This is a genomic window from Deltaproteobacteria bacterium (genome assembly GCA_016178705.1).
In the GTDB taxonomy this organism is placed as follows: Bacteria; Desulfobacterota; Binatia; order HRBIN30; family JACQVA1; genus JACOST01.
Genome location: JACOST010000020.1, coordinates 1 through 57,671 on the forward strand (window position 1 = coordinate 1; position 57,671 = coordinate 57,671).

The window sequence follows — 57,671 nt, forward strand, 5'->3', positions numbered from 1 at the left end:
ACGCTGGTGCACAACATCGAGAAGATCGCGAACTACGCCGCGGCCTGAAGGCCGCGCCGCCGACAAAGCGGCGCGCTGGGTCAGCCCTCGCCACGTAACCCGAACTCACCGGAGGATGAGATCCGTGCTGCCACAATCGCCCGGGAAAGCATTTGCCAACCGCCACCGGGTTTTTCTACAAGCTCGTTAGGCCTTGAAGTCGGTCTCAGGGACGAACGCCGCAAGTGGCTGTTCTTGAGGGCGGGTCACACCGGCATGGTGGTGCTCCAGGAAGACAGGGGAACTTGGCCGAAGGAACACTTCGCTCTCACTGTTGAGGAAGTCGATATCGAAGCCGCCGCCACGGCCCTGCGGCAGCGAGGCGTTGTTGTCAACGGACCAGTGTACCACGAGTGGATACCGGCGAAGTCTGTTTACTTTTCCGATCCCGACGGCCACGACTTGGAACTCTGTGCTCCGATGAAGAAAGCATAACTTGGAAGCAGTGACCGCCATCGGCGCGCGCGCCTGAGCACGAGATCCCGCATGACAATCACGGTTGCTACATGCCAGTTCCCGGTGGACGCCGACATTCGGAGAAACCTAGCGTACGTGCTGCGCCAAATGCGCATTGCGAAGAGCCGGGGTGCGCATGTCGCGCACTTCCCGGAGTGTTCCCTCTCGGGATACGCCGGGTCGGACTTCGCGTCGTACAAGGAGTTCGATTGGAGCGTGCTCAAGGAATGCACCCCCAAAGTTCTTGCTCTCGCGCGGGAGTTGCGGCTCTGGGTCATCGTGGGGTCGACGCACCGACTCACGGCGCGGCACAAACCTCACAACAGTCTCTACATCGTGACCGACCGCGGCGAACTGCTCGATCGCTACGACAAGATGTTCTGCGCCGGAGATCGAGGCGGCAAGAGCGGCGACCTCGCCCACTACAGTTCGGGGAATCATTTCAGTGTGTTTTCGATCGCGGGTGTTCGCTGCGGTGCCTTGATCTGCCACGACTACCGCTATCCGGAGCTCTACCGCGAGTACAAGCGTCGCGGCGTTCAGCTCATGTTCCATTCGTACCACGCGGCCCACGTGGCTCCGGACCGCCTCAAGGCGATACGAGACGACGTCGGCGCTCGGTTGCACCGGATCAACAACGGCTCGACACTTCCAGAGATCACGATGCGCGCCGCGATGCACGCCGCCGCGTCGAACAACTATATGTGGATCAGTTGTAGCAACTCGTCCGCTCGCGAGAGCTGTTGGCCCGCGTTCTTCGTTCGCCCGGACGGTGTGATCACTGGCCGCCTGCGCCGGAACACGGCCGGCGTCTTGATCTCGACCGTCGATACGAAGGAACGATTCTATGACTCCACGGTCGCTTGGAGAGAGCGATCAATGCGCGGCGTCTTCCACAGCGGTGCGCTCGTGCGGGACAAGCGATCCGACGACCGGACCACCTTGTGAGTACCTCGTGAGTAAGGTGATTGGGCGGCACGACTCCGCACCAAACGGACCGCGTGCTCGCGTTGCACACACGGTGGAGCCACCCCGATCCTTGGCAATGGTTACCATCTCTGGTAACACTTCGCCGTGAGCAAGATACGGCGCGGTAACTATCTCTTCCTGAGTTGGAAGGGGGACCACAGCCCGCGCCATGTCCACGTCTACCGAAATGGGAAGTTGGTCGTGAAGTGGAACCTTGACGATCGTGTGCCGATGAAGGGGCGCCCGACCGCTCGAGTACTGCAACTCATCGCACAGTTGGAAACAGAGGGACGACTATGAAGATCCGCCGGGTCGCCGTGAACAATCGCAAAGCACAGATCGAGCTCACGACGAGCTCCGGAAGGGTCTTCCCGGTCCCGTATGCGAAGCTCGACCCGCGGCCTACTCCGAAGAACCGGATTCGCGAGGTGCATGTGGACAAAGAACTTGCGAGCGAAGCCGTCACCTACGTCCTGGAATCGGGGAATGAGGGTTCGGTGCACATCGATCACGCGCTCGACTACAACGAGGACCCGAGCTACCTCGCCGAGTTGCTGATTCATAAACTTACCGTGGAAGCTCGGCGGCGGGTGGACCGGGCGGGCCTCAGCCGTCGTGAACTCGCGCGTCGCCTCAGCACGTCCGTGCCGCAGTTGTACCGGCTGCTCGATCCAAGCAACACGCAGAAGAGCCTGGGCCAGTTGGTAGGACTTCTCCACCTACTCGACTGCGATGTGCAACTCGTGGTGAGCCCGCGGCGAGCGGCGTAGTCAGGGTAGGTTGCTACGGTCGATGATGACAATCATCGCCGCATCTCCTGGTCAATCGTCCACTGCAGGGCGTCGGCTGCCGACGCGTCGTTGGGGCGGCCGCGCTGGCGCAGCTCCGCTACGATCCTTGTGCGCACCTCAACCGAACGGTTCTGCCCCAGTTTGAACTTCACGCGGCGGTCCTTGATGTCGAGTCTGACCGCTACGATGTGCGCGATGGCGCCGCGATAGAGCGGATCATCCGGCGTGAGCGTCCGAAATCCTCCTTCCGGTTGGTAGCGGGCCAGCAACCTTGTTTGCTGCGCGGCCAGAGCGGCCGCGCCCTCCGATACCGTCGCCGCGCAATCGAAGATGACCGTACGGTGGTACGCCGTCGCCATGACCGCGTCCTCCGGATGGACCCAGTACGACGGAATCACGGCCAGCACCTCGTCGACCTCGAACACGCAGCGCGGGCGGGTCTTCAGATCGGCGTACTGTTCGTCGGCTCGGTTCACGTGCATCTCGATCACGTCGCCTTCGTACGCGAACGGATAGAGGCCGATACGAGGTAGACCGTCTTGACTCACCGTCACGAGCCGGCCCAACTCGCGCCCGCGCACAAAAGTGTCGACGGTCGCTGGTGGGATGTCAGCGTAGTAGTCGTAGTAGATCACCTGCCGGTCCTCCTTGCGCTCGGCGCGCGAGTTATCACACGATAGACTCGTCTCGTCGCATTGGAAAGACGGATTCACGCTTGTGTGCACGCACGGCAACGTGTGGAGCGCGCTCGCGGCGCGTGCTACGGCGTGGGTTCACTCGCGTGAAGGAGGAACGATGGAACAGCCCAAACCGATTGCACTCGTGTCCGGAGTCGGTCCCGGCACCGGCAGAGCGATCGTCCAGAGATTCGCCAGGGGCGGCTATCGCGTGGCGATGCTCGCTCGCAATCGCGAGCGTCTCGATGCGCTGGAGAAGGAGATTCCCAATGCGGTGGGCATCGTCTGCGATGTCGCCGATGAGAGCCAAGTCGAGGCGGCGGTCGCGGCGGTGCGCTCGACGTTGGGCGAACCATCGGTGCTGATCCACAACGCCGTCGGCGGATCATTCGGAAACTTTCTCGAGGTCGATCCGGCGATCCTCAATCAGAACTTCCAGGTCAACACGATGGGATTGCTGTATCTCGCGCGGCGTCTGGCACCGGCGATGATCGAAGCCGGCAAGGGCGCCATTGTCGCGACCGGCAATACGTCGGCGATCCGCGGCAAGGCGGCGTTCGCCGCCTTCGCGCCGACGAAAGCGGCCCAGCGAATTCTGGCGGAGTCGATGGCGCGCTTCCTCGGCCCCAAGGGAGTTCACGTCGCCTACGTGTTGATCGACGCGGTCATCGATCTCGAATGGACCCGCCGCTTTCAGAGCGACAAACCTGACGAGTTCTTTTGCAAGCCGGACGATATCGCCGCCGAGGTCTGGCATGTGGTGCATCAGGAGCGCTCGGCGTGGTCGTTCAATGTGGAGGTCCGCCCGTTCGGTGAAGTGTGGTAGAGGCGCTACGCGTGACTCAGGTTCGATGATTGATCTTGATGGCAGCCCCTTTCCGCCGCACGTCCGCGACGACTTCGACGAATGGTTTCGGGCACCGGTGCCGTTGGTCTCGCCCGATCCGCGCATCGAGGTGCGGCGTGCGCTACCGTCGGAGTTCGAGCGGATCTACGACCTGGTCGATGAAGCCTTCGGCTTCAAGCGCTCTCGAGCGCTGAACGACTGGGCCTACCGCCACAACCCGTACGGTGTGGCGCGCTGCTGGATCAGCGTGGAACGCGCGACGGGCAAATTCGTCGGGTCGGCAGTCAACTGGCTGTGGCCTCTTGCACACGGAATGCGCCCGCTGCCCGCGACGCAGGGCGGCGATGCCGCGGTTGCGCACGGATGGCAGCGCCGACAGATCCATGGACAGGCCGGGGAAATTCGCGAATCACACCCGTGGATGCGTTCCAATGTGTTCTATGGCTGGCCGAACGCGTCCACGGTTCAACGCATCCGCAAGGACAAGAAGGACCACCGATTGGTCGGTGTGGTGCCGAGGCGCGTCCTGCCGCTACGCACGGGCAAGTACCTCGCCGGTCGCGGATTGCCGCGGCCACTCGCCGCCGTCGGTGGGCGAATAGTGGACGGCCTCTTCGCGACGTGGTCCGCCGCGATCCTCGGCAAGCCCATCGATGGGCGCGTGGAGCAAGTGCGTCGGTTCGACAGCGCCTTCGATGACGTCACTCGGCGGTGCCTAGCTTTCAGCGGTTACTGGTGTCCGCATGATGCCGACTTCCTCAATTGGCGCTATTTCAGAGATCCCGCGCGCGAGCACGTTGCATTCGCGCTGACGGTGGGCGCGACGCTGAGCGGCTACGCAGTGGTGCGAGTGGACGGCGGGAAGGCGCTACTCATGGAGTTCGTCATTCCTCACGAGCAGCCGCGGGCCGCACACACGCTGCTGCTTCATGTGATCGAGTCCGCGGTTGATGCGGGTTGCTCGCACGTGGTGGTCACCGCCCCGTCGGCGTGGCGGCATTGGCGACTGCTGCGCTCCGCGGGGTTCGTGGCGCAGGGCTCGGGCCCGTTGATGTACGCCTTCTCGTGGCGTGACGACACGCCGGGCCTGCAGGCGTTTGACAACTGGCAATTTCTTGGAGGCGACCTCGACCCCTTCGTGATGTGAAATGGCGCCCTGCGTGCGTATGGCTGATCGCAGATGGCGTATGGTCCGAACGATCGATCTAATCCTTCGCTCGCAGACTGCGTTCGATCCAACGACGATAGATCTCCAGCGGCTGCGCGCCGGTAATCCAGCCATCGCGGCCTTCCATCCGAACGCACGGTACACCGTCGATGCCGAGAGCGACGGCTTCGTTGTGCTGATCGATGGTCTGCTGCAGCAACTCTGCGTCGGCCGAGCGAGCAAACGCATCGTCCGGCAACTCCGCCTCGCGCCAAATCGCTCGCAGTGTGGCGTCGTCGGTGATGTCGCGATTCTCGGCGAAATACGCGTGCAGCAGCCGATCGTGAACGCGATGAAACGCGTCGTCGCTGATCGTGGCCGCGGCCTTCGCGACGAGATGCGGCGGGATGCTGTGCGACGGCGGGCCAGCATCGCCCTCCCACACGCGGAACGTGCCGCCGTCCGGATCGCTCGCGGGACGCAACCACGATTGCGTGTAGGCCTTGAACTTCTCCAGCGTGCGATGTGGATCCGGCTGTGGACGCAACAGATAGCTGCGCCACTCGATCTGAATGCGGTCGCCAAACTCTTCCTGCAACCGCCGCACTCGCACGGTCCCGTTGTAGCACCACGGGCAGAGGTAGTCGGAGTTGACGATGAGACGAATCGGCTCCATGGCCCTAGCGACTATACCCGCTGCTGGTTCCGAGCAACTGGGGTTGGGATGCTGTTGACGCTGCGAGGCGCGTGGCGATAGATAGCAAACCCTGACGGCGGCAAGGCAAGGACCTATCTGTCCGCGAGGCGAGGAGAAGCAGCCACGATAGGCGACGCGGCCGACGAGGCTCCGCAGGATTTGCGCAACCAGCCAACTGCTGAGCCCGAAGTAACTCAGGACCTCCTCCGCGAGGCGTACGAGAACACCCGCACGCTCACACTCTGGGGCGCGGGCGCGTACATACTCTTTCTGCCGACGCCCTTTCTTCGGTTTCCGCTGCGAACGGCGGTGCTCTTGGCGGTGTTGCAACTGAGTGAGATCGCTTGCCTGCTGCTCATCCGTTTCGCGCAAAGCCAGGGGAAGATTCCGCTCCATCGTGCCAACGAGGCCTTGGCGGCGACGTTGGCCGTCCCGATGGTCGACCTGCTGATTCGCAGCTACGTGGCGTACACGCCCGATCGGGCCTATCTGGTCGCCCTGTATCTCATTGCCGTCGGGGTCTTCTGTTTATCGCGGATGTGGGTTGCGGTGCTGCTGGGAACCACCGTTGCAACCTGGTTGCCGCTGGTCTGGCTCCGCCCGGAGAGCCGGAGCATTGTCGAAACGATCCTGCCGCTCGCTGCGGGGTCCGTGGTTGGGTTGCTGGCGCGCAACGTCCGGATGGGAGCAGTGCGACGCGTAGAGCGGCTGCGCCAACGCGACGTCCGCCATCTGCACGAGGCGCGCGTGAACGAGGCTAAGTTTCGCGAAGAGGCCGGTGTCTCCGCCGCGCTGGCGCGAGTCGGTGCCGAGCTGATCGCCGCGCTCGACGAACCCGCGCTTTTGGATCGCCTGTGTCGGCTGACGACGGAAGTGCTCGCGTGCGACCTGAGCCACACCTACCTGCGGATCGGCAGCGAAGATGTGTTCATGCCCGTCTCCGTGTATGGCCACACGCGCGAACACGAAGAGATGATCCGTGCGCTCCGCCTCGCGCCGGACCTGAACCCCGGTCTGGCCTCCTTCCTCGAACGACTCGAACGCCAAGAGGTGGTCACGACGGATCTGTCGACGCAGCCCGGGGCGCTGGCCGAGCACGGCCGCCGGCACAACATCGTGCACCTGCTGCACGTCGCGCTGCGCCGCGGCGGTCGAGTCATCGGCTTTCACGCTGCCGGCTACTACGGCAACCACGAACCGTTCACCGCCGTACAAATCCGCATCGCCACTGGGCTCGCTCACCTCGCCTCGCTGGCGTTGGAGAACGCACGCTTGCTCAGCGAACTCGGCCGCGCCAGCCAGCTGAAGTCGGATTTCATGGCGACGATGTCGCACGAGCTGCGCACTCCTCTCAATGTCATCATCGGTTTCAGCGACCTGCTGCGCGGCGGCACGTTTGGCGCCCTGAGTCGCGACCAGTTGGGCGTCTTGGAGAGTATCGACAAGAGCACCCGCGACCTCCTGGAGCTGATCGTGGCCACGCTTGACCTCAGTCGTCTCGAGCGCGGCGAGGTCCCGCTCGACATCGGGGCTGTCGACCTCGGCGAGTTGGTCAACGAAGTGCATGACGAGAACGTCACGCTGTGGCAGCGTGCCGGGCGCGATTTCGCGGTGCACGTTCCGCCGACGCTGCCCGTGGTGCGTACCGATCGGATGAAACTCAAGGTCGTGCTCAAGAACCTCATCGGCAACGCGGCCAAGTTCACACCCGGGGGACGCATCGAAGTTGATGTGCAGGCACGTGCGGATGGCGTCGAGATCCGCGTCGTCGACACCGGCATCGGCATCGCTCCCGAGGTGATGCCCACCATCTTCGAGCCGTTTCGTCAGGGCGATGCTTCGGGTGTGCGCGCGCAGGACGGCGTGGGGTTAGGACTGTACATCGTCCGACGCCTGCTCGACATGATGGGCGGGACGGTCGACGTGGAGAGCACGGTGGGCGTGGGCTCGACCTTTCGAGTGCGGGTACCTTTTTCCGTCACGGGAGGGTTGAAGGCCAAGTCGTGACTTCGGACTGCTGCAGATGCTGAACTACCCCGGTTCACCGGAAGAACAGCAGAATCGCCAGCCCGGCTGCGATCCGATAGTAGCCGAAGCCGGTGAAGTCGTGGCTGCGCACGAAGTTGATGAAGACGCGTACCACGATCAGTGCGGCGATGAACGAGGTGACAAAGCCGACGGCGAGCGGCAGCGCGTCGCTGGCGACGAGGTCGTGGCGCGCCTTGAACAAGCTGTACAGACTCGCCGCAAATAGTGTGGGGATCGAGAGGTAGAACGAGAACTGGGTCGCGGCCGGTCTATCGATCCCCACAAGCATGGCACCGATGATGGTGGCGCCGGCGCGCGAGACACCGGGAATCAGTGACAACACTTGCGCCCCGCCAACGCCCAATGCCTGCATCCAGCCAGTGGCCTCGATCGCTTCCACGTCGAACTGCCACGCGCGGCGTTCGAGGGCGATGATGATCGCGCCGCCGACGATCAGCGTGATCGCCACTACCGTCGGACTGAAGAGATGTTCCTCGATGACGTGATGGAACAGAAAGCCGATGCCGGCGGCCGGGAGGAAGGCGAGCGCGACCTTGCCGAGAAGATCGCGTGCGGGCGCGTCCGAAGGAGCGCGCCGTACGAGGTCGAGCAGCGGTTGGTGGTAAAGCCACACGACAGCGAGAATCGCGCCGAGTTGGATGAAGATCTCAAACGTCGCTCGCGACGCCACGGGATAGTTCACCAGGTCGGAGGCGACGATCAGATGACCGGTCGACGAGATCGGAAGAAATTCAGTGATACCTTCAACGATGCCGAGAATCAAAGCCTTGAGAACGATCATGGAAGCGGTTTGTCTCCCTCCGGTTGCGCGGACGTGCTGCGCCGGTACGTGATTCACGGCGGGAACACAAGCCCGAGCGCGCGACGAAACGGCGAGGCCCATTGGTTGACCCCAGATCCGGAAATAGCATTGAAACCGCCGATGGACGCCGATGCACGCCGATACGAGATTTCAGCGAGGGCAGGAGCGATCCGCAACCCTCATCGAAAGACGTCTGGTGATCAAGCCCTGAGTTCTATCCAGATCCGTAGCTGCGTATATCGGTGTGAATCGGCCGGTTTCGTTTCTTCTTTCGGATTAAGGTTGGGAGGTGCAACGATATCCGCTAGCCGAGATCTCCGGACGGGCTAGCAAGCACGACCGTGTAGCCGTCCGGATCGCGCATCCAGCACTCCCGGTGTTTGGCTCGGGGATTCACGTGCGGCTCCTCGAGGATGTGGGCGCCAAGCGCGCGGGCGCGTGCTACCGCTGCGTCGAACGTCGCGGTCTCGAACCACAAGAGCACTTCGTAGCCGTGCGGTGCCGCGTCCGCGTCGCCCATGTTGGGGTGCTCGTGGTCATTCCAGTGGTGAAGCTGAAGTAACAGCTGCCCGTCTTTCAAGAGCATCTCGTACTCGGGTCCGCCGTGACCGCTCTCGCAGCCGAGAAGTTCCTGATACCAGCGACTGCTGACCTCAACGTCCCGCACCGTGATCAAGGGCTGAACTTGCATGTCCGTCTCCTTCCGGTCTCCACGGCTTCAAGACTGCCCGATGCGGCCGCCGAACGGCTTAGCGATGAGCCGCGCGTTCTTTTCGCGTCGACCTCCATCGCCGTGGTGGACGGCGCTCATAGAGTCGCTACTCCCAAGCTGGGGCTCGCAGCACTACCAAGAAAAGGTAGAGAGGCAAGAGTGTGCACACTGCGTTCGCGAAGAGTTCTGGCGCGAGATCACGCCACGGCATCAGATAGACGCTGTTTCGCAAATCAAAAGTGATATCGAGTAACCCGATGTAGAGAGCTGCACTGGCGGCGGCAATCGCCATGAAGAGACCCCATCTGCGCTTCCGGCCGATGCCGAGGGCACCAAGGCCAGCAGCGATGGCCGTCCACAAGCTGGAGGGAAGCTGAGCCACTTGGAGCTGACGCCCGCAGTCGGGGACGCCCTGGCTGAGACGCAGACCGCCGATGTACAGCGCCGAGTATACCGCCACGCCAATGGCAGAGAGCCATAGGAGGAATCGAGCGAGTCCGAGTGATTGTTCGTCTCCGGTCGTCACAAACTCACCTCCTGTCCTGCGCGAGCCCGCCGCGCCACGTACAGCTTTCAAGTGATGCACGCAACATCGGTCCGGCCGTCCTACGGATCGAGCGATCAGTCGCCATGCACCCGACATGATCCACGTTCTCTTCGCTGCGAACGTGACGACGGGTCATGGTCGGCTGCATCGCGGAGTTGTATGGCTCGCACTGGGATCTCCAAGCTTCGAGGCTCATGGCTCTGCCGTGCGTGTTGTCACTGAACGCCAAACCTTGAGTTCACTGTCGGACAATCGGACAGAGAACAAACCCTTCGGCGAAGCGTTCAAAAGGAGAACTCGGAGGTCGGCCTCGAACGCGGGCATGCGTTCGCCGAACAGGTGCGGCGCAGTCCCAGATGAAGAGAATTTCTCGGCAACGATGTCGTCGACAGACCGAACCAGCACTCGCTCATCGGGTACCACTACTCGCTCGGGACCGATGAATCCTGTTGCACGGAACACGTCGTCTTCGTCGTCTGGAGATGAATTGCGAATGCCTTGCCCAGCTCTGCGATCAGGGCCGAGATAGGACTTCCTGAGGTCGCCGATTTTCGCTTCCGGCGGCGCAGGATATCGCTGGCCCTCTGATGCCAGAACGTCTTGCCGGTAACCGGGATTGTCGACGTGCACCACGGCGCCACCAGGGTCCAGCATGGTCCGAACGGTGGCGAAGACCCTCGGCCGGTCCATCCAATGAAGTGATGCGGCGAACGTAACGACTCGGAACCGCCCTAAATCAGCCGGTAGCGCTTCAGCTCGCATCTCTACCCAGTGGACGTTCGCGACGTTGTGTTGCTGTGCGAGCCGCTGACCCTCCATCAGCATATCCGGATCCGCGTCGAGACCGACGACTTCATCGAACAGATGCGCAAGCCGGAGGGCGATCGTCCCCGGCCCGCATCCCACGTCAAGCAGCCGGCCGGTTCCATCCAGGGCCAGGGCCTCGGCCATCGTCTCGGCGAGGCGCGGTGCATACGGCAACCGTCCGCGCTCGTAGTAGGTGGCCGCACCGTCAAAGAGAGTCGGGTCCCACGTCCAAAGTTCGCTCACAGAAGATCGATCCCGCAGGCTTTGCCGTCGGTTGTTGCCGCCGCTCATCTGCGGCCGCGCGTGCAGCCTCGTCAATCCAGCGCGGCCCGCGGATCACCGGCGACCAAGCGACCATTCTCGACCCAGCGCCTGAGCCCCGGCGTGAAGCGCGTCGCGGCCTTCTCGTAGAGCGCGAGATCGTCCGCGGTCATCACGTCGCGCCAGCGGCCATTCGAACCCTTGAAGAAGAATCGATCGGCGCCGCCCTCAAAGATGTCGTTCGCGTGGGCGAGGAGCGTTGCACCTTCGCGCTTCATGACTTCGAACGTGGCGGCTTCGACGAGGCGCGGCCAAAGATCGCGCGGCGTCTCGATCGACAGGAACTCCGCGATGCGGCGCATCTCGCCGTCGAGATCGGCCTTCAAGTCGTTGTAATGAACGAGGAGGAGGTTCTCGCGCCGTCGCGCCTGCCAGTACGTCGCCTCGAGATCGAAGAACGAGACATCGGGATAACCGTCCTGAGCGCCCGGGAGCACCCCGCGCGTGAACCAGCGCCGCCAGAATTCGCGCGCGTCATCCGGGCAGCGCGGATACGGTCCCAACTCGGGCGCGGCGTTATCGAGCATCTCATACGCGGTCGGGGTGAACGCCGAGCAGTGATTGAAGAACGACATGCAGGCGTCGCGGGCGTCGCGGGCGACGTGGATGTAGCGGAGCTGCTCAAAGTACGGCAGGCCGTCGAACGGAAGGTGACTCTTGACGAACCGCCGGTGCGGCTGCGCCTCGATGAGGTCGCGCATGAACTCCACCGGCATCATGAAGCGGGCGTCGATCCAGGGCGAGATCTCCATCACGGGGCACGGCTCGGGCGACTGGAGGATGAGCAGGCTGACGATCCGCTGCATCCAGGTCGTGCCGCACTTCGAGTGCGTCGCAACGACGACGTCGCCGTTACGGGGCTGATAGGATTCCCAGCGCGTGCTGTCGTGCGCCCAGGTCTTGTAGATCTTCGGCTGATTTTGTCGCTCACTCATACGTGGTTCTTCCCTCGATGACCGGGTTGGTTAGCCCTGATGTGCCAAAAAATTTACCGCCGAGAACGCGGAGACCGCAGAGCGAGAGTCACCACGAGAGTATTCAAGCACTTTCGTTGACCTCATTGGCAATGGACTTGGGGCTGGCTCCTTCGTGGCCTCCCCATTCTCTGGCTCGGCGCTCTCGGCGTGCTCTGCGGTGAATCCGTTTTTGTCACATCAAGGTTAGACACCCACCTCACGCAGCTCGCCCGGCTTGATCTCGGTGAGGATGCGCTCAAGTTCTGGCACAAGAGGCCGGAGGAACTCGATCTTGTTGCGGCGTGCCACCAAGACAACGACGGCAATGTCGCGCCCAGCAACGGCCTGTTGGTACTTGATCCGTTGGTCGACGGTGACCAAGACCTCGAACTCCGATTCGGCCAACCCCAGGAGGGCTCCATTTTCCTTGCCGGCCCAACCCATTTCAGGAGCCGTGCGGACTTCATGGCCTCGAAGCTCCTGCCGCAGTCGCTTCGGCACACACTCGTCAAGCAGCAGTCGCACGCTGGATGAGGGAGTCTTTGGCGAGTTCTAGGACGGCAATCGCGTGCTCGCGGCTCACGGTGGGGAAGTCCCCCAGGAACTCGTCGAGCGAACCGCCCTCCTCGATATAATCCATGAGTGTCTGCACCGGCACGCGAGTCCCGGTGAACACCACCGCACCGCTCATGATGTTCATCGAGCTGCTGATCAGCGGGGAGGGTAGGGCCATCACATGCCTCCGAGGCGACTCGCACCATAGCGACTCGCGCGAGTGGTGTCTAACGTTGATCTGAAGAGAAGGATTTCTCGCGCAAAGACACAAGGGCGCAGAGCATGCAGGATTCAGATGCCGCATCTGGTGATCTCAGAACGGCATCGGGAAGGGAATTTTCTTCCGAATCTCTCCAGCGCGCTGCGGCGCCCCAACGGTATGCCGTTAGACGACCGCTGCCCCGAAGCAGAGCTACGACGCACGGCGCGTCTCCTTGCCCCGAATGGACAAGAGTTGCGTGTAGAAGGCGCCGACTCCGAGGAGCACACGGACCCAGTGCCAAGTTGCCCATGTCCCGAGCTCGCGTGAAACGTTCTCAGGTGCAACGCTTCGTGCGGCAAAGACAATGTTCCTCGGCGCATGGGCAGCGAAGTAGACAGCCACGACCAGGAGGGCGAGCACCGCGGAAGTCAGAGCCCACGCGCGAACGGAACCTCCGATGCGCCAGGTGACTACTGCGGAGAGGATCGCCGCAGCCGTCGCCGCGGCACCCAGAGGCACCATCAAGACGCCGATTCGATGCGCATGAGTGGCGAACCAAGCCAGAAAGGCTTCGGGTTCGAGCGACTGCCAGTATCCGACAAAGGCGACGGCGATGAGCAGCATCGCTCCCGCCAGTAGACCGAGAAGCACAACGGTCACGTCTTGGATGGTTCGTGTGAGCAATGTGTCACTCTTGCGGTGCGCATAACGGATGACCGTTGGGCGGCACGTTTGACGCTAGTCGCGCTCGCCGAACGAGACGCCTCCAGGCTCCTGACGGAGCCCGTCGTCAATTTCCACCCATGGTGCCTTGGAGCCGACCATGAAGTGCAGTTCGACCTTGCCCGAGGGGTCAGTGTCGAGGGTACCGAGCCGAAAGCCCAGAACTTCTGGCGTCGCGTCCTGGCGCTTGTAGATCGGCGAGCCACAGCAGCCGGCGAAGAAGCGATACACACCTGGGCTGGATTCCCAGCTACGAAGGAGTTCTCTTCCCGAGACGAAGATGAGCGAGGTGGCCTTCACGCCCGCCGTTGTGCCGAAACTTGATCCCGAGTGCTTGCGACATCGCCAGCAGTGACAGTAGGTGACGGGGCCGATGAGCCCTCCGCGAATCTCGTAGTGGATTCGCCCGCACGCGCACGAGCCTTTGAGCATATGAACTCCGCCTTCCTTGTGCCGCAACCGCTGCGGGTCACCCGCGGCGCCGCGACACACCGAACCGTTCACCTTTCGAACCTCTGCCACGATGGGATCTTCCCAGCGTGTGGTGTCGTGCGCCCACGTCTTGTAGATCTTCGGCTGCCCTCGCGGCTCATTCATGTACGCACCCTCGTTCCAGATGTCTTCCGAATCGCTCCACTGCGCTGTTCCGCCCAACGCGGGGGCGATGAGCCGCGCCTTGGCGTCGGTCCCCATCGGCATTGTTAGGCGGCAAGCAGAGTCTAGCGTCATCGGTCAGCCTTCAGGTCCTTCGGAACCTGCCACCACGATCCCTTGCGCTTCCGAACCATTCGCTGCAAGGCGAGCGCGTCGGGGCTGCTGACATCAAAGTCGACTTGTTCTGGAGGTAGCTCAGCAGCGTCACTTACCTGCTTCAGTTCCTCCACCAGCTTTGCTTGTGCTTCAGGTCTCATACGAGGGACGTCCTCAGGACGGTCCCGCCACGATCGCAAGTGCTTGTCCCAGAGGCGCGCGACGAGAGAATCTGCGTCCTTTGGGGGTGCGATTCCAAGGGACATGAGTCCGCTATCCTTGGCTTCACTGGGCAAGCTCAAGAAGCGTTCGTTGAGCATACAAAGCTCGACCTTGAGGTCTTGCCCCCATACGAAATCTTGATTGGTGCGGAGGAAGTTGGGAGCACACCGGGCATGGAGCCTGTCGGAAGAGACGAAGACCATGCAGAATGGCAGATAGAAGAGGTAGGCGATGTCGACACGATTAGAAGGCCGCGCACGAGAGATCATGCCGGCAGAGAGAGCAACCTGGAAGAAGATTTCTACCGTTAAGACAAACGACGCATACGGAGCGTAGTCAGGCAGGGGCGGTGAACCGGCATGCACCCAACGCGAGAGGATCATTGCCCGTTGCCGGGGTGAGGCGCGGAGAAAAAGCAGAGCAAGCTCGATCAGCGGCCGCGACTTGGTCGTGTCGCGCAACGCTGCGTCAGCCACCGCTTTTGCGTCCGCGAGGCTTTTTGAGGATTCCCCTCCGACCCCGATGGCGGCGAGACCTCTTCCGACCTCATCGAGAGGAAGGACCGAAAGTGAGTGGCGCCAGTCGCGGGAGAACTCACGCTCGACGTCAAGAAATTCCTCCGCTTGCCAGCGGGAGAATGCTTTGGATTCAGGCGGTTCGTCCCAGACCACTCCGGTGCGACCGCCTCCTTTAACCGGCCGTCCCCCGGCGATGGGTATTACACCGTTCATCGGAACGGGATCACCTGCTAGATTTGAGAGGGCGAGATTCACGTGAAACGCGCACGGCGTTCCGTGCATGTCTGGAAACTTGTCTGCAATGATGCGAACTTCGCGTTCGGGCGTGCGTGGGTCAACGACGGGTTTGTCAAGGTCGGCCAGCGTCTCGACGTAGAAGAAGGGCGCCACGACCGGCAGAAAGAAGTGGTCGAACCAGACTGACTCATCGACGCTGAGGGACTGAAGAAACGACTTGTCGAAGAGAGCGATGGGACCCATGGTAAGTGTTGGTGCCTAGCGGCTCAGGCATCAGCCGCGCGCATCTAGCGCCTTGGCTGGTGGTGGTTAGCCAGTTCCGCTCCACCCGGCAGCCTTCCGGTCGAGTTCCGCCAACAGATCGCGCAAGACTTCGCGAAGGCTGTCGGCCATGGTGACTTGCATGGCCCGCTCGATGAAAGTGGCCCGCGAGCCGCTGTACTCCGCGTCGGCGTCGGTGATGACACGCTCGAACTTGCGCTCGAACAGCGGCCGACCATCACGCTCGACGGTGATCTTCAGCGCAGTGATTCCCGCGACACGCGAGAACAGGAATCCAACGGCCTGCGAGCAGAATGCATCGATCTCGGACCGGACCACGACCTCATCAGGGGTCCGTGGCTCCTGCGATACGAGGGCAAACAGCTTCGACTGTACTAATTCCAAGACGATTCGGTCGCGAATGACCGACGGCGCATCACTCGCCCAGAAGGGGTCCGTCCGGCAGCCCGTCCAACGCGTTCCAGCAATCGATTCCCCGTAGTGCTCCGGCCGCCGGTCGACGGGCATCGCTACGGAGACATTGAGTGGATAGGTCTTTTGCGCCGAATACTGAGTCGAAGTCGGAGGAAAGGACAGCGAGGCCCCTGGAATTCTCACTGCGGCGCGGTTGCAAGCGACTACCGACAAGCATACCGTCACTGCACTCAGGGACGCGGCGAGTAGTGTTCGATAGCGGACTCCCTCGACAACTCCCATCTTCATGTGCGCTTCCGAATCTGGCTAACAAGAATTAGCCCGCGAGCCTGACCACCCGAGCTTCGCGGGGCATCCAATTCACCTTCCGCTTATCCGTTACTCTAGATCGCTTACGCCGTCCAGTTCTCTTGACCCAGCGTGGTGGCGCGTGGGACCGCGCGCTCTGTGCGGCCCGTTGCCAGACGCACGGCCGCGTGGTTTAGAAGGTCCCATGGCGCACCGCGACGAACCGTGGCTGATGCGCACCTACGCGGGTCACACCGATCCGCGCGCGGCCAACGCGTTGTTTCGCACGAATCTCTCCAAAGGGCAGACCGGATTGAGCGTGGCCTTCGATCTGCCGACGCAGACGGGTTACGACGCGGACGATCCGATGGCCGCCGGCGAGGTCGGCAAGGTCGGGGTGCCGATCGGACACATCGCCGACATGGACGCGCTCTTCGCCGGCATTCCGCTGGCCAAGACGAATACGTCGATGACTATCAACGCCACCGCCGCCTGGCTGCTCGCGCTCTACATCGCCGCGGCCGAGCGCCAGGGCGCTAACCCGCGCGAGCTGCGTGGTACGACGCAGAACGACATCCTGAAGGAGTACTTGTCGCGCGGCACGCACATCTTTCCGCCCGAGCCGTCGCTGCGGCTGACGGCGGATACCATCGAGTACACCGTGGTCAACATTCCGAAATGGAACCCGGTCAACATTTGCAGCTATCACTTGCAGGAAGCCGGCGCGACGCCGGTGCAGGAGTTGGCGTTCGCGTTGGTCAACGCGTTCGCGGTGCTCGATCGCGTGCAGAAGCGCCCGGGTGTTTCGATGTCCGACGTGGTCGGGCAGATCTCGTTCTTCGTCAACGCCGGCATTCGCTTCATCGAAGAGATGTGCAAGCTGAAGGCGTTCGTGCGCTTGTGGGACCGTTACATGGCCGAGCGCTACGGCGTGGCGGACGCCAAGAAGCGCCGCTTCCGCTACGGCGTGCAGGTCAACTCGCTCGGCCTCACCGCGCAGCAGCCGGAGAACAACGTGCAGCGCATCCTGCTTGAGATGCTGGCGGTGACGCTGTCGAAGGAAGCGCGCGCGCGCTCGGTGCAATTGCCGGCATGGAACGAGGCGCTCGGCTTGCCGCGCCCGTGGGATCAACAGTGGGCCCTACGCATGCAACAAGTGCTGGCGTACGAAACCGACGTGCTCGAATACGAAGACCTCTTCGAGGGATCGAACGTGATCGAGGCCAAGGTGAGTGAATTGATGGCGAGTGCCGACGCCGAACTGACCCGTGTCTTGCGCGTGGGTGACGCAGCCGAGGCGATCGAAGTGATGAAGCGCGCCTTGGTCGCCAGCCACGCGGCGCGCCAGCGTCAAATCGAGAGCGGTGAGCTGAGCGTCGTCGGCGTGAACACGTTCACCGAACACGAGCCCTCGCTGTTGGTCGCGGCTGAAGTGGAGAGCGTGCTGGTCGTCGATCCCGAAGCGGAGCGCAAGCAGATCGAGCGCCTCTGCGCGTTTCGCGCCGAGCGCAATGCCGCCGATGTGAGTGCGGCGCTCCGTGGACTCGAGGATGCCGCGCGTTCCGGCAGTAACGTCATGCCCGCATCGATTCGCGCGGCGCACGCTGGCGTCACCACCGGCGAATGGGCGGGCACGCTTCGCAAAGTGTTCGGTGAGTATCGGGCGCCGACGGGGTTGCAAGGTCTCGCCTTCAGCGGCGCCGGCGACTCGCTCGAAGCGGTTCGCCAACGCGTGAAGCAGGTGGCCGCGGCGATCGGTCATCCGTTGCGCTTGTTAGTGGCCAAGCCCGGACTCGACGGTCACTCCAACGGTGCCGAACAAGTGGCAGTACGCGCGAAGGAGGCCGGCTTCGAAGTGATCTATGACGGCATTCGCCTGACCCCCGAACAGATCGCCGAATCCGCGTTGCAAGAAGACGTCGATGCCGTCGGGATTTCGATCCACTCGGGTTCGCACATGACGTTGGTGCCGCGCGTGGTGGAGTTGTTGCGCGCGAAAGGGCTCGGCGACGTGCCGGTGTTCGTCGGTGGCGTTATTCCAGAGAGCGATCAACCGAAGCTGCGTAGCGCCGGTGTCGCCCGCGTGTACACGCCCGGACAAGCGACGTTGACGGTCATCGTTGGCGACATTGCCGAGATGATCGCGGAACGTCGCCGCGCGGCGTAGCAGCCGACTGACTGGAGAGGGTAAGCTCATGAAGGGTATTCAGTTCATCGTATGGATGTTCGCCATTCAGTTGACCGCGCAGTTCACGGCGCTGGCGCCGGCGTTGGCGCACCGCGAGCGACCGATCGAGTCGCCGGTGCGGCCGGGTTCGATCCCGGCCATCGATCGGGTGAATCCAAATCACCTCGTCGTTTGCAAGCCGTCGTCGCAGCCGACGCAGGCGCAGCTCGTCTCGATTCAAGCACGCCTGGCAACCGCGACCGGCGAGGCGCTGCTGCAAGCGCAGAAGGACGAAGCTGCGTGGCATCGCAACACGGCGCTGTTCGCGCAGTGCTGCTTCGACAACATTCAAGACGCGGTGAATGCCGCCGGCGACAACACCGACATCCTCATCATGCCCGGCATCTATCGCGAAGAGCCCAGCCGGGCCGCGCCTAGCAGTAGCGAGGGAGACCTCGAAAACGGGGCGTACTCGTACGAGTATCACGTGGCCCATCCCAACGACGCCAATCTCATCGCGATCCTCGGCAAGAAGAACATCACGCTCGAAGGCACCGGCGGGCGGCCGGACGATGTGCTGATCGATGCCGGCTTCGTCAAGGACGTCGGTATCCGCTGCGACCGCTGCGAGGGCTTCGTCGCGCGCAACTTCTGGCAGCGGAACGCCAACGAGCATGGCGTCTACACCGTCGACTCCGACGGCTACCTCTACGATCACGTGCTCGGCTCGTTCAACCGCGAGTACCAACTGTTCGGCTTCGCTTCCGACAACGGCTTGATGACCGATTGCGAAGCGAGCGGGGGCGGCGACTCCGGTTTCTACATCGGTGGCGCACCGGTGACCCCGGGCCGCTTCAGTCAGACCATCAGAAACTCGAGGATGTTTCACAACGTGCTCGGCTTCTCCGGCACCCAAGGTAGCTCGGTGCTGATCACCGGCTGCGATGTCTACGACAACGCCATCGGGATCTCGTTCAACTCGCAGAACGATCACCCCAACTTTCCGCAGGGCCATAGCGTGGTCGAGCACAACGATATCCACGACAACAACTTCGATATCTATGCGGCGACCTCCGACGTGCCGCCGATCGGCGAGGCGTACGATTTTTTCCGCAATCCCGTCGGCACCGGGCTGTGGATCATCGGCGGCGAAGACAACATCGTGCGCAACAACCGCGTCTACAACAACAGCCGCTTCGGTATGATCCTGGCCGGCAACGCGCTGGAGATGCCGCTGCCGGCAGAAGTTCACCGCAACCAGTTCGTCAACAACCTGATGGGCACAGCGGCGGGCGCCGGTGCCGGCCCCAATGCGACGGCGTTTCCGCCGGATTCCACCGGATACAAGCCCGGTGGCAGCGACTTCTTCTGGGATCGCACCGGGGACGACAACTGCTGGGGGCCGAACAGTCAGATGAAGACCGATCCAGTTTCGCTTCCTGGTCCGTGCCCGGCTCCCAATCATGGAGCCGTCGTCACGCCGCCCCAGAAGCAGTTGGAGGTGATCCTGAACTGCCTGTGGGCCGAGATCCCGGACACGCATCCGACGCAGTACCACACCGCCGACACCTACTATCCGTGTCCGTGGGGCCAGGTGAACTTGGCGCCATACGTGAGCAGCGCGCAGTTGGTGTGTGGCAACGGAACCATCGATATCGCCGAGGATTGCGATCCTGGAAATGGCAGCGCGAATCTCGGCGGGCAATCGTGTGCCTCGCTGAGTCACGGCACCGGAACGCTCAAGTGCGATACTCACTGCCAATGGGACTTCAGTAGCTGCAGCGTGACCGGTCCGCTGCCGACCGCGACGCCGCGCAACGGCTGCCCGGGCGGTGCGGCGGTGCCGACGGCGTCCGCGACGCCGATTGTACCGACGGCGACGAACACCGCGACCAAGACCGTGGCAGCAACCTCAACACCGACACCGGTGGCGGTGGCGGCGACGGCGACGCCGATCAACGAAAGTGGCGGCTGCGCGATCGGAGCGGGAACTTCGCACGGGGTCAGCGCGACGGGCGCGCTTTGGCTTGGGCCGAGCCTGCTGATGTGGCTGCGGCAGCGGGTGCGGCGGCGCCAGCCGCCGCGGGCTTGAGTGTTTGCAACGCGGCGGCACGGCTGGCGTACTCACTCGCGCGCGGTGCGTCGCTGCTTTTGAGCAAGGTGCTCAGGCGCGTCAGCGCCGCGCGCTGAGCGGCGACATCTCCCGTTCGTTCGGCCAGCGCCAGCGCGTGCACGTACGCAGCCCGGGCTGGTTCAACGCGTGCGAGCCGAGCGTTCACGTCGCCGAGGTCGCGCCACAACCGTGCCTGGCCAACGAGATCATTCAATGGCTCGTTGGTCGTCAGCGCCTTGGTGTAGCTCTCCGCGGCGGGATCGAGTTGGCCGAGCGCTACCTGCAGTGCCGCCATGCAGCGCAGCGAGCGGACCTGCCCAGCGCGATTGCGGCCGCGCACGTCGAGATCGAGTGCGCGCGTGAACAGCTCTTGCGCCTGTTGCGGATGCTGCGAGCGCTGTTCGAGCCGACCCAGGCTGCGCAGCGCAACGGCTTGCCGCGCCGACTTTCGGGCCTCTTGGTATCCCGCCAACGCCTGTTGGTAGGCCGCACGGGCTTGGTCGAGTCTGCCGAGCGAAGCTTCGAGATGGCCGACGTTGAGAGCGACGTCAGCGTCGCCCGCCGCATCATGACGTTGCTGGAAGATGGTGAGCGCGTCGCTGTAGGCGCGGCGCGCGACATCGGGACGCTTCGCGGCGCGTTCGACCGCCCCGATGCGCAGCAGGGCCTGCGCCTGGCCGGCGGAGTCCAAGAGTTGCCGATAGACCGACTGGGCGCGGGTGTAGGCGTCGCGTGCTGGTTGCAGATGGTGGAGCGCGCGTTCGCTGTCGCCGAGTGTCAGCAACGCCTCCGCCTCGCGCGCGCGATCGTGGAGTTCGTTGTACAGGATCGCGGCTTGCGCATAGGCGTCGCGCGCCGATTGCCAGCGGTGCAGTGCGCGTTCGTACTCACCGAGGGTGACGAGCACGAGGCTTTGACCGGCGCGATTCCCGAGTTCGCGTTGCAAGGCGAGCGCTTTCGCTAACGCGTCGCGCGCGCGTGCCGGATCAAGGCGCATGCGCTCGACCTCGGCGCTGCTGACCCACGCCTCGGCTTCGCCGGCGCGATCGTGCAGGTCGCGGTAGAGTGGGATCGCTAGGGCGTACAGTTCGATCGCTCGGTCCGGCTGATTGAGCGCGCGCTCGAGGTCGGCGTGGGCGAGCAGGACGGTAATCTGGCCGGGGCGATCGTTGGCGCGGCGATAGGCTTCGAGTGCATCGACGTAGGCGCGGCGAGCTTCGTCGGGGTGCGCGAGCGCGCGGGCCTGCTTGGCCTGCTCGACGAGCGTGCCAGCGCTGGCGCCCGAGGCACTCGCAGCCGCAGGGGTGCTGTCGCTGTTCGTCGCACCAATGTCGCCGATCCCACTGTCGCGCAGTGCCCCGCGCATCTGGAACACCAGCGCGCAGAGTGCGGCGGCACCGATGATCTGTAAGAGGCGCGATCGCACACCCAACGCCCAGGTCAGCGCGAATGCGAAGGACGCTGGAATCAGGCCGAGGAACAGCACCACCGCGCTCTCGACCGGCAGCACCGCGCGCACCTGAGCCGCGCTCATCAACAGCAGCGCGCGAAAACTGAGGCCGACCACTGCGAAGACGAACACCATCACGACGAGCGAGCGGAGCAGCGGCCAGAGACGACTCGGCGATCGCGGTGCCGCCGCGGGCTCGGCAAGATCCGGCTCGACTCGGCCCGGCAGCGCGTCGGCTTCGCGCAACGCGACGAGTCCCATGGTGTAGCTGTCGATCGTGCGGCAGTCCCCGATAACCGGCGGCAGCAGCGGATTGCTGATCCGATAGCGGTTCGCGCCGCCGGCATCGAGATCGGCCGTTTCGTACAAGGGCGCCGCGCGGCGGAAGTGCTGCTCCGCAAGTTCACGATTGCTGCCGGCGTATAGTTCGCCGAGTTTGAAGCGAGCGTCGGCTTGCCCGCGCGGGTTGCCGACGCGCTTGTACAAGCCGGCGGCGGTCAGATAGGCCTGGCTCGACGGACCTTCCTGCCCGAGTTGGCGCGCGGCGTCGCCGAGGTTGACGAGCGCGGCGGCCTCACCGGCTTGATCGCCGGCGCGACGGTACATTTCTCGGGCGCGCGCGTAGGCGGCATGGGCTTCAGTGTGGCGATCGAGCGTGCGTTCGAACTCTCCGAGGGCTATCAACGTTTCGGCTTCGCGCTGCGTCTCGCCACTTGCGCGGTAAAGCTGGCACGCGTTTGCAAAGGCCAGGCGCGCCTCGTCGGCGTGCCCGTGTGTGCGTTCGATGTCCGCCCAGCCGCGGACGATGGCGACTTGGTCCGCCGCCAACTGGGATCGTTCGCACAGCGCCACCGCCTGGTCGTAGAGCTTGCGCGCTTCGACGATGTCGCCCGTGGAAGCGATCCGAGTGGCCTCGACCACAAGGCCGTTGACTTCAGGATCACTCAGCTTGGATGCCGGCGGGGCGTCGCTCGGCTCGTCGTGGTCTGTCACCGCGCTGCGCCTCGGTGTATCCAGGCGATCACTGTCATTTCATGCCCGAGACCCAATAGAACTTCCGCTCCATTCGCAGCCTATGCAACAAATGCTCGGTCATTTCTAGCCGGATGTGTCTGGCGTCGGCGAGTCCGCGCGCGCTACGATTGCAAGCGAGGTCATGGCTCCGGGTCATTAGCCGGCCCGGTGAAGCGGGGCAGGCAGCCTAATTTGACGCTTCTAGGTGAAGGTAGTACAGCCGCGATCATCCGCTCGGCAACATACCAGGAGGTCGGATGCGTAATCCACGAGATTTCGGAAAGCCGCTGGCTATTGGCGCGCCCAAGCCAGTGATGGATATTCCCATCAAGCCGTCGCGCTGCATCCACTTCTTCGATCCCAGCAATCCAAAAATGGCGGCCAAGCTGCCGGAACTGGCGAAGCAAACTGACATCTTGCTCGGCAACCTCGAGGACGCGATTCCCGCCGACAAGAAGCTCGACGCGCGCGAAGGTTTGGTGAGTATCGGCCGTGCGGTCGATCTGGGCGAGACGCCACTGTGGACCCGCGTGAATAGTCTCGACAGCCCCTGGTGCCTCGACGATATCACGCGCTTGGTGGCGGAGATCGGTAACCGACTTGACGTGGTGATGATTCCGAAGGTCGAAGGCCCGTGGGATATTCACTTCGTCGATCGACTGCTCGCGCAACTCGAAGGCAAGCACAAGGTGCAGCGCCCGATCCTGGTCCATGCGATTTTAGAGACCGCGCTCGGTGTGACCAACGTCGAAGAGATCTGTGCGGCGAGTCCGCGCGTGCAAGGCATCAGCTTCGGCCCGGCGGATCTCGCCGCGTCGCGGCGGATGAAGACGACGCGCGTGGGCGGCGGACATCCTGCGTACCTGGTGCGCACCGATCCGAATCCGAAAGATCCGCAGGCTCCGCGCGCCGTGGCTCAGCAAGACCCCTGGCACTATTCGATTGCGCGGATGGTCGATGCCTGTGCTGCAACCGGCGCCCTGCCGTTCTACGGACCGTTCGGCGACATCGCCGATTCGCTGGGATGTGAAGATCAATTTCGCGCCGCCTTTCTGCTTGGCTGTGTCGGGGCGTGGTCGCTGCACCCCAGTCAGATCACGATCGCGAAGAAGGTGTTCAGCCCGCCGCCGGAGGAAGTCGCGTTCGCCAAGCGCGTGCTCGAAGCGATGCCCGACGGTCGCGGCGTGCAGATGATCGACGGCAAGATGCAAGACGATGCCACTTGGAAGCAGTGCAAGGTGATGGTCAACCTCGCCACACTACTCGCCGCGAAGGATCCGGAGCTGAAGCAAGCGTATGGACTGTGATGCTGCGGCGCCTGCATGGTGGCACCGGCTTCCATCCGGTGCGCACAGGCCAGACGCCTGTGCCACCGGAAGGTGAAATGTCATGAGCGTCCGGTTTGCCAATGTGAAGGGAAGGGCGGCGGTCGTACTCGAAAACCGTATCGTCGATGTTGAGCGCGCGTCGAGTGGACGCTTCGCTGCCGACGCGATGGTGGCGATTCAGCAGTGGGGCACGTTCATCGAGTGGGCGCGAGGCCTGAAGCCCAGCGATGCGACCGAAGCGCTGAACGAGAGCGAGCTCGCCCCGCCGGTGCCCCGGCCCGCCAAGGTGTTTGCGATTGGGATGAATTACCGTGCCCACGCCACCGAAGCCGGGATGGACATCCCACAGTCGCCAGTGGTGTTCACGAAATTTCCAAATTGTCTGGTAGGCCCGCGGGCAGATGTCGAGTTGTCTTCCGCGTTCGTCGATTGGGAAGTCGAACTGGTGGTCGTGATAGGTCGCCGCGGCCGCCGCATTCCCGAAGCACGGGCGCTCGACTACGTCGCCGGCTACACCGCCGGGCAAGACATCTCCGATCGCAAGCTGCAGTTCGCGGACAAGCCCCCGCAGTTCTCAATGGGGAAGTCGGCCGACACGTTCGGTCCGATCGGGCCGGTATTGGTCACACTCGATGCGTTCAAGAATCCGAACGACCTGGCGTTGACGTGCGACGTTGCGGGCGAGCGCATGCAAGCCGCGCGCACCAGCGACATGATTTTCTCGGTGCCGCAACTGATCGCCTTCCTGTCGAGTCTGTGTACGCTCGAACCCGGCGACCTGATCTTCACCGGGACACCGAGTGGAGTCGGGTCCACGCGGACGCCGCGTCGCTATCTGAAGGAAGACGAAGTCATCACGAGCACGATCGAAGGTATTGGGACGCTGGTCAACCGCTGCGTTGCCGCGCCGCGCTGAAGCGTCTGAATCGAGGTTTATGGTGAACACTGCGCTGGAGAATTGGGTCAAGGAAGTCGCCGACCACACCAAGCCTGCGAAGGTCCGCTGGGTCGACGGGTCGCAGACGGAAAATGATCGGCTGATTGCCGAAATGGTGGACGGCAAAGTGCTGCAGCCGCTCAATCAGCAGAAGTACCCGAACTGCTACCTGCATCGCAGTGACCCGAGCGACGTCGCGCGCACGGAGCATTTGACGTTCATCTGCTCTGAGAAACAGGAAGACGCGGGGCCAACCAACAACTGGATGGCGCCGCGCGAAGCGAAGGAGAAAATCGGCGCGCTCTTCCAGGGATCGATGCGCGGCCGCACCATGTACGTGATTCCGTACGTGATGGGTCCGCTCGGTTCGCCGTCCAGCAAGGTCGGCATCGAGATCACCGATAGCGCGTATGTGGTCGCCAATATGCGCATCATGACGCGCATGGGCGAGCCCGCGCTCAAGCAGCTCGGCGGCAGCGACGAATTCGTCAAAGGCTTGCACTCGCTCGGTGACCTCAGCCCTGATCGTCGCTTCATTGCGCACTTCCCCGAAGACAAAGCGATCTGGAGCGTCGGCTCCGGCTACGGCGGTAACGCGCTGCTCGGCAAGAAGTGCTTCGCATTGCGCATCGCCAGCGTGCAAGCGCGCGAGGAAGATTGGCTCGCCGAGCACATGCTGATTCTCGGTCTCGAGAGCCCTGAAGGAGAGACCCACTACATTGCGGCGGCATTTCCGAGCGCCTGCGGTAAGACCAATCTCGCCATGCTGATTCCGCCCGCATCGCAGAAGGGATGGAAGGTGTGGACGGTCGGTGACGATATCGCGTGGCTGCGGCCGGGCCCCGACGGTCGGCTGTGGGCGATCAATCCAGAGGCGGGGTTCTTCGGCGTCGCACCGGGTACGTCGTCGAAGACCAATCGAAACGCGATGGAGAGCCTGCGCGCGAACTCGATCTTCACCAACGTCGCTGTGACCGATGATAACTGTCCGTGGTGGGAAGGCTTCGATGGCGAAGTGCCGGAGCGGCTCACCGACTGGCGCGGGCATCCCTGGCAGAAAGGTTCCGCCGAGAAGGCGGCGCATCCGAATTCGCGCTTCACCGCCCCGGCGAGCCAGTGCCCGTCGATCTCACCGAAGTTCAACGACCCGCAGGGTGTGCCGATCTCGGCGTTCATCTTCGGCGGCCGGCGCGCGCGGACGGCGCCGCTGGTGTTCGAGTCGTTCGATTGGAACCACGGCGTCTTTGTCGGCGCGTCGGTGGCGTCGGAAACCACCGCGGCGGCAACCGGCGCGGTCGGCGTGGTGCGGCGCGATCCGATGGCGATGCTGCCGTTCTGCGGGTACAACATGGGCAGCTACTGGGGTCACTGGCTGCACATGGGTACCGTGGTGAAGCAGCCGCCCAAAATTTTTCACGTCAATTGGTTCCGCCAGGATGCGGCCGGCAAATTTATCTGGCCGGGCTTCGGCGAGAACATGCGCGCGCTGCGCTGGATCGTCGATCGCTGCAAAGGGAAGGGCGGCGCCGTCGAGTCAGCGATCGGCAATCTGCCGGCGAAGGGTGCGATCGACATCGATGGCATCAACGTCGACGAGCAGACCATGGCCGAGCTGCTGTCGGTGTCGCGCGACGATTGGCGTCCGGAGACCGAAAGCCTCGCCGAGTTTTTCGGCAAGTTCGGCAGCCGCTTGCCACGCGAGATCGATCAGCAGCGCAACGCGCTAGCTAGGCGATTGGGCTAGGCGGCGCGTCCGGCGCCGGAGCATGTGTTGACAAGCGCGTAGAGAGAGCTGAGTTGGGAGGAGCGCGCGTGAGAGCGTCGAGTGGCCGCCACTCAAGTTGCGGCTACTTCCTAACCACCAAGCGATCTTTCGTGACCGACACAATCGCCAGACGTCGCGCTGGCCATGAGGGTTGCAGCCCGTGCATCGCGAGCATATTGTCGCCTTCGAGTTTCCATGTTCCGCTGCGCTCCTCGCGGCGATCGGTCGGACCGGGGACGTTTTCGCGCAACGTACCGTCGGGCTTCAGTTCAAAGGACGCCCGCCCGCGAGCGCGCGGAAATTGGAACGTCGCCGGACGAAAGACCTTCTCGGTGTCCGTATCCTCCTCGTGCGAATGCACCCAATGCTGGTGCAATAGGTCGGGGCTCAGCTTCATTGATCGGGACCACTTTCCGACATGTGGCGCTCAACTGACGATGGAACTGCGAGGCCCTTCAAGCGTTGCCTCCATCCGGACCACTTGTCCTTTGGTAAACATGAACATCGCGTCATCATCGACGTAGTCCATGTAGTTCATGAACATATCACCGTTCGGGTCGTTGTGGCACGAGATGTGGGGAACCTTCGGCTTGCCGAAGTTCGGCGTTGCCGCATTGGGAGTGTCGGCAACGAAGTCACTGCCGGTACAGTCTTCCGTATCGCCCCAAATGTGGCGCAGATTGAGCCAATGTCCGATCTCATGAGTCGCCGTGCGACCCAAATTGAATGGTGCGGCTGCGGTGCCCTTGGTGCCGAAGGCCGTATTGAGAATCACGACGCCGTCAGTCTTGGGAGGACCACCCGGGAACTGTGCGTAGCCCAGCAGTCCACCTCCCAAGCTGCAGACCCAGAGATTGAGGTACTTGTCAGAGGGCCAAGGGGGGGCACCACCGGTGGATTTAGACTTCACCCCATCGTCGTCGCTGAACGAAGTGCGGTTGGTCTTCGTGCGGGTGATGCCCGAGGTCTTCTTGCCCTGAGGATCCTTCGAGGCCAGCACGAACTGCACGTTCGAGTCGGCGACCAGCGCCGTCCAGACGGCTGGGACCTTCGTGCGGTCGGGGTTCGTCGCGCGGTAGTCCTTGTTTAGTACCCCGATTTGGCTCTTGATCTGTGCCGCGGAGATGTTCTCTGACGCGGCATTGTGAACCACGTGGACGACCACTGGAATAGTAACCGGTCCAACTATTCCACGCGTCACGCCTTCGACCAAGCGCCGCGTGGTCATATGCTCGAGAGCAATCTGTTTCTGTCGAAAGCTCGCATACGTCTCCAGTAGCCGCTGATGAACCTGCATGGTTCCACACATGCGCCGCCGAGGCTTCACCGGTTTCTTCATGCGTCGTGCTCCTTCCTTTGGTTGTGATGCGCCTACGGACCAAGTGGATCGGGCTTCGCGATTAGCACACAAATTGGGAATGTGACAATGGGTTGTGTCAAGGATACCTCTTCGAGCATTGCTCCCGGCGAGATCAGCGCGTTGTGCGCTGCCGGCGGTTGCCGAAGGGGCGCCGTCAGGCCGAGTGCGTTCGGGTGTGGTCAGGTGTTAGCGCGCGCCGTTGAATCTTGCCGTTGCGCGTGCGCGGAAACTCATCGACGAAGTAGATGATCTTGGGCGCCTTGTATGATGCGAGGTGTTCGCGACCATACGCAAGCAGCGCGTCGGCGCTGATGGTGCTGCCCGGTCGTCGAATGACGTAGGCGGCGACAAGCACTTTGTCGGGTGTGACTTCTTCACCGACGGCGGCTGCGTCGGCGACATCGGGATGATCCTTCAGTACGCGTTCGATCTCGTGCGGCGAGACGCGGTAGCCGAACGAATTGATGAGGTCGTCCTTGCGGCCGAGGAACCAGATGTACCCGTCGGCATCGCGGCGCGCGTAGTCGCCGGTGAGGAACCAATCGTCACGGAAGTGCGCAGCGGTCTCTTCGGGTTGATTCCAGTACCGCAACATCAGGTCCGGATCGTCCTTCGGAATACAGAGCATGCCTTCCTCGCCGACGCCGACTTCGTCGAGCGTGTTCGGATCGAGCAGCTTCACGCTATGACCCGGCTGCGCGAATCCGGCGGAGCCGGGCCGGATCGGGCGGCTCTTGGTCTGGCACAAGTAGTACGAGCACTCGGTCATGCCGAGCCCTTCGTAGATGTCGAGGCCGAAGCGGTTACGCCACGCGGCCAGCACTTCGTCGGAGAGATGTTCGCCGGCGCTCATGCAATGGCGCAGCGCGGGGACATCGGCGCGGCTGAAGTGGGTTTTCTGAATGATATGGCGATACAACGTCGGCACGCCGATGAAGATCGTGGCGCCGTGCTTGGCGATCAGTCGCGGCCACACCGAGCCATCGGGGCTGCCTTCGTGGAGAATCGCGGTGTGGCCGCGATAGAGCGGGTCCATCAGGCCGGTGCCGAGCACGTAGGTCCAGTTGAACTTGCCCGAGTGCAACACGCGATCGCCGGTGGGTTGAAAATCGAACCAGTATTCTGATGATGGCTGGCGACCGAGCAAGGCGCGATGCGCGTGCAGCACACCTTTGGGATAGCCAGTAGTGCCGGAGGTGTAGACGAGATACGCGGGATCTTCCGCGCGCGTTGGGTGCGCATCGCCCCAGCGCTGAATCGCGGCGAGCGCACGATCGAAATCGACTACGGTGATGCGGTCAGACGTGGCACGATCGCCGGTGCCGATCAGAATCACATAGGCAATGCTGCCAAGCCGCTCGAAGGTGCCCTGCATCGCATTCCACGTTGCGCGGTCGGTCACCACCACTTGGGCGCCCGAGTCGCTGGCGAGAAATTGAATCTCGTCGGTTGTCAGTAGCGGCGACGTCGGGACCGGAATGGCGCCGCGCTTCAGCGCGCCGAGGAAGACCGTCGGATACTCGATGCAGTTCGGCAGACGAATCAGTACACGCGCTCCGGCGGCGACTCCGATGTCGCGCAGGAGTTGCGCGAAGCGGCTGGTGGCGTCGGCGAGCTCGCGAAACGTCGCCCGACGCACACCGATGGCGTCGTCATCGACGATCACCGCAAGCCGGTTCTCCCGCGCTGTACCGACATGCGCATCGCTGCACGCCACACCGATGTTGAAGTACTCGGGGATGTTCCAGATCCAAGGCGGGAAGCTCATCGCGGCCGGTACCATGCCAATTCCGAGCGCGAGTCGCCAGTGCGGATTCGCTTATGGCTGATCGCGGATTGCTTATCGTCGGGTGGGGCGATTGTGCTATCGAGTGTCCAAGGAATGCGAGGAGGCCAAGGCGTGGCAAGCAGCGACAATAGGCGGGATAGTCCACTCGGTCACCACCTCGGGTTCGAACCGAGTGTCGTCGACGACGAGCATGCGGTGCAACGGTTGCTGATCCAACCGCATCACACCAATCCAACTGGTGCGATTCACGGTGGCGTGATCATCGCGCTGGCGGACAATCTGGCGACGGCGATGGCGGGCCGCGCGAATGCCGGAAGTGCAGCGGAAGGCAAGTTCATGGTCGGCGTGGATCTGCACGCCGTGATGCTGCGCAATCAACAGGGCGGTACGATCACGGCCGAATCGCGCGTGGTCCGTCGCGGACGCCGCGTGACCGTGATCCGAACGATTGTCAGCGGCGACGACGGTAAGGCCCTCGCCGAGGTGACGACGACGCACATTCCGGCCTAGCTGATCGTGCGACTACGTCGGCCGGCGACGCAGTCCCCACAGTGCGCCGACGCAGCAGCCGAGCGCCGCAACGCCGCCGGTCCCGGTAGTGAAGTAGACCGAGGCCTCTTGCCACGCCGCGGCCGTGAAGCCGGCGCCGTGCAACGGCGTGCTGAGACTCGTACCGAAGAGTGCGGCGAGCAGTACTCCTAACGAGCTGATGTACATCCCATAGAGAGCGAGCCAGAACGTCGCGCGAGCCGTTCCGGTTGTCAGTCGGATGTGCCGCCAGGTGGCGCCGAGCAGCGCGAGAAACATCCCGCTCATCAGTGCGCCGACATGCGCCGAGAGTCCCATCCGCGGATTGCGCATCATCTGCACGAACAGGCCGCCGACGAGTCCGAGGAAGAAGAGCAGGATACCGTGCCAGAACAGCCGGCGCTCGATGTCGGCGGTCGTCATGCGGCGGTCCTCCTATGCGGAACGTGTCCGACGGCTTGAACGGGCCGCGCGCGCCTTGCGATCACCAACTTGGTCGAGCAGCGACAGCAAGCGGCGTGCGGCTTCGGTGGGCGTGAGCGTCGCGTTGGCGATGGCGAGCTCCATCGCCGGCAAGAGCTGGCGCGTGTCCTCGCGCGCTAGGAAGTGTTGCTTCAATCCTTCGTCGATCAAATTCCAGAACCACGTCCGCTGCTGCTCGCGACGTTTGCGATCAAGTTCCCCCGAGGCGCTGACTTGACGGCGATGGTCGGCAACGATGTTCCACACCGTGTCCATCCCGTGTGACTCGCGGGCGCTCACCGTCACCACCGGCGGATCCCACGTTGGGCTGCTGTGGCGGAACAGATTGAGCGCGGCGCGATACTGCGCTGCCGCTTGCGTGGCGTGATCGATGTTGTCGCCGTCGGCTTTGTTGATGGCGAGCGCGTCGGCGATTTCGAGGATGCCCTTCTTGATGCCCTGCAACTCATCGCCGGCACCAGCGAGCATCAGCACCAAGAAGAAATCGACCATCGACGCGACCGCGAATTCCGATTGCCCGACGCCGACGGTCTCGACCAGTACGACATCGTAGCCGGCGGCCTCGCATACCAGTAGGGCCTCGCGCGTGCGCCTGGCGACACCGCCGAGCGAGCCGCCCGACGGACTCGGCCGGATGAACGCTTCGGGTGCGGCGGATAGCCGTGGCATGCGCGTCTTGTCGCCGAGAATGCTGCCGCCAGATCGCGCACTGGATGGATCGACGGCCAACACGGCCACACGCTTGCCGGTGCCGATCAAGTAGAGACCGAACGCTTCAATGAACGTGCTCTTGCCGACCCCCGGTACGCCGCTGATGCCGACGCGCGCCGCGTGCCCGGTAAACGGCAGCAACGCTTCGAGCAGGCGCTGCGCCGATTGTTGGTGATCGCTACGCGTGCTCTCGACCAACGTGATGGCCTTCGCTAGCGCGCGGCGATTGCCCGCCCGCACGTCGCGCGCCAGCGAATCGATTGCGGATTGCGGAATGTCGGATTGCGGATTTGGGATTGCGGATTGCGGATCGAGGGATGCGGAGCGTTTCATATGTGGGTTGAGCGATCAGCGATCTTCATTCCGCATTCCGGGTGGGCCGTAAATCCGCAATCCCAAATCCGCAATCCGCAATCGATTCACGCGTTCGCCGCGCGCACCTGCGGTGTATGAGCGTCGGTGATCAACGCCAACACCGTGCGGGCCGCCTTGGGGATCTGCGTGCCAGGGCCGAAGATGGCCTTGACGCCGACTTGTTCGAGAAACGCGTAGTCCTTGGCGGGAATGATGCCGCCGACGGTGACGACGATGTCGCCGGCGTCGAGTCGTCGCAATTCCTTGATCAACTCCGGCACCAAGGTCTTGTGTCCGCCCGATTGCGTGGAGATACCGACGACGTGGACGTCGTTCTCCACCGCTTGGCGCGCGACTTCCTCTGGGGTTTGGAAGAGCGTGCCGACGTCGACGTCGAAGCCGAGATCGGCGAACGCGGTGGCGATGACTTTCGCGCCGCGATCGTGACCGTCCTGACCGATCTTTGCGACTAACATGCGTGGCCGGCGACCGTGTTCGGCGGCGAAGCGATCGACGTCGGCCTGGATCGCCTTCCAATCGGCGTCGTCGGCGTATTGGCCGCCATAGACGCCGGTGATCGAGCGAATCTCGGCGTGGTAGCGACTCCACACCTTCTCCAGCGCGTCGGAGATTTCCCCGACCGAGGCACGCGCCCGCGCGGCCTCGACGGCGAGCGCGAGCAGATTGCCCTCGCCGGTTTGCGCCGCGTGCGTGAGCGCGTCGAGCGTGCCGCGCACCTTGTCCGCGTTGCGCGTCGCCCGGATACGCTTGAGGCGAGCGACCTGCGACTCGCGGACAGCGCTGTTGTCGATCTCACGGGTGTCGATCTCCGGTTCTTCCGTGAGTTTGAATTTGTTGACGCCGACGACGATGTCTTCGCCGCGATCGATGCGCGCCTGGCGGCGGGCCGCGGTTTCTTCGATGCGCAGCTTCGGCATGCCGGCTTCGATCGCTTTGGTCATGCCGCCGAGCTTCTCGACTTCATCGACGATCCCGAGCGCCTTGCGCGCCAGCGCGTGGGTGAGCGACTCCATGAAGTACGAGCCGCCCCACGGATCGATGACCTTCGGAATGCCGGTTTCGAGTTGCAGGATGAGCTGCGTGTTGCGCGCGACGCGGGCCGAGGCATCGGTGGGTAGCGCGATCGCTTCGTCAAACGAGTTCGTGTGCAGACTCTGGGTGCCACCAAACACCGCGGCCATCGCTTCGACCGTGGTGCGGACGATGTTGTTGAACGGGTCCTGCTCGGTGAGGCTCGCACCGGACGTCTGGCAATGCGTGCGCAGCATCAACGAGGTCTGTTGCTTGGGATTGAAGTGCTTCTTGACGAGGGTTGCCCAGAGCAGGCGCGCGGCGCGCAGCTTTGCCACTTCCATGTAGAAGTTCATGCCGATGGCAAAGAAGAACGAGAGGCGACCGGCGAACGCGTCAATGTCGAGACCCTTCGACAGCGCGGCGCGCACGTATTCGAGCCCATCCGCAATCGTGAACGCCAGCTCGAGATCGCAGGTCGCCCCAGCTTCTTGCATGTGGTAGCCGGAGATCGAGATCGAGTTGAACTTCGGCATCTCCTTGCTGGTGTACTCGATGATGTCGGCAACGATCCGCATCGATGGCTTGGGCGGATAGATGTAGGTGTTGCGCACCATGAACTCTTTGAGGATGTCGTTCTGAATCGTCCCGGTGAGCTGCGCGCGTGGCACGCCTTGCTCTTCGCCGGCGACGATGAAGTTGGCCAGCACTGGTAGCACGGCGCCGTTCATCGTCATCGACACCGACATCTTGTCGAGCGGCACGCCGTCGAAGAGAATCTTCATGTCTTCGACCGAATCAATGGCGACGCCGGCCTTGCCGACGTCGCCGACGACGCGCGGATGATCGCTGTCGTAGCCGCGATGGGTGGCGAGGTCGAAGGCGACCGACAGACCCATCTGACCGGCGGCGAGGTTGGCGCGATAGAACGCGTTCGACTCCTCCGCGGTGGAGAAGCCGGCGTACTGGCGCAGCGTCCACGGCTGTCCCGCATACATCGTCGAGCGCGGTCCGCGTATGAATGGATAGGCGCCGGGAGTGCTGTCGGAGAAGTCGAGGTCGGCGACATCGGCTTGCGTGTAGAGCGGCTTCACCTCGATCCCCTCGGGCGTGTGCCACACCAGGCCGTCCGGGTCAGAACCTTTGCGGTCTTTGGTGGCGAGTTTGCGCCAGAGGTCGAGGTCGGCTCGGTTGGTTGTCTCCGCCATGCAGCGACTCCTTACAATGAGGCCGTCAGAACCGGCGTCAGCGCGAGATTACCAATTCTCCCTGTCGGCGCAATGGCGGCCGGTGCGTTCGCACATTGGTGGAACGCGCGCTCTCCCTGTGGCTGCGGTGGACATCGTTTCCATGCACTAGCATACTCAGCTTCAACTGAGTGTCGCTATGGACTGCGCGGGTTGTGGAAAAGCAAACCGGGATGGTGCACGATTCTGCGACGGCTGCGGCAAGCCGCTCGCGCCGCGTTGCCCGGCGTGTAGCACTGAGTGCCGGGCTGACGCGCAGTTCTGCGACGGCTGCGGCGCGGCCTTAGCTTCAAGCGACAAGTCTAAAGCTCAAAGCCAACCCCTAACCCCCAACCCCGTAACCCCCAACCCCCTGTCGGAAGCGCGCAAGGTCGTCACCATCATCTTTGCCGACCTGATCGGTTCGACGTCGCTGCACGAACGCCTCGACGCAGAGTCGACGCGCCGCCTGATGGATCGCTACTACCGCGCGCTGCGCGGTGCCGTCGAAACCCACGGCGGCACTGTCGTCAAGCTGCTCGGCGATGGCGTCATCGCCGCCTTTGGCGTGCCGCGCGTGGCGGAGGACGATGCCCTCCGTGCCGTGCGCGCGGCGGTCGCCATGCAACAGGTTTTCCGCACGCTCGCCGCCGAGCAAGCCGCCGCCGTCGGCGAACTCGGCCTGCGCGTCGGCGTCAACACCGGCGAGGTCGTGGTCAGCGCCGGCAACGACGATGTCGTCGGCGATCCGGTCAATGTTGCGGCGCGGCTGCAGCAGGAAGCGCACGACGGTGAGGTCCTGATTGGCGAGTCGACGCGTCGCCTGGTCAGCGAGTTGGTGACGCTGGCGCCGGCCGGCGTGCTCAGCCTGAAGGGTCGCGCGGAGACAGTCGCGGCCCACCGCGTGGTGTCGCTCGAGCGGCCCGCGGGCGCAGCCGCGACGGCGTTCGTCGGACGCGACGACGAGCTGCGGCGTGTGCTGGCGGTCTACGACGCGGCCGTGACCACGCCCGCGGCGCGTCTGGCGGTGATCCTCGGGTCGCCGGGTTTGGGCAAGTCACGCCTGCTCGACGAAGTTGCTCGGCAATTGGGCGACGGCGCCACGGTGTTGACCGCGCACTGCGAGTCGGCCGGCGGCGCTACCTTCGCGCCTCTCGCCAAGGCGGTGCGAGAGCTGCTGGGTGTAGGGCGAACGGAGCGGACCGGTCCGTCGGATCCGTCCAGCGACGACGCGCTGCGCAGCACCATCGCCGCCGCCCTGCCCGAGACCACCGAGCATGCCCGCATCGCTGACGGCATCGCCGCGCTGCTCGCCGGCACGCCGGGGTCACCCGAGGAAACTTTCTTTGTCGTCCGCCGCTTCCTCGCTGCGCTCGCCACTACACGTCCCGTCGTACTCGCCATCGACGATCTGCAGTGGGCGGAGCCGCTGCTGCTCGACTTGGTTGAGCACCTAGTGCAGTGGGGCAAGGAGGCGCGCCTGCTGGTGCTGGCCGCCGCGCGACCCGAGCTGCGCGACACGCGCTCATCGCTGACCATGTCGGGCGGCCTTGTCGCGGATGTGGTCACGCTCGCAGGCCTCGATGCCGGTGCGGCGACCCAGTTGGCCGCCAACGTGATCGGCGCCGACGCGCTGCCCGCGGCGGTCGCCGGCCGCGTGCTGGCTGCGAGCGAAGGCAACCCGCTGTTCGTCGGCGAGCTGGTGCGCATGCTGGTCAACGACGGCGCGCTCAAGCGCGAAGGCGATCGCTGGACCGCAGCCGTGGATCTCGCCGCGCACGACATGCCGCCGACGATTCATGCGCTGCTCGCTGCGCGCATCGAGCGGCTGCGTCCGGAGGATCGCACGGTGCTGGAGCGGGCCGCCGTCGTCGGCCGGCAATTCTCACGGGCCGCAGTGGCGCACTTGCTGCCGCGTGAGATCACCGATCTCGACGCGCGACTCGAATCATTGCGGCGCAGCGAGTTGCTCGAACCGGACGCCAGCTGGTTCCTCGGCGAGCCAGCGCTGCGCTTTCATCACGGGCTGACGCGCGACGCGGCGTACCGGCGTGTGCTGAAAGGGACGCGTGCGGAGTTGCACGCTCGCTTGGCGGAATGGATCGAGGCGAAGGTCGGCGAGAGTATCGAACACGACGAGACGCTGGGCTGGCACTTCGAGCAAGCGCATCAGCACCTGCGCGAGCTCGGGCCGATCGACGCACCGGGACGCGCCTTTGGTGCGCGCGCCGCGCGCTACCTCGGGGCGGCAGGCCGGCGGGCGTTGGCGCGCGATGACTTGCCGGTAGCCGCGAACTTGCTCGGACGCGCGCTCGACCGGCTCGATGCCAGTGATCTGGCGCGCGCCGATCTCGCCCTCGATTGGTGCGAGGCGCTGCTGTCCGCCGGTGATGTCGGCCCGGCGGCGAAGGCGATTGCGGAGCTGGCTCGCTTCATAGACCGTCCCACTCCGGACCCTAACCCCCAGCCCCTAGCCTCTAACCCCCATCTTTCTGCATGGCACACCTGCTTCACCGGTCAGCTCGCCGTGCTCACCGATCCGCAGGCGCTGCGCGCCACTGCTGACGCGGTCGCGGCTGCGGCGGACGAGTTCGCCGCGGCGGGTGATGCCGCCGGCGAGGCGAAGGCGCACTCAGTGCACGCGCTCGCGTTGCAGCGCCTCGGCAAAGTCGGCGCCTGCGAGGCCGCGCTCGACAAGGCGCTGGCCGCGGCGCGGCGGGCGGACGACCGGCGGCGGTCGAACGCGGTGCTGGCCGGCGCGCCGCTCGCCGCGCTGTGGGGTCCGAGCCCGGTGACGCGCGCTAGCGGCCGCTGTCTCGACGTGGTGCGCGTGCTGCGCATCACCCAGGGCGCGCCTGCGGTGGAAGCTGTCGCGCTGCGTTGTCAGGCGGTGCTCGAAGCACTGCGCGGGCGCACCGAGGCGGCGCGGCGGATGATCGCGTCGTCGCGGCGCATGGTCGAAGAGTTGGGCATCACGCAAGGGCTGCTCGAGGCCGAGATGTTCGCCGGCCTCATCGAGCTGATCGAGGGCGACGCGGTGGTGGCCGAGCGCAGTCTGCGCACCGCGTACGAGGGTTTGCGCACCCACGGACTCGGCATCGACGCCGCGCGGGCGGCGGCGTTGCTGGGGCGCGCGCTGTTCGCGCAGGGTCAGGTGGCCGAAGCCGAGGCGCTCAGTCACGAGAGCGAGGCGCTCGCTGGCGACGACTTGCAGGCGGCGATCGCCTGGCGCCGCGTCCGCGCGGAGACACTCGCCGCCAGTGGCGAGCACACGGCGGCAGTGCACGTCGCTCGCGCCGCGGTCGACATCGCGGGCGCCACCGATGCCTTGCTGCTGCACGCCGACGCGCGGCTCGCGCTCGCCGTGGCGTTGCGTGCCGCTGGCCGGCGGGACGAAGCCGATGCTGAAGAAGCGCGCGCAATCGAACTATGGGAGACGAAGGGTGCTTCGCTGCTTGCCGAACGAGTGCGCCGGGAGGGACTGAGCTTCAGGTCCCCTCTCCCTCTGGGAGAGGGTGAGGGCAGAAGGGACGAGACGCCGCGGCTAGATCGCCCTCACCCCACCCCTCTCCCAAGCGGCGAGGGACCGGAGAGAAAGCGCCGAATACAAGCAAACGCCGCGACCGCGAATGCGGCTCACATGGACGCCGCGGTCGCCGCTCGCGACATCGACGCGTTCGTTGCCCTCCTCGCCGCCGACGCCGAGAACGTTCACCATCCTACTGGCACGGCGTTCCGCGAGGGGGACGCGCTCGATGGCTACCGTGGGCTCCTGACGACCGAGAACTTGACGTTCGTGCACGAGCCGCTGGCCACCCTGGGCAACTCGCTCGCGCTGTGCCGTGGGAATGTGTCGTTCAGTGCCCTTGGGTCGTTCAGCACCCTTGCCGAAGACATTCCCTTCGGCGCCGTCGAGAGCGAGAACATCATCCTGATCGAGGTTGACGCGCACGGGCGACGTTCGCTTTCCGAGTTCTTCGCGATCGAGCGTTTAGCTGACGCCGTCGTCCGGTTGTACGAGCGCTATGCCGAGCTTCTCCCCGAAGGCCCGGCGCGCACGCGCGCTGTGGTGACGGCGCGCTCGATCGCGGCGCTGCTGGCGCCGCTCGACCTCGACCGCTTTGCCACAGCCTTCGCACCGGATATCGAATTCGTCGACCACCGCACGCTGGGTCTGCCGTCCGGACAAGGACTCGAAGGCATGCTGCACAGCTTCGGGGTCTTGTTGGAACTTGCGACCGATATCGCCGTCCATGTCGACGAGCTGCTTCGTCTGCAACCCGACGGGATTCTCATGAGCTTTCGGACCACGGGCACCGACCGCGTGAGTGGCGGTGCGTACGAGCGCGAGTTTCTCGTCTTCTGGATCTTTGGAGCCGCCGGCCGTGTGACGTACATCGAGCACTTCGATTCCGATCGCGGCGGCGAGGCGCTCGCGGGCTTCGACGCGCTGACGGGCGCTCCGAAGGTTGTAACGCGCCGCGTGCGGCCGAACGCCGCGACCGCGAACGCCGCTCGCCTCGATGCCGCGATCGCGGCCAGGGATGCCGGCGCACTTCCCGCGCTGCTCGCCGACGGGTCGGAGATCGTGCACCATCCCACCGGTGCCGTGTACGGCGGGCGGGGTGCGCTGAGTAACTGGCGCGCGCTCTTCAGAGCCAAAGACGTGCGGTTCGCGAACGAGCCGCTGGCGACGCTGGGCGATTCGCTCGCACTGTGCCGCACAACCGTATCGTTTTCCGCACTTGGCGAAGGCGACATCGCACCCTTCGGTGCGGTCAGCAAAGACGAGATCATTCTGATCGAGGCTGATGCGCGCGGACAACGCACGCGTGCGGAGTTCTTCGCCGGCGATCGGCTGGGCGATGCCGTGGCGCGCCTGTACGAGCGCTACGCCGACCTCCTCCCCGATGGTCCCGCGCGCAAGCGCGCCGCGGCGACGGCGCGCTCGGTCGCGACGATTCTGGGACCGCCCGACGTCGATCGCTTTGCCCCGATGATCGCGCCCGGCATCGAGCTGTTCGATCACCGGCGCGTCGGAATGGGGACCGGGCACGGAGCCGAGGCCTTCCTGAACGGGCTCCGTGCCCTCCTCGAGATCGCCGATGACGTCACGGCACGCATCGATAACGTCCTCGGTCTTCGATCCAACGTGTTCCTCGTACGCCGCATCAGCTCGGGCACCGAGCGTGTCGGCGGCGGTGCCTTCGAGCGGCATCTCCTCGTGCTCTGCACCTTCGGAACGGATGGCCTCGTCACCCGCAACGAGCAGTTCGACGTCGACCGCATCGCCGAGGCGCTCGCGCGTTTCGACGAATTGACGGGCAACGTCGAAGAGCGGCCGATGAACCCCTCTGTCGCTCCCCTTGGCAAGGGGAGAACAAAAGAGGGGTCGCCGACACTCACCAATCGCCGCGTGCGGCCCAACGCCGCGACGGCGAATGCCGTCCGTCTCGACGCCGCGGTCAGCGCGCGCAACGCCGACGCGCTGTCCGCCTTGTACGCCGAATTGGTGGAGACGGTGCACCACCCGACCGGCGTCACCTACGACCGGCAAGGGGCGCTCGCCAGCTTGCGCATCCTGCTTCACGCGGACGAGGTGAGGCTCGCGTCCGACCCGCTGGCGACGCTCGGCGAATTGTTCGCACTGTGTCGGCAGTCGTTGTCGCACAGCGCGATTGACAGCGACGACTTCGCCCCATTCGGCCCCGTCGAGCGGGAGCATATCGCGTTGATTGAAGTCGACGCACACGGGCAACGCACGCGGTCGGAGTTCTTCACCGTCGACCACCTGAGCGACGCCGTCTCCCGGTTGTACGAACGCTACGCCGAGACCCTGCCTGAAGGTCCCGCGTGCACCCGCGCGGCGGCAACGGCGCGCTCCGTGGCTGCGCTGGTGGGACCGCCGGACCTGGATCGCTACGCCTCGGCGCTCGCGCCTGCCGTCGAGTTCGTCGATAACCGCACCGTTGGCTTCGCGTCCGGGCGCGGCGCGGACAAGTTGCTGCGCGGCTTCCGCTCGCTGCTCGAGATGGCCATCGATGTCGCCACGCGCGTCGATGACATCCTCCGTTTGGAACCTGACGCGCTCCTCGCGCGCTGGACGACTTCGGGTACCGACCGCGTTAGTGGGGGTGCCTTCGAGTCGCACTTCCTCCTGCTCTGGCTGTTCGGAACCGACGGCCTCGTGGTGCACGACGAGACGTTCGACGCCGAGCGCGTCGACGATGCCCTGGCCCGCTTCGACGCGCTTACCGGGAGCGCACGGTCCCTCCCTTTGGCAAAGGGAGGTCAGGAGGGATTTGGGTTTGGATCATCCGGACAAATCCCCCTCAATCCCCCTTTGTCAAAGGGGGACAGGACAGCGGTGTCGCCGACGCCGCGCATCGAGAACGCCGCGACGCAGGTGGGGAACCGGCTCGTCGACGCGTTGAACGCCCGTGATTGGGAGCGTTTCGTCGCGCTACTCCCTCCAGGCTTTCGGAACATTGACAGGCAGAGGATTGTGCAGCTCGATGTCGATCGCGATCGATTTCTCGAGACCCTTCGACCGATGTTTGAGACGCTCTCCTCCTCCACATTCACGAACGAGGTACTCGCCACGCGCGGCAATCGGCTTATGTTGGCCCGAGTGCTGTGGGAAGGCAGCGGCGACTCGGTCGGGTGGAGCGAGTTCGAGTGGCTCGATATCATCGAGCTGGACGACAACAGCGATCTCATAGCTGAGGTCACGTTTGATCCCGATGCTCTCGATGCGGCTTACGACGAGCTCGACGAGCGCTACGCCGCGGGCGCAGGCGCGCGCTACGGCTTCGCACCCGCCAGACCGATTTTCGACTGCGTCGCCAGGCGGGATTGGGCGGCTTTGGCCACGTTACTTTCCCCAGCCCTCGATGTGCACGACCACCGGCCGTTGGGTTGGGAGACGTTGCGCGGGCCGGCGGCCTTCATCGACTCGCTAAAGGCGTTGGCCGAGCTGGCGCCCGACGTGCGGATGTGGGTCGACCACGTCATCGAGTCTGCGCATCGAGCGCTGAACGTCGGGACGTTGCGGGGTACCCGGGAAGGTGGCGTATTTGAAGATACGCGGGTCGCCGTCTCGGATCACGACGAGCAGAGGAGAGTCCGCCGGCTCGACTTCTACACCGTCGAGCAACTCGACGAGGCATGGGCGCGTTTTGAGGAGATCAGTGCGGGGGCCATCGACAACCTCGGAAGCACCCTTCGAGACGGCCCCGAAAAGATGGGGCCTCCTCAGGGTGAGTGGAAATTATCTTCTCGAGACAACAACCGAACCGTTCGCCCTGAGGAGCCGCCCTCTTCTGGCGGCGTCTCGAAGGGCGTATTGGCGACGCCGTCGCTCGCCGGCCCCGACCTGCTGCGTATCCCACCGAACGCGGCGACGCGGACAGTCGATCGCCATGGGCAGGCGCTCGCAGCGCGCGACATGGAAGCCCTGGCGCGGTTGTGCACCCCGACGATGGTCTTCGATGATCGGCGCCGCGGCGTCCTCCTCACCGGTGGTGGCGACATGTTCATCGCGAGCAGTCGGATCATCGCCAGCGCACGCGTGGCGCGCACACTGCTCGCTACAGCAGGCGACCGCCTGGCACTCGAGCATCTCCGCTGGAGCGGCGAAGCGGCCGGGCAGGAATGGGAGGTCGAGAACCTCAGCCTTCAGGAGGTTGACGCCGACGGCCTGAGCATTGCGATCATCGCGTTCGACCCCGGTGATCGCCGCGCCGCCAGCGTGGAGATGCTCGATCGCGATCCGCGCTGCGATGCAGTGCAGCGCGCGATGGGCGACCACGACCTCGATCGTCTCCGTGCCGCCCTGCCTGCCGACTTCGTCTTTGACGACCATCGGCGTACCGGACTCGGCCGGCTTGGGCGCGACGACTACGTTGCCTCGCTGGCCGTGCTTTTCGAGCAGACGCCCGACGTGATCATCGAGACGCTGTACACGATTGCCGCAGAAGAGCACCGCAACCTCAGCATGGGCCACATGTTCGGCACGCTTGCCAACGGCGGCGAGTTCGAGTCCGTCGCCGTACGCCTTGCGTCGTTCTCGGATGACGGAGTCGTGACGGTTGAGCTGTTCGAGCCCGAGGACCTCGACGTCGCGCGGGCACGGTTTGAGGAACTTGGAGGAATTGTGGCGAAGAACCCCTCTGTATCTCCCCTTGGTAAGGGGAGAACCGAAGAGGGGTCGACCGATCCGCTGCGCATTCCGCCGAACGCGGCGACGCGGGCGAACGTGCGCTCCTTCGAGTTCATCGCCACCCGAGATTGGTCCGCATTCCGAGCGCTGACGAGTGCGGACTTCATCTTCGACGATCGTCGCAAGCGGTCGCTGGTGAGCGGCGACGTCGAACTGTTCATCAAAAATCTCGAAGTGGTCATCTCGTGGCAAGTCTCGCGCAGGACGCTCGAGCTTCTCGCGACGGTCGGAGACCGGCTTGCGCTTGACCGTATCGCCTTTGCCGGCGACCACGATGGAGGCACCTTCGAGGGCGAATTCCTCCGGCTCACGGAGATCGACGCGGACGGACGACTACGGGCGGTGATCCACTTCGACCTCGACGACGGCCGCGTCGCGTTCGCCGAGGCGCAGGCGCGCTTCGTCGCCGGGGAGGCCGCCTTGGTCGGCGGGCAGGTTCCGATCGCAGCTCTGATCCGAGCACTCGGGCGCCAGGACTGGGAGGTGCTGAGCAATGTTCTGGCTCCTGACGCCGCGATCTGCGACCGCCGCGGGCTGGCGATCATGGGAGAGGTCTCCGGCGAACAGTGGGTCGAGTCGCTGCGGACGCTGGCCGAGCTGGCGCCTGACATGGACTGGGAGTTGGTCCGGATACTCGCCTGGAACCGCCACGGTCGGGTGGGCGTGGGTCGACTGTTCGGCACCACGCGCGACGGCGGCCCGTTCGAGAACGCGTTCGTCGCGGTCTTGCTGAGCAGCGGCGATCACGTCCAGCGCTACGAGTTCTTCGACATCGGTGACATCGACCAGGCGCTGGCGCGCTTCGCCGAGCTGTGCGCGGAGCTTCGAGAGTAACATTTGAAATGACCAAAGAGACTCAAAGGACAGCAAGGACAGTCGACGCTGAACACTGTCCTTGGTGTCGTTGTCGTCTTTTTGGTCCTTTCCCCGGTGGGGGCGAGCTATGAGCAAAGGCTTCATACCCACGCACGGTGGCTACAAGAAGCTGCTCTCCCACCAGAAGGCGCAGATCGTCTACGACGCGACGGTTTCCTTCTGCGGTCGGTTCGTCGACAAGCGCAGCCGCACTCATGATCAGATGATCCAGGCGGCCCGCTCCGGCAAGCAGAACATCATCGAAGGCAGCATGGCCTCCGCGACATCCAAGGAAACCGAGATCAAGCTCACCAACGTGGCACGCGCCAGCTTAGAAGAGCTGCTGGCCGACTACCGTGACTTCCTGCGAGTGCGCGGCATAGAAGAATGGCCCAAGGATCATTCCTATGCGCAGCGCCTTCGCAACCTGAACAAGATTCCCAACGCCACCTACGCGACCTTCCGCAAGGGCATCGAGAACTCCGACCCGGCAATCGCTGCGAATGTGATCATCGGCTTGATCCGCGTGGCCAGTTACCTGCTGGACCGTCAGCTCCGATACCTTGAGGAAGCCTTTGTCAAAGAGGGCGGCTTGCGTGAACGCATGACCCGCGCCCGTCTCGAAGAACGGAAGCGGGCAAGATGAAGAACGCCGGTCGCGTCGCGTGTACGCCGTAAGCGCATCACCTGATCAAGGCGGTCGTCAGGTGAGAAGAACGGCACGCTCACCAGGAAAAGCCCGCGAGACTCTCTTCACATTTTGGCGACGACCTTCTCGCCGAATTCGGTCAACTGCTCCTCGCCTTTGACGTTGATCGCCAACAGCGAGAGTCCGTGTTCACTTTCGCGGCGGCGCAGTTCGTCGACGATCTCCCCCGGCGTGCCGGCCAGAACCATCGGGTGCCGCCGCGCCTGCTCCGCTGTCGGGCCGAAGAACGCCGCCATGCCCTCCAGGACCTGACGTGTCTGCGCCAGCGAGCTGGTGATCTGCAGGTTGAAGATCGTTGAGGCGTACTGCACCGCACCTTTCGGCCGGCCAGCGCGCGCCTCGGCTTCACGAACGCGCGCGAGCTTCTGGCGCACCGCCGCATCGTTGAACTTCTGTAGCTCGGTCAAAGTCGCCGTGCCCGCCTTGCCGAGCGCGGGAACCATGTGGACGATGTCGGCCCACTCGCCGGCACGGCGCAGGATGCCCGCACCGCTGCCGCCGAGCATCAGCGGAGGATGGGGCTGCTGCATCGGGCGTGGCAGGCAGACTGCGTCTTTCACGCGGTAGAACTTCCCTGCCAGCGTGAACGGCTCGGGTCGCCAGAGACCTCGAATGATCGCCACCGCTTCGTCCATCCGTTGCAGTCGCTCGCTCACGTCGGGGAAGTCGATGCCCATCATCTCGAACTCGGCACGCATCCAGCCGGCGCCGACGCCCGCGATCACGCGCCCGTCGCTGGCCTCGTCAACTTGCGCAAGGAGCCGCGCGTGCATGGCGGGATGGCGGTAGAGCATGCAGGCAACGTAGCTGGCGATGCGGATCGTGCGGGTGCGCTGCACCAATGTCGCCATGACGAAAAACAACTCGTACGCTGGCACCTCCGGGCGCAGCGTGCCCATGGCCTCGAAGACGTAGTGATCCGGCACGAACACCGCGTCGAATCCGAGGGACTCGGCCAACAGCGTCTGCGACACCACCGCCTCAATCCCCATCTGGTCATTCCGCACGCGGTCACCGGTCGCTGCCGGCGATCCGTATAATCGCGCCGACGATCGCATCGCATTCATGATGCCAGCGACCTGGAGGGCAAACTTCATGCGAGGATTGTAGAGCGAAAGCACTCGCGAGTCACGAGTCACGCGTCGGCGTCGCAGTCTGACCATGCCCCGCACCTCGCAGCCTTGTCCTTCTGACCGTTCCCTGTGTAAGCTTCGCCGCACGTTTGGGTAGAAACCCTTGCGGATTGTTTGTCCGCTGGGCTGCGGGGGCGAACATTGGAACTTGGGAAACCGAGTCAAACAGCGATCATTGTCGCCTTGTTCCGGGCAGCGCACCTCCATCTCCTCGGTGGCCCCAAGATCCACGAGGATACGTTCGCACTTCGCCTCAGCGGCCTGCGTGGCGGTTGATTGCGGCCGTGTTCTGAGGAGCGACCCACGGAACAGCGCGACCGCAATCGACTCGCTATGAACGGTCACGATACGGGAGATCCGGGTCCGACATTCACTTCAGTCGCGTCGACGATGCGCTCACAGGAGGGCCACCAGTGCGGATAATGTTCACGTCGATCGGTGGCCACGGCCACTTCCGTCCGATGGCTCCACTCGCGCAGGCGCTTCGCGACGCGCACCACGATGTGGTGGTCGCGACCATGGAGTCGTTCCGCGGGAGCGTTGAAGATCTCGGGTTGGAGATCATCCCGGTTGGCATCACGTATGTCGAGGCCATGCGGCGACTGCATGCCGCGCATCCCGAGTTTCGGTCATTGCGACCTGAGGAAGAGAGCCGGCGGGTTGTGACGGACCTCTTCATCGGCATACTCACTCCGTCCATTCTCGAGGCGCTGCCCCGCCTGCTCGGCTGGGCACCGGATGTTGTTGTGCGCGAAGAGGGGGAGTTCGCAGGGCCGATCGTGGCAGCGAAGGCAGGAGTGCCGTGGGTGGATCACGGCTGGGGGCCGATGCGCCCACCGGAGATGGTCATGGCAGCCGCGGCGGCGTTGGAACCGTTGTGGCGCGCCCACGGTCTGGAGCCCGATACGGCGGGCGGCACCTATCGCTGGCTCTATTTCGATCCGTGCCCCCCTTCGCTTCAGTTTCCATACGCAGCAAGCGTCGAGGTGGCGCATCTCGTGCGCCCGGAGATCGCCCGATCGCGCCGGCCGGCCTCCGGGCTCGATTGGATCAATCGCGTTCACCGGCCGATCGTGTACGTGACGCTGGGCACGGCTCCGCGCTTCGCCGGAGACTTGGAGTTCTTCCAGATCGTGATCGCCGCGCTGGCCGGCGAGGTCGAGCTCGTGATCACCGTGGGTCCCGAAGGTGACCCCGACGCCATAGGGTCCGTACCCGATGGCGTCCACGTCGAACGATTCATCCCGCAAGCAGCGCTGCTGCCGCACTGCGCGCTGGTGATCAGCAACGGCGGTTCGGGTTCTACGCTCGGCGCGCTCTCCCACGGTGTCCCGGTCCTGGCGGTCCCCGCGGCGTCGCCGAGCCAGCGTCGCAATGCCGATGCGCTCGCCGCGTCCGGCGCGGGACGGCGTCTTGAGCGTTACGAGCTGACCGTCGAGCGGATGCGAGCGGACGCGGATACGATGCTTGCCGACCCGTCGTATCGCGCCGTTGCGCAGCGGATCGCTCAAGAGATCATCGGGATGCCCGGAGTCGACCAGGCCGCGCTCCTTGTCGAGCAGCTCGCGGTGGAGCGCCGGCCGATTCCGACCACGCGGCTTGACGCTAGATGAACATAGGTCATGGGATGCTGCAGACGCTGACATCAAGACGTTGTGCTAGCGTTTCAGAAAGCCCGGCCCTATAGACCGCGGAAGAAATCGAGGGAGCCCTGAATGGCCGATACACGGAAGTTGCCTCCCGCCGTCGCATTGACCCGCATGGTCTCGGGGTTCCAGCTTCCGCGAGCGCTGCAGGTCGCGGCACGTCTGAAGTTTGGTCGGTACATTCGGGAAAGCCCGCGAAGCGCGGAGGATCTCGCCACTGCCTTGGGTCTGCACGCCCGCACCCTCCACCGCCTTCTCCGCTTCCTGTCGGAACACGGCGTCTTCGAGGAGCGCGAGGCCGGCATCTTCGGACCGACCGAACTCTCTGATCACCTCAATCTCGTCGACTCGATTTTCGTGGGCGACGAGAGCTGGGCGGCGTGGGGCGCCCTCCCGGAGGCGCTGCGCACGGGAAGACCGACTTTCGAGAGCGCCAATGGCGCGCCGTTCTTCGAGTACGCGGCGAGCCATCCCGAGCAGAATCAGAACTGGAACGACTGGAATTCTGTGACCGGTGGATCGTGGCTCCCACCGGTGGTGACTGCGCTTGGACTCAAGGGATCCGAGACCGTCGTGGACGTTGGGGGAGGCCAGGGAAATCTTCTGATCGAGATCCTCACACGATATCCTTCCTGTCGAGGTGTGCTGGTGGACCTGCCGGCTGTTGTCGAAGGCGCAGAAGCTCACTTGGAGCGAGCGGGTGTCCTCGATCGTTGCACCCTCGTTCCTGGAGACGCCTTTGCGAGCATTCCGACGGGAGGCGATGTCTACACGGTCTGCCGCGTACTTTTGAACTGGGATGATGACAGAGCTCTGAGCCTCCTTCAGAACTGCAATCGCGCCGCCGGCGCGCAGGCCCGGCTGCTGCTCGTCGATCTCCTGCTCCCGGAAAAGGGAGATCCAGCACGCCCCCTCCTCGCGCGAAACGATCTCAACCTCTTCCTCATGCAGGGGGGCGCGCATCGAACCCGCGAAGAAATGGCAACGCTATTCGCAGCGGCCGGACTGCAACTCGTCGGCGTCAGTTCCGCGGCGAGTCCGCACGCGGGCGGCTGGTGGCAGGTGATTGAAGGTCGTCGGCTGAGCGCGGCGTAAGCTGGAGCACAACTGAGGTGTCATGACTCTCGCAGCGAGCCTCGGCCCGGTAGCGGAGACTCGGATTCAGCCAGGCGACACTCACCTCTGTCCTGCGGGTGAGCGCGAACAGATCATCGTCGTGGTGCGTGGGGCCGACCTCGAAGTGGTCGGTGCGTCATCTTCCGAATTTGAGCGCAGGGTGGAGGGCCTTGTATTCCTACGCCACGCTCGCACTACACAGCGCACCCGGAACAACGGGACCACGGAGTATGCCGAGCTTGCTGTCGAGATCCTATGAAGGAGCCCGACCGACTCTGGGTGCGCCGTTCAGCAAGGCGCGAGAGCTGCCGCGAGCCGCTGAGCAGCTCGGGTGAAACGCGGCGAGGGGAAGACTCGGCCCGCTCGTACAGCGGACGCGCGCGGCCGGCAGGTCCAGCGGCTTGTTGTGTGGCATCGCCTTCGAACACGGATCTACTTCGAGGAAATAACGTTCGCATGACGGACCAGCAGCCTCCACCGTCCATTCTCGTTCCGCCAGATGTGCGTATAGCGCCGCCGTACGGTCTTGCCGGCGTCTGGATGACTGCCCTGAGGGACTACGGTCTCGCCGCCAAAGGTCACGGCGATGTCGCCATAAATTGCAACATGCTCCGTCGTACGGGAAAACGAGATGTAGCTGAACCGGGACGCCCGAACCGACTCGAGAACCTCTTGCTTCGCCATGACGGCGTTGTTGGGCGCATGTAGCAAGGCGTCAGGTGAATAGAGATCCTCGAGGGTCGCAACGTCGAGATCGAGTACCGCTTTCGCGCCCCGCTGATCGAGTTCTCGCAGGGCTGCTTCTGAGCGACGCTCGGTCGATCGATCATCTGAGGGGGAAGAATCGTCTTGGCTCTTCTGCTCGCGCCCACGTAGACGCCATCGGAAGTCGCAGTAGGGCGCGCCCTGCATCAGAGTCTGGGTCCCCCGTCCGAACTCCCAATCGGGTCGGAGTTTGGCCTGCGTCACGAAGTCAACGCCGCACGTGAGCAGCGCTCCAATTTCCGGCTCGCCGATTTCGCGGAAGTATTCGGCAAACTGGCAACGCGTCATGTTGATTCCAAACGCGCTATCGGTGTCGTGGACGACTTCGGTTTCGACAGGAAAGTTGTGCGCGACGTTGCCTTCTCTCGGGTGCGTGTTCCGAGCCGGCGTTCGACCAGCTTGCCAGTTGGCATACGCGTCGGCGATCGCTTGGCCGACGATCGCATGCGCTCGTTCCCTCCCGAGTTCACCCTCCAGGGCTTTGACGATCGGGATCACGATCCGCGCCTGGATCTTGACCGCGTCGAGCATGGGCAGCTTAGCAGTCATGAACACGCTCCTCGCGGCTCAGTGAAGCTGAGCCAACTATCGCTTTACCTTCATCCGCACGAACAGAACCGACCAACCCCGCGAACGGGCAACGGGAATACCACCATCCGCGCGTCCAACTCTAGTCCCCATTTCCGAGTGCCCTCCGTTGCGGTGGCGCTGCTGCCGGCTCCAGACTCGACGACCCTCGCCGCATAGCACCGTGACGACTCCTCGCCAAGCGATACGCCGGGCTCCCCACCCGCGTGCGCTGCGATTCAGCGCGTGAAGTGTCGGAACGGCCCGAATCGGCCGATGCGTGGCACGCTCGGCTCGATGGAGGCCGAAAGCGAAGGTGTGCGCGATCAGCGCGCCGAACAGTGCCATCCTGCCGTCATTGGTATACTCGGTACGGTCTACATCACTCCGTTGACCTGGGCACTGTGGCTGCACGATACTGCGCGCCAACTGAGTGGAGGAGTGTTATGCGCGAAGGCTGGCCGAACCTGTCCGCGGTCAACACACACGTGCGTGTCGTCAGCGACTTGCGATTTCCACCCGCTCTGGTGGTCGTACTATCTTGCGCGCTCTTGGTCCACACGGGCTGCGGCGCGCTCCGCCATGCGGTCTCCCCCACGAACTTTGACGTTGTCGTGCTCAATGGCCGCGTGATCGATCCTGAGTCGCAGCTCGACGGTGTGCGCAACGTCGGCATCGTGGGCGCGAAGATCGCGATGGTGACCACGGGCGCCATCGAAGGAGATCGGGTGATCGAGGCCCGCGGCTTGATCGTCGCGCCCGGCTTCATCGATCTGCATTCACACGGGCAGGATGCGGAGAACTATGTGCTGAAGGCCATGGACGGGGTTACCACTGCCTTGGAGCTCGAGGTTGGCGTCGGCGACGTCGATCGATGGTACGCCCAGCGCGAGGGCCGGGCGTTGATCAACTACGGCGCCACCGCCGGGCACATTCCGGCGCGCATGGCCGTGATGCACGATCCGGGTGAATTTCTGCCGACGGGTGATGCCGCACACCGTGCCGCCACCGACGCCGAGCTGGCAGAGATCACGCGACAGGTGACCCACGGGCTGGAACGCGGCGCGCTCGGTGTCGGACTGGGGATCCAATACACCCCGGCGGCGACGCGCTGGGAGGTGCTGGAGATGTTTCGCGTGGCGGCGCGATTCAATACGCCGGTTCATGTGCATATGCGTTTTGTCGGTCTCATGGAGCCGAACGGTTCCGTCGACGCGACCGAGGAAGTGATCGCCGCCGCGACCCTGACTGGTGCGCCCCTGCATATCGTGCATGTCTCCAGCATGGGATTGGGTAACACGGGCCGCTTGCTGCAAATGATCACGGAAGCGCGAGCCCGCGGCTTGGATGTGACCACCGAGTGCTATCCCTACACGGCGGCGGCGACGCGGATCGAATCGGGCATGTTTGACGATGGCTGGCAGCAACGGATGGGCGCGGACTATCACGACCTGCAATGGGCGGCGACCGGGGAACGGCTGACGGCCGAATCCTTTGCGCGCTATCGAAAAACCGGGGGCAGAGTCATCGGCCACGTGATTCCCGAGTCGGCCGTCAACGAAGCGCTGCGTAGCCCGCTGACGATGATCGCCAGCGACGGCCGGCTGGAGCATGGAAAGGGACACCCGCGCAGCGCCGGCACCTACGCCCGCGTCCTGGGCCACTACGTGCGCGAGGAAAAGGTGCTGACCTGGATGGAGGCGGTGCGCAAGATGACGATCATGCCGGCGCAGCGGTTGGAGCAGCGCGCGCCGATGATGCGCAACAAGGGCCGCATCAAAGTTGGCGCCGATGCGGACATCACGATCTTTGACCCGGAACGAGTCATTGATCGCGCCACGTACGAGGAGCCGGCGTTGCCGTCCGCGGGGATTCAGCACGTGCTCATCGCTGGCGTACGAGTAGTGACGGATGGCAAGTTGGTTGACGGTGTGACCCCGGGCCGGCCGGTGCGGGCACCGGTGAAAGGGGGGCGTGTAGAATGAAACGACAAGCGTACACGATCGCCAGCATAGTGATCATTGCGAGCCTCTGGGCTGCGTGTAGCGCGCAGAGGCGCGGCTCAACACTCGACAATGCCTCTACCGGATCGACGCAGATCACGTCTGCGACCTTGGCGGCTCCGATCCGATTTCTCGCCAGCGATCTTTTGGAAGGGCGCGGCCCCGGCACGCGGGGCGATCTGTTGGCACGCCTGTACATCGCGACGCAGATGCAAGCGCTGGGCTTGGAGCCGGGCGGTGTGGACGGGTCATGGGAGCAACCGGTGCCGCTGTTGGGTGTGACCGGGCAACTCGGACCGCTCGGTGCAGCCGGAACCAAGAGTTCACTGGCGCTGACACCGTCGGACGACTTCGTCTCCTTTCGCTTCGTGTCGGCCAGCGAGACCGTCTCGTTGGGCGGCGAGGAGCTGGTGTTTGCCGGTTATGGAATTCAAGCGCCGGAGTACCAGTGGGATGACTACAAAGATACGGATGTGCGCGGCAAGGTCGTGCTCCTCCTCTACAACGATCCCGACTGGGATCCTGCGCTGTTCGCCGGCAAGCGCCGGGTCTACTACGGGACACCGCAGTACAAGATCGAGGCGGCGGCGCGTCGTGGCGCGAAAGGCATCGTCCTGATCCATACGCGCGAGTCGGCCGGTTGGCCGTGGCAAGTCGCGCAGACATCGAGCGCCGGCGAGCAATCACGACTCATAGAGAACACCAGACCACAAACGGACGTGTGCCTGATGGTCACCGAAGACAGTGCGCGTCGGCTGGCTGCGCTCGGCGGTCATGATCTGAGCCAGCTCGTGGCGGCGGCACACAGCCGAGACTTCGCGCCCGTTCGGCTCAACGTGACGCTGCGGCTGCGTATCGAGAACCAGTTGCGGCGCTACGAGTCGGCAAACGTCGTCGGGATTCTGCGCGGCCGCGATCCGCAGCTTCGCGACGAGTCCGTCGTTTTCACCGCTCATCACGATCATCTCGGCCTCAAACCGCGACCTGATGGCACGCTCGACATCTACAACGGCGCCGTCGACAACGCCGCGGGTGTTGCGCAGCTCCTGGCGATCGCCCGTGCCTTCACGGCGCTCCGCGAACGGCCACGCCGCTCGATCGTCTTCGTGACGGTCACCGCGGAAGAACAGGGGTTGCTGGGATCGGAGTACTTCGCGGTGCATCCGACGCTTCCGTCCGGCCATCTGGTCGCCGAGGTGAACTTTGATGGCGGCAATGTTTTCGGGCGAACGCGCGACGTCTCCTTCGTCGGCGGACGGAAGTCGTCACTCTACGACCTCGCCGCTGAGCTGGCCCAACGCCAAGGCCGCTCGGTCGTCGACGAACTCTTTCCAGAGGATGGGGCCTTCTACCGCTCCGATCAATTCAGCTTCGCCCGCGTCGGCGTGCCGGTGCTGTGGGCGCGGTCGGGAACCGACGTGATCGGCCGACCGCCGGGATGGGGAAAGGAGCAGCGCTTAGAGTTCATCGCCAAGCGCTACCATCAACCGAGCGACGACTTCGATCCCAAATGGGATCTTGGCGGGATGGTCGACGACGCACAGCTCGCCTTCGCCGTCGGTCTCGATGTCGACAACGCCGACCAGCCGCCGGCATGGCTTCCCGGAGACGAGTTCGCAGCGGCACGCCGACCCAAGCCATAGTAAGACGGCGACACTGGAGGTTCGCGATGCCGTACGTCGACGCCAACAGGATTCACACCTACTACGAGCACCACGGCGATGGGCCGCCTGCCGTGCTCTTGCATGGTGCGGCGATGGTGGCCGAAGGCTGGGGGCCGCAGATCGGCGCCTTCTCGAAACACTTCACCGTGTACGTGCCTGAGCGCCGTGGCGTTGGACGTAGCGCGGATATCGATAGACCCTGGACCTACTTCGAGATGGCGCGCGACACCGCCGCGTTCATGGACACACTGAAGATACGCGAGGCCGCCGTCATCGGGCTCAGCGACGGCGGCAACATCGGATTGATCCTTGCCTACTCACGACCGGATCTGGTGAGGAAGTTGGTGGTGAGCGGAGCGAACTCCAGCGCCGACGGCCTCGGCCCGTTCAAGGACGAGGTTGCGCAGATGACACCGGAAGCGTTGCTAGCGACAGCGCCACCCCAGGTGCAGCCGTGGATCGAAGTGCATCGCCGCGTCTCGCCGGACCGCGGCGCCGACCTCGTTCGGTCGTTCGCAAAAATGCGGCGCATGTGGCTCGACTACGAAATCCCCGTGGCGTCGCTGGCGGCGATCGCTGTTCCGACACTGGTGATGGCGGGCGATCAAGACCTCATCCCGGTCACGCACACGGTTGAAATCTGGTCGGCGATTCCCGGAGCACAACTCTGTATCGCGCCGGGGGCGAGCCACTTCTGGCTGCAGGAAATGTCAGCGCTCGCCAACGGACTCATCCTCGACTTCCTCTTGAAGCGCGTGGCTTGATAGCACCCGTGCGCACGACTCGCTTCCGCACCGTCCGCTGCATCATTCGCCAGGGAGATCGGTTTCTCCTCGTGATTCACCGTGGGGCGCGGGCGGCGGCTCGGAGATGGGGTCTACCCGGCGGACGCATGGAGGAGCGTGAGAGCTTCGAGGACACGGCGCGGCGCGAGATCCGAGAGGAGTTGGGGATCATCCTCGGGCCGCTGATCGAAGTCGGCGAGTATCGCTACAAGGGCGCGCGGCACAAGGTGCTTGGAACGGAATACGTGGAGCCCATCATCGTCTTTCATCGTGCCGAGTTGCGGAAGATCGGCTGGCACACTCTGGAGGAGGTCGTGGCGCTGGCACGTGCAGGCAATCTGCACGCCGGCTTCGAGCACCACGCCATCGGTGACTTCGTCCGCCAGATCACGACCGAGCGCGGAACGCGGGAATAGGAGCGAGGCGCGTTTCAGGCTAGCCAGCAGGCAGTCATGTCTCGCGCATATAGCTGATTCCGGGTGGCCCATGGTCCGAACCACTCGCCATATGCCATCGGCCATCCGCGAGTGCCTGCGGTGGCGAAACTTGGGTCAGCAATTCGACCAAAGCGGTTGCGCGTACCGAGTTACACGTCGCCGAGTTTTCGGGTCAGATCCACCTCGCGCATCGTCGTTACCGCGAAGACCAGCAACGTGGCCGCTTCGTCGAGGAAGCGCGTTTGCACGAAACGCAACCGACCGCGCGCCTTGATCAACTCGCTCTCGATGACGAAGCGTGGACCGACGACCGGTTCGAAGTAATCGATGCGCATGTTGGTGGTTGCCAGCCAGTGCCGCGGTGAGCCGGGTTCCTCGCCGGCGCGCACGGTCATCAGTGCTACCATGTCGACATACGTCGGCGTGAAGCCACCGAAGAGTTGACCGCGAGGATTCTTGACGTGTGCGGGGACGTGCGCGGCGATGCGAAGAAATCCCTTGCGCCGCTCGGTGACGGTCCACTCGTAAGCTTCGAGGAAATCACCTGCGGGATGACCGCGTCCGACCAGACGCGACGGATCGCTGGTCCACCACGGTCGCCGACGCAAGAGGCTGTCCGCGTCCGACGCCACAGCGCCGCCAGGTTTACGCTCGGCGCTCAAGGACTTCTTTGTCGCCATAGAGTCGCTTGACGCGGACGCTACCGGGCGCCCCGACATCGAGACAGAGTTCGCACAGGGTGCACTCGTCGAGGTTCTTCTCGACGATCTGCACCCCGCCGCCAGTTCCGGCCGCGAAGATGTTCACTGGGCAGACTTCGACCAGCTTCTTGACCAGCTCCGCGTCGTTGGCGACGGCCGGGCTCACTTCAACTGCGATGAACAAAGCCATTCGGACTCCCTTTACAACGGATTGAACGGATTAAACGGATTTGAGGGACTCGGATCGTGAACGTCGAATTGCTCTGGCCTCCGAAGCATGAATCCGTTCAATCCGTTTAATCCGTTGTAAACCATCTTCATCCGGTCATCCCGATTCGTGTCTTCACGAGCGCGGGGATGTCTTCGATGCGCTCGGCGATCGAGATGCCGGCGGTTTCGAGGCGCTTGATCTTCTCTGCTGTCGTGTCGGCCTTACCTTCGACGATGGTGCCGGCGTGACCGAAGCGCATACCGGGCATCTCGTCCATGAAGCGGCCGGCCATGAATGCGATGATCGGCAGCCGCGACTTCTTCTCGACGACGTAGCGCGCCAGCTCGGCTTCCATGCGGCCGCCGGGCTCGCAGTAGATCACGATCGCTTTGGTCTCGGCGTCGGCTTCGTAGAGTGGCATGAGATCGGCGTAGGTGGAGCCAATGACCGCGTCGCCGCCGATCGACACCGCGGTCGATTGCCCGAGTCCCGCCGCGGTCAGCGTGTTGCACATCTCCGTCGTCATGCCGCCGGAACGCGACATGACGCCGATCGGACCCTTCTTGAACGCCTTCTTCGCGTCGACCGCGCGGCCACCGAGCCCGCCCATCTTGGCTTCATCGGGGGACAAGACGCCGAGACAGTTCGGCCCGATGATGCGCGCGCCGCGCAGTCGCGCCAGCTCGACCATCTGCGCGACCTCGAAACGCGGGATGCGCTCGGTGACGACGACGATGGTTTTGATTCCGGCTTCGAGCGCCTCGTACACGGCGTCACGCGTGAAGGCCGGCGGTACGGCGACAACCGAGCCGTCGACCCGCGTCTTCGCGGTGATTTGCCTCACCGTGTCGTAGACCGGAATGCCGTAGACGTCGCGTCCGCCACGACCTGGGGTCACGCCCCCAACCACTTTAGAGCCATAGTCGAGACACTCGCGGCTCATGTTCACCGCCTCGCGGCCGGTGATGCCTTGAATGATAAAGGTGTCGTCTTTGGTGATCAGAATCGACATGCCGTCCTCAGTTCCCAACCATCAGCCATCTGCAATCGGCCATCAGCCAACCCGCATCTTCGCGACGGCGCGGCCGGCGGCTTCGTACATCGACACGGTGCGGTCGCAATACTCGACGCCGTAGTGCTTGAGGATCTTGAAGCCTTCGGTTTCCCATGAACCCGGAATGCGGAAGATGGCGATTTTCTCCGACGGCTTGTGGCCGGATTCGATCACGCCTTTGATGACGCCGCGGGCCACGATGTCGACGCGGGTGTTCGACACCACGTTCATCATCACTGCGATCTTCTTCACGCCGGGTTTGGAGAGAATCAGCTTGGTCAGTTCGCAGGTTTTGGTGACACTTGGGTTGCCGCCGATCTCGCAGTAGTTGGCGGGCCTGCCGCCGTGCTTGCGAATGGCATCGAACAGCGTGAGCGAGCCGCCGCCGGCGCCGATGACGAGGCCGAGATCACCGTCGAACTCGACGACGTTGCCGGCGACGCCGCGATGATCGCCGGCATCGACGGCCACACCTTTGATCTCGAAGTCCGTCGGCGGACGCGCTTGGCGCTTCTCTTCCGGATCGATGCCGAGCTCCTTGAGAATCGCCTTCTGGCTGTCGCGCGCGTCATCTTCCATGTCGACGTGGCCGTCGAGGCAGACGAAGCGGCCGTCGGCCAGCTTCGCCAGCGGATTGATCTCGGCGAGCGTGAGACCGTAGGTGATGAAGATGCGCGCCAAACCGGCGGTGATCTGCGCCAGACGATTGAGGTCGGAGCCGCTGATGTTGAGCGAGGCGATTAATTCCTTCGCCATGAAATCGGAGAACGGCAGCAGTGTGGAGAAATTGCGCTTGGCGATGTGTTGGGGATGAGTCTCGGCGACTTCTTCGATATCGATGCCGCCCATGTCGCTGCAAATCATCACCGGCAGCCGCGCCACGCCGTCCCAGGTCACACCGACGTAATACTCCTGGGCGATCGGGGCGCGCGCTTCGACCAGCACGCCGCGGGGCGTGTGGCCGTTGATGGTGAGCGCGAGAATCTTTTTCGCCGCGGCGGCGGCGGCGGCGGGGTTGTCGCTAAAGAGCACGCCGCCGGCCTTCATCCGGCCTCCCGTCAGCACCTGCGACTTGAGCACCACCGGCCCGGCGATCTCCGCCGCGATGGCGCTGGCCTCTTGCGGTGTGTGCGCGACCTTCGATCCCGTCGGCAGCGGCACGCCGTGCTTGCCGAACAATCGTTTCGACTCGTATTCATAGAAGCGCATCGGCAGCGCGGTACTACCTTCCCTGCGAAAGGTCAAATAAGTTGACGGCCTCGCGTGCCGCAAGAACCACGTCAGGGTGGCACAGGCTGCGCGGCGCACCACCCCTGGTCTGATCTGAAGGGCGATGATAGACAGCCAACACTTGGGCCGGCACTGTCCCGCCCGTCAATGAGCACGAGAGGACGTAGCGAGAATGGCAGACGTGAATGTGAGGCCGATCGATCTGGCGGGCGTGGAGAGTGTGGTCACCACCACCGACGCGCTGGTGCGTGAGGCGCTGGATGTCGCGCGCATGCGAACCGACGGCGGCAAGGGGATCGATGACGAACA

At 64.1% G+C, this 57,671-nt stretch carries 47 protein-coding genes (1 of these 47 running past the window's edge); 21 read left to right on the forward strand and 26 right to left on the reverse strand.

All coding sequences use genetic code 11. The features are described from left to right. Nucleotides 1–255 precede the first annotated feature (255 nt). The 3 genes from HYR72_14470 to HYR72_14480 all read left to right on the forward strand — a co-directional run bounded on the left by HYR72_14470 (nt 256) and on the right by HYR72_14480 (nt 2,234). The gene (locus tag HYR72_14470) at nt 256–474 is read left to right on the forward strand and encodes a VOC family protein (protein MBI1816178.1); all 219 of its coding nucleotides are present in this window, start codon (nt 256–258) and stop codon (nt 472–474) included. A 51-nt stretch (nt 475–525) separates the two neighbouring features. After that, nucleotides 526–1,443: a carbon-nitrogen hydrolase family protein gene (locus tag HYR72_14475; GenBank protein ID MBI1816179.1), complete on the forward strand. Its 918-nt coding sequence runs from the start codon at nt 526–528 to the stop codon at nt 1,441–1,443. A 317-nt stretch (nt 1,444–1,760) separates the two neighbouring features. Beyond that, on the forward strand, nt 1,761–2,234 hold the full coding sequence (locus HYR72_14480; GenBank protein MBI1816180.1) for an XRE family transcriptional regulator: 474 nt from the start codon (nt 1,761–1,763) through the stop codon (nt 2,232–2,234). Between the two features lie 32 nt (nt 2,235–2,266). Here the strand turns inward: HYR72_14480 and HYR72_14485 are convergent, their stop codons facing one another. Then, nucleotides 2,267–2,890: an FMN-binding negative transcriptional regulator gene (locus HYR72_14485; GenBank protein ID MBI1816181.1), complete on the reverse strand. Its 624-nt coding sequence runs from the start codon at nt 2,888–2,890 to the stop codon at nt 2,267–2,269. Between the two features lie 160 nt (nt 2,891–3,050). On the opposite strand from HYR72_14485, the gene HYR72_14490 reads away from it, so the two are divergent. Beyond that, entirely contained in the window at nt 3,051–3,758 is a 708-nt protein-coding gene (locus tag HYR72_14490; GenBank protein ID MBI1816182.1) for an SDR family NAD(P)-dependent oxidoreductase, read from the forward strand. A 25-nt stretch (nt 3,759–3,783) separates the two neighbouring features. Next, nucleotides 3,784–4,926 (forward strand): hypothetical protein, encoded by a 1,143-nt coding sequence (locus HYR72_14495; GenBank protein ID MBI1816183.1) that lies wholly within the window; start codon nt 3,784–3,786, stop codon nt 4,924–4,926. 58 nt (nt 4,927–4,984) lie between these two features. Here HYR72_14495 and HYR72_14500 read toward each other — a convergent pair whose 3' ends face one another. After that, a complete protein-coding gene (locus tag HYR72_14500; GenBank protein ID MBI1816184.1) occupies nt 4,985–5,602 on the reverse strand; it encodes a DsbA family protein in 618 nt (205 codons plus the stop codon). Between the two features lie 180 nt (nt 5,603–5,782). Here HYR72_14500 and HYR72_14505 point away from each other — a divergent pair, with 180 nt between their 5' ends. Then, nucleotides 5,783–7,630, forward strand: a complete 1,848-nt coding sequence (locus HYR72_14505; protein ID MBI1816185.1) for a HAMP domain-containing histidine kinase — start codon at nt 5,783–5,785, stop codon at nt 7,628–7,630. A 34-nt stretch (nt 7,631–7,664) separates the two neighbouring features. Here HYR72_14505 and HYR72_14510 read toward each other — a convergent pair whose 3' ends face one another. The 11 genes from HYR72_14510 to HYR72_14560 form a co-directional block, all read right to left on the reverse strand. Continuing rightward, nucleotides 7,665–8,453 carry an undecaprenyl-diphosphate phosphatase gene (locus HYR72_14510; protein MBI1816186.1) on the reverse strand — a complete coding sequence of 263 codons (789 nt, stop codon included), beginning with the start codon at nt 8,451–8,453 and terminating at the stop codon, nt 7,665–7,667. A 325-nt stretch (nt 8,454–8,778) separates the two neighbouring features. After that, nucleotides 8,779–9,165, reverse strand: coding sequence for a VOC family protein (locus HYR72_14515; GenBank protein MBI1816187.1), 387 nt, complete (start codon nt 9,163–9,165; stop codon nt 8,779–8,781). A gap of 127 nt (nt 9,166–9,292) precedes the next feature. Further along, nucleotides 9,293–9,712, reverse strand: coding sequence for a hypothetical protein (locus tag HYR72_14520; protein MBI1816188.1), 420 nt, complete (start codon nt 9,710–9,712; stop codon nt 9,293–9,295). A gap of 213 nt (nt 9,713–9,925) precedes the next feature. After that, nucleotides 9,926–10,783 carry a class I SAM-dependent methyltransferase gene (locus tag HYR72_14525; GenBank protein MBI1816189.1) on the reverse strand — a complete coding sequence of 286 codons (858 nt, stop codon included), beginning with the start codon at nt 10,781–10,783 and terminating at the stop codon, nt 9,926–9,928. A 71-nt stretch (nt 10,784–10,854) separates the two neighbouring features. Beyond that, a complete protein-coding gene (locus HYR72_14530; protein MBI1816190.1) occupies nt 10,855–11,796 on the reverse strand; it encodes a sulfotransferase domain-containing protein in 942 nt (313 codons plus the stop codon). 225 nt (nt 11,797–12,021) lie between these two features. Then, nucleotides 12,022–12,342 carry a DUF5615 family PIN-like protein gene (locus HYR72_14535; protein MBI1816191.1) on the reverse strand — a complete coding sequence of 107 codons (321 nt, stop codon included), beginning with the start codon at nt 12,340–12,342 and terminating at the stop codon, nt 12,022–12,024. Continuing rightward, complete coding sequence (locus HYR72_14540; GenBank protein ID MBI1816192.1) at nt 12,326–12,550, reverse strand: DUF433 domain-containing protein; 225 nt, start codon at nt 12,548–12,550, stop codon at nt 12,326–12,328. Before HYR72_14540 ends, HYR72_14535 begins: the two co-directional genes overlap by 17 nt. Nucleotides 12,551–12,784: 234 nt before the next feature. Further along, a complete protein-coding gene (locus tag HYR72_14545; GenBank protein MBI1816193.1) occupies nt 12,785–13,234 on the reverse strand; it encodes a DUF1772 domain-containing protein in 450 nt (149 codons plus the stop codon). A gap of 78 nt (nt 13,235–13,312) precedes the next feature. Then, a complete protein-coding gene (locus HYR72_14550) occupies nt 13,313–13,729 on the reverse strand; it encodes a GFA family protein (GenBank protein MBI1816194.1) in 417 nt (138 codons plus the stop codon). A 293-nt stretch (nt 13,730–14,022) separates the two neighbouring features. Next, nucleotides 14,023–15,267, reverse strand: coding sequence for a hypothetical protein (locus tag HYR72_14555; protein ID MBI1816195.1), 1,245 nt, complete (start codon nt 15,265–15,267; stop codon nt 14,023–14,025). Between the two features lie 66 nt (nt 15,268–15,333). Further along, the gene (locus tag HYR72_14560) at nt 15,334–15,624 is read right to left on the reverse strand and encodes a hypothetical protein (protein ID MBI1816196.1); all 291 of its coding nucleotides are present in this window, start codon (nt 15,622–15,624) and stop codon (nt 15,334–15,336) included. Nucleotides 15,625–16,213: 589 nt separating this feature from the next. Between HYR72_14560 and HYR72_14565 the strand changes: the two genes are divergently transcribed. Continuing rightward, nucleotides 16,214–18,175 (forward strand): protein meaA, encoded by a 1,962-nt coding sequence (locus HYR72_14565; GenBank protein MBI1816197.1) that lies wholly within the window; start codon nt 16,214–16,216, stop codon nt 18,173–18,175. Between the two features lie 28 nt (nt 18,176–18,203). Next, the gene (locus HYR72_14570) at nt 18,204–20,267 is read left to right on the forward strand and encodes a right-handed parallel beta-helix repeat-containing protein (protein MBI1816198.1); all 2,064 of its coding nucleotides are present in this window, start codon (nt 18,204–18,206) and stop codon (nt 20,265–20,267) included. On the opposite strand, the gene HYR72_14575 is transcribed toward HYR72_14570, so the two are convergent. Further along, nucleotides 20,179–22,731 carry a tetratricopeptide repeat protein gene (locus HYR72_14575; GenBank protein ID MBI1816199.1) on the reverse strand — a complete coding sequence of 851 codons (2,553 nt, stop codon included), beginning with the start codon at nt 22,729–22,731 and terminating at the stop codon, nt 20,179–20,181. The two genes, HYR72_14570 and HYR72_14575, sit on opposite strands and share 89 nt — an antisense overlap. A 278-nt stretch (nt 22,732–23,009) precedes the next feature. On the opposite strand from HYR72_14575, the gene HYR72_14580 reads away from it, so the two are divergent. The 3 genes from HYR72_14580 (at nt 23,010) to HYR72_14590 (ending at nt 26,761) form a co-directional block, all read left to right on the forward strand. Continuing rightward, entirely contained in the window at nt 23,010–24,059 is a 1,050-nt protein-coding gene (locus HYR72_14580; GenBank protein MBI1816200.1) for a CoA ester lyase, read from the forward strand. Nucleotides 24,060–24,141: 82 nt separating this feature from the next. After that, the gene (locus HYR72_14585; GenBank protein MBI1816201.1) at nt 24,142–24,996 is read left to right on the forward strand and encodes a fumarylacetoacetate hydrolase family protein; all 855 of its coding nucleotides are present in this window, start codon (nt 24,142–24,144) and stop codon (nt 24,994–24,996) included. 19 nt (nt 24,997–25,015) lie between these two features. Further along, nucleotides 25,016–26,761 carry a phosphoenolpyruvate carboxykinase (GTP) gene (locus HYR72_14590; GenBank protein MBI1816202.1) on the forward strand — a complete coding sequence of 582 codons (1,746 nt, stop codon included), beginning with the start codon at nt 25,016–25,018 and terminating at the stop codon, nt 26,759–26,761. Between the two features lie 103 nt (nt 26,762–26,864). Here the strand turns inward: HYR72_14590 and HYR72_14595 are convergent, their stop codons facing one another. The 3 genes from HYR72_14595 to HYR72_14605 form a co-directional block, all read right to left on the reverse strand. Next, nucleotides 26,865–27,179 (reverse strand): hypothetical protein, encoded by a 315-nt coding sequence (locus HYR72_14595; GenBank protein ID MBI1816203.1) that lies wholly within the window; start codon nt 27,177–27,179, stop codon nt 26,865–26,867. A gap of 30 nt (nt 27,180–27,209) precedes the next feature. Further along, nucleotides 27,210–28,079 carry a zinc metalloprotease gene (locus HYR72_14600; GenBank protein ID MBI1816204.1) on the reverse strand — a complete coding sequence of 290 codons (870 nt, stop codon included), beginning with the start codon at nt 28,077–28,079 and terminating at the stop codon, nt 27,210–27,212. 217 nt (nt 28,080–28,296) lie between these two features. Beyond that, nucleotides 28,297–29,910, reverse strand: a complete 1,614-nt coding sequence (locus HYR72_14605) for an acyl-CoA synthetase (protein ID MBI1816205.1) — start codon at nt 29,908–29,910, stop codon at nt 28,297–28,299. Between the two features lie 132 nt (nt 29,911–30,042). On the opposite strand from HYR72_14605, the gene HYR72_14610 reads away from it, so the two are divergent. Next, nucleotides 30,043–30,441, forward strand: coding sequence for a PaaI family thioesterase (locus HYR72_14610; GenBank protein MBI1816206.1), 399 nt, complete (start codon nt 30,043–30,045; stop codon nt 30,439–30,441). A 12-nt stretch (nt 30,442–30,453) separates the two neighbouring features. Here HYR72_14610 and HYR72_14615 read toward each other — a convergent pair whose 3' ends face one another. The 3 genes from HYR72_14615 to scpA all read right to left on the reverse strand — a co-directional run bounded on the left by HYR72_14615 (nt 30,454) and on the right by scpA (nt 34,247). Continuing rightward, nucleotides 30,454–30,882 carry a hydrogenase gene (locus HYR72_14615; protein ID MBI1816207.1) on the reverse strand — a complete coding sequence of 143 codons (429 nt, stop codon included), beginning with the start codon at nt 30,880–30,882 and terminating at the stop codon, nt 30,454–30,456. A 12-nt stretch (nt 30,883–30,894) separates the two neighbouring features. Continuing rightward, the gene (meaB, locus tag HYR72_14620) at nt 30,895–31,986 is read right to left on the reverse strand and encodes a methylmalonyl Co-A mutase-associated GTPase MeaB (protein ID MBI1816208.1); all 1,092 of its coding nucleotides are present in this window, start codon (nt 31,984–31,986) and stop codon (nt 30,895–30,897) included. Nucleotides 31,987–32,072: 86 nt separating this feature from the next. After that, nucleotides 32,073–34,247, reverse strand: a complete 2,175-nt coding sequence (gene scpA / locus HYR72_14625) for a methylmalonyl-CoA mutase (protein MBI1816209.1) — start codon at nt 34,245–34,247, stop codon at nt 32,073–32,075. A gap of 178 nt (nt 34,248–34,425) precedes the next feature. Here scpA and HYR72_14630 point away from each other — a divergent pair, with 178 nt between their 5' ends. Both HYR72_14630 and HYR72_14635 read left to right on the forward strand, forming a co-directional pair. Next, nucleotides 34,426–43,320, forward strand: coding sequence for a nuclear transport factor 2 family protein (locus HYR72_14630; protein MBI1816210.1), 8,895 nt, complete (start codon nt 34,426–34,428; stop codon nt 43,318–43,320). A gap of 109 nt (nt 43,321–43,429) precedes the next feature. Further along, nucleotides 43,430–43,987 carry a four helix bundle protein gene (locus HYR72_14635; protein MBI1816211.1) on the forward strand — a complete coding sequence of 186 codons (558 nt, stop codon included), beginning with the start codon at nt 43,430–43,432 and terminating at the stop codon, nt 43,985–43,987. A gap of 107 nt (nt 43,988–44,094) precedes the next feature. Here HYR72_14635 and HYR72_14640 read toward each other — a convergent pair whose 3' ends face one another. After that, nucleotides 44,095–45,147, reverse strand: coding sequence for an LLM class flavin-dependent oxidoreductase (locus HYR72_14640; protein MBI1816212.1), 1,053 nt, complete (start codon nt 45,145–45,147; stop codon nt 44,095–44,097). Nucleotides 45,148–45,596: 449 nt separating this feature from the next. On the opposite strand from HYR72_14640, the gene HYR72_14645 reads away from it, so the two are divergent. After that, nucleotides 45,597–46,796 (forward strand): glycosyltransferase family 1 protein, encoded by a 1,200-nt coding sequence (locus tag HYR72_14645; GenBank protein MBI1816213.1) that lies wholly within the window; start codon nt 45,597–45,599, stop codon nt 46,794–46,796. 102 nt (nt 46,797–46,898) lie between these two features. After that, nucleotides 46,899–47,924: a hypothetical protein gene (locus HYR72_14650; protein ID MBI1816214.1), complete on the forward strand. Its 1,026-nt coding sequence runs from the start codon at nt 46,899–46,901 to the stop codon at nt 47,922–47,924. A gap of 453 nt (nt 47,925–48,377) precedes the next feature. Here the strand turns inward: HYR72_14650 and HYR72_14655 are convergent, their stop codons facing one another. After that, nucleotides 48,378–49,259, reverse strand: coding sequence for an L-2-amino-thiazoline-4-carboxylic acid hydrolase (locus HYR72_14655; protein MBI1816215.1), 882 nt, complete (start codon nt 49,257–49,259; stop codon nt 48,378–48,380). 464 nt (nt 49,260–49,723) lie between these two features. On the opposite strand from HYR72_14655, the gene HYR72_14660 reads away from it, so the two are divergent. From HYR72_14660 to HYR72_14675, 4 genes are read left to right on the forward strand one after another with little or no spacing between them, the layout of a single operon-like run. After that, nucleotides 49,724–51,262 carry an amidohydrolase family protein gene (locus HYR72_14660; protein ID MBI1816216.1) on the forward strand — a complete coding sequence of 513 codons (1,539 nt, stop codon included), beginning with the start codon at nt 49,724–49,726 and terminating at the stop codon, nt 51,260–51,262. Next, complete coding sequence (locus tag HYR72_14665; GenBank protein MBI1816217.1) at nt 51,259–52,923, forward strand: M28 family peptidase; 1,665 nt, start codon at nt 51,259–51,261, stop codon at nt 52,921–52,923. The genes HYR72_14660 and HYR72_14665 overlap by 4 nt, the downstream gene beginning before the upstream one ends. A gap of 26 nt (nt 52,924–52,949) precedes the next feature. Next, nucleotides 52,950–53,708, forward strand: a complete 759-nt coding sequence (locus tag HYR72_14670) for an alpha/beta fold hydrolase (GenBank protein ID MBI1816218.1) — start codon at nt 52,950–52,952, stop codon at nt 53,706–53,708. Continuing rightward, on the forward strand, nt 53,705–54,145 hold the full coding sequence (locus tag HYR72_14675) for an NUDIX hydrolase (protein MBI1816219.1): 441 nt from the start codon (nt 53,705–53,707) through the stop codon (nt 54,143–54,145). Before HYR72_14670 ends, HYR72_14675 begins: the two co-directional genes overlap by 4 nt. Before the next feature lie 170 nt (nt 54,146–54,315). Here HYR72_14675 and HYR72_14680 read toward each other — a convergent pair whose 3' ends face one another. From HYR72_14680 to HYR72_14695, 4 genes are all read right to left on the reverse strand, one after another. Beyond that, the gene (locus tag HYR72_14680; protein ID MBI1816220.1) at nt 54,316–54,846 is read right to left on the reverse strand and encodes a PaaI family thioesterase; all 531 of its coding nucleotides are present in this window, start codon (nt 54,844–54,846) and stop codon (nt 54,316–54,318) included. Continuing rightward, on the reverse strand, nt 54,812–55,057 hold the full coding sequence (locus HYR72_14685) for a hypothetical protein (protein ID MBI1816221.1): 246 nt from the start codon (nt 55,055–55,057) through the stop codon (nt 54,812–54,814). Before HYR72_14685 ends, HYR72_14680 begins: the two co-directional genes overlap by 35 nt. Nucleotides 55,058–55,184: 127 nt before the next feature. Then, nucleotides 55,185–56,090, reverse strand: coding sequence for a CoA-binding protein (locus HYR72_14690; GenBank protein ID MBI1816222.1), 906 nt, complete (start codon nt 56,088–56,090; stop codon nt 55,185–55,187). Nucleotides 56,091–56,132: 42 nt separating this feature from the next. Further along, complete coding sequence (locus HYR72_14695) at nt 56,133–57,341, reverse strand: acetate--CoA ligase family protein (protein MBI1816223.1); 1,209 nt, start codon at nt 57,339–57,341, stop codon at nt 56,133–56,135. Between the two features lie 193 nt (nt 57,342–57,534). On the opposite strand from HYR72_14695, the gene HYR72_14700 reads away from it, so the two are divergent. Next, nucleotides 57,535–57,671 carry the 5' end (the start) of an acyl-CoA dehydrogenase family protein gene (locus tag HYR72_14700; GenBank protein MBI1816224.1) on the forward strand. It continues 1,531 nt past the right edge of the window, so only the first 137 of its 1,668 coding nucleotides appear in the window; the start codon lies at nt 57,535–57,537; the stop codon falls past the right edge of the window.

Coding starts and splice junctions, on each gene's coding strand:
- HYR72_14540 (MBI1816192.1), bottom strand. CDS start 12,550: ATGGCCCTACCCTCCCCGCTGATCAGCAGCTCGATGAACATCATGAGC.
- HYR72_14590 (MBI1816202.1), top strand. CDS start 25,016: ATGGTGAACACTGCGCTGGAGAATTGGGTCAAGGAAGTCGCCGACCAC.
- HYR72_14680 (MBI1816220.1), bottom strand. CDS start 54,846: ATGGCGACAAAGAAGTCCTTGAGCGCCGAGCGTAAACCTGGCGGCGCT.
- HYR72_14495 (MBI1816183.1), top strand. CDS start 3,784: ATGATTGATCTTGATGGCAGCCCCTTTCCGCCGCACGTCCGCGACGAC.
- HYR72_14530 (MBI1816190.1), bottom strand. CDS start 11,796: ATGAGTGAGCGACAAAATCAGCCGAAGATCTACAAGACCTGGGCGCAC.
- HYR72_14555 (MBI1816195.1), bottom strand. CDS start 15,267: ATGGGTCCCATCGCTCTCTTCGACAAGTCGTTTCTTCAGTCCCTCAGC.
- HYR72_14630 (MBI1816210.1), top strand. CDS start 34,426: ATGGACTGCGCGGGTTGTGGAAAAGCAAACCGGGATGGTGCACGATTC.
- HYR72_14695 (MBI1816223.1), bottom strand. CDS start 57,341: ATGCGCTTCTATGAATACGAGTCGAAACGATTGTTCGGCAAGCACGGC.
- HYR72_14655 (MBI1816215.1), bottom strand. CDS start 49,259: ATGACTGCTAAGCTGCCCATGCTCGACGCGGTCAAGATCCAGGCGCGG.
- HYR72_14635 (MBI1816211.1), top strand. CDS start 43,430: ATGAGCAAAGGCTTCATACCCACGCACGGTGGCTACAAGAAGCTGCTC.
- HYR72_14615 (MBI1816207.1), bottom strand. CDS start 30,882: ATGACGACCGCCGACATCGAGCGCCGGCTGTTCTGGCACGGTATCCTG.
- HYR72_14510 (MBI1816186.1), bottom strand. CDS start 8,453: ATGATCGTTCTCAAGGCTTTGATTCTCGGCATCGTTGAAGGTATCACT.
- HYR72_14605 (MBI1816205.1), bottom strand. CDS start 29,910: ATGAGCTTCCCGCCTTGGATCTGGAACATCCCCGAGTACTTCAACATC.
- HYR72_14470 (MBI1816178.1), top strand. CDS start 256: ATGGTGGTGCTCCAGGAAGACAGGGGAACTTGGCCGAAGGAACACTTC.
- HYR72_14550 (MBI1816194.1), bottom strand. CDS start 13,729: ATGCTCAAAGGCTCGTGCGCGTGCGGGCGAATCCACTACGAGATTCGC.
- HYR72_14660 (MBI1816216.1), top strand. CDS start 49,724: ATGCGCGAAGGCTGGCCGAACCTGTCCGCGGTCAACACACACGTGCGT.
- HYR72_14580 (MBI1816200.1), top strand. CDS start 23,010: ATGCGTAATCCACGAGATTTCGGAAAGCCGCTGGCTATTGGCGCGCCC.
- HYR72_14565 (MBI1816197.1), top strand. CDS start 16,214: ATGGCGCACCGCGACGAACCGTGGCTGATGCGCACCTACGCGGGTCAC.
- HYR72_14650 (MBI1816214.1), top strand. CDS start 46,899: ATGGCCGATACACGGAAGTTGCCTCCCGCCGTCGCATTGACCCGCATG.
- HYR72_14515 (MBI1816187.1), bottom strand. CDS start 9,165: ATGCAAGTTCAGCCCTTGATCACGGTGCGGGACGTTGAGGTCAGCAGT.
- HYR72_14475 (MBI1816179.1), top strand. CDS start 526: ATGACAATCACGGTTGCTACATGCCAGTTCCCGGTGGACGCCGACATT.
- HYR72_14595 (MBI1816203.1), bottom strand. CDS start 27,179: ATGAAGCTGAGCCCCGACCTATTGCACCAGCATTGGGTGCATTCGCAC.
- HYR72_14600 (MBI1816204.1), bottom strand. CDS start 28,079: ATGCAGGTTCATCAGCGGCTACTGGAGACGTATGCGAGCTTTCGACAG.
- HYR72_14570 (MBI1816198.1), top strand. CDS start 18,204: ATGAAGGGTATTCAGTTCATCGTATGGATGTTCGCCATTCAGTTGACC.
- HYR72_14690 (MBI1816222.1), bottom strand. CDS start 56,090: ATGTCGATTCTGATCACCAAAGACGACACCTTTATCATTCAAGGCATC.
- HYR72_14640 (MBI1816212.1), bottom strand. CDS start 45,147: ATGAAGTTTGCCCTCCAGGTCGCTGGCATCATGAATGCGATGCGATCG.
- meaB (MBI1816208.1), bottom strand. CDS start 31,986: ATGAAACGCTCCGCATCCCTCGATCCGCAATCCGCAATCCCAAATCCG.
- HYR72_14585 (MBI1816201.1), top strand. CDS start 24,142: ATGAGCGTCCGGTTTGCCAATGTGAAGGGAAGGGCGGCGGTCGTACTC.
- HYR72_14665 (MBI1816217.1), top strand. CDS start 51,259: ATGAAACGACAAGCGTACACGATCGCCAGCATAGTGATCATTGCGAGC.
- HYR72_14670 (MBI1816218.1), top strand. CDS start 52,950: ATGCCGTACGTCGACGCCAACAGGATTCACACCTACTACGAGCACCAC.
- HYR72_14500 (MBI1816184.1), bottom strand. CDS start 5,602: ATGGAGCCGATTCGTCTCATCGTCAACTCCGACTACCTCTGCCCGTGG.
- scpA (MBI1816209.1), bottom strand. CDS start 34,247: ATGGCGGAGACAACCAACCGAGCCGACCTCGACCTCTGGCGCAAACTC.
- HYR72_14685 (MBI1816221.1), bottom strand. CDS start 55,057: ATGGCTTTGTTCATCGCAGTTGAAGTGAGCCCGGCCGTCGCCAACGAC.
- HYR72_14480 (MBI1816180.1), top strand. CDS start 1,761: ATGAAGATCCGCCGGGTCGCCGTGAACAATCGCAAAGCACAGATCGAG.
- HYR72_14490 (MBI1816182.1), top strand. CDS start 3,051: ATGGAACAGCCCAAACCGATTGCACTCGTGTCCGGAGTCGGTCCCGGC.